At 61.4% G+C, this 56,695-nt stretch carries 53 protein-coding genes (2 of these 53 running past the window's edge); 32 read left to right on the top strand and 21 right to left on the bottom strand.

Annotation, left to right across the window (positions count from 1 at the left end):
* Window positions 1–543, bottom strand: the 5' portion of a protein-coding gene (gene nudE, locus KZX66_RS21180) for an ADP compounds hydrolase NudE (protein WP_248083113.1). 24 nt of this gene lie to the left of the window's left edge; the window shows 543 of its 567 coding nt (coding positions 1–543); it begins with the start codon at window positions 541–543; its stop codon lies off the left edge, out of view.
* Window positions 544–630: 87 nt separating this feature from the next.
* On the opposite strand from nudE, the gene yrfG reads away from it, so the two are divergent.
* Complete coding sequence (gene yrfG / locus KZX66_RS21175) at window positions 631–1,293, top strand: GMP/IMP nucleotidase (RefSeq protein ID WP_248083111.1); 663 nt, start codon at window positions 631–633, stop codon at window positions 1,291–1,293.
* A gap of 44 nt (window positions 1,294–1,337) precedes the next feature.
* On the opposite strand, the gene lysM is transcribed toward yrfG, so the two are convergent.
* Window positions 1,338–1,778, bottom strand: a complete 441-nt coding sequence (gene lysM / locus KZX66_RS21170) for a peptidoglycan-binding protein LysM (protein ID WP_248083103.1) — start codon at window positions 1,776–1,778, stop codon at window positions 1,338–1,340.
* A 132-nt stretch (window positions 1,779–1,910) separates the two neighbouring features.
* On the opposite strand from lysM, the gene KZX66_RS21165 reads away from it, so the two are divergent.
* From KZX66_RS21165 to KZX66_RS21150, 4 genes are all read left to right on the top strand, one after another.
* Window positions 1,911–2,798 (top strand): LysR family transcriptional regulator, encoded by an 888-nt coding sequence (locus tag KZX66_RS21165; protein WP_248083102.1) that lies wholly within the window; start codon window positions 1,911–1,913, stop codon window positions 2,796–2,798.
* Between the two features lie 95 nt (window positions 2,799–2,893).
* Window positions 2,894–3,733 (top strand): formate dehydrogenase accessory sulfurtransferase FdhD, encoded by an 840-nt coding sequence (fdhD, locus tag KZX66_RS21160; RefSeq protein WP_248083100.1) that lies wholly within the window; start codon window positions 2,894–2,896, stop codon window positions 3,731–3,733.
* Window positions 3,730–6,078, top strand: coding sequence for an FdhF/YdeP family oxidoreductase (locus KZX66_RS21155; RefSeq protein ID WP_248083098.1), 2,349 nt, complete (start codon window positions 3,730–3,732; stop codon window positions 6,076–6,078). The genes fdhD and KZX66_RS21155 overlap by 4 nt, the downstream gene beginning before the upstream one ends.
* A gap of 207 nt (window positions 6,079–6,285) precedes the next feature.
* Window positions 6,286–6,765, top strand: a complete 480-nt coding sequence (locus tag KZX66_RS21150; RefSeq protein ID WP_099584415.1) for a glycine zipper domain-containing protein — start codon at window positions 6,286–6,288, stop codon at window positions 6,763–6,765.
* A gap of 79 nt (window positions 6,766–6,844) precedes the next feature.
* Here KZX66_RS21150 and KZX66_RS21145 read toward each other — a convergent pair whose 3' ends face one another.
* From KZX66_RS21145 to KZX66_RS21135, 3 genes are all read right to left on the bottom strand, one after another.
* Entirely contained in the window at window positions 6,845–7,276 is a 432-nt protein-coding gene (locus KZX66_RS21145) for a thioesterase family protein (protein ID WP_248083093.1), read from the bottom strand.
* A 24-nt stretch (window positions 7,277–7,300) separates the two neighbouring features.
* Window positions 7,301–9,238, bottom strand: coding sequence for a RecQ family ATP-dependent DNA helicase (locus KZX66_RS21140; protein ID WP_248083091.1), 1,938 nt, complete (start codon window positions 9,236–9,238; stop codon window positions 7,301–7,303).
* A gap of 281 nt (window positions 9,239–9,519) precedes the next feature.
* Entirely contained in the window at window positions 9,520–10,695 is a 1,176-nt protein-coding gene (locus KZX66_RS21135; RefSeq protein WP_248083089.1) for a tetratricopeptide repeat protein, read from the bottom strand.
* Between the two features lie 175 nt (window positions 10,696–10,870).
* Between KZX66_RS21135 and KZX66_RS21130 the strand changes: the two genes are divergently transcribed.
* The 3 genes from KZX66_RS21130 (at window position 10,871) to KZX66_RS21120 (ending at window position 12,649) form a co-directional block, all read left to right on the top strand.
* Window positions 10,871–11,041, top strand: coding sequence for a YhfG family protein (locus tag KZX66_RS21130; RefSeq protein ID WP_139136830.1), 171 nt, complete (start codon window positions 10,871–10,873; stop codon window positions 11,039–11,041).
* The gene (locus KZX66_RS21125) at window positions 11,041–11,637 is read left to right on the top strand and encodes a putative adenosine monophosphate-protein transferase Fic (RefSeq protein WP_248083087.1); all 597 of its coding nucleotides are present in this window, start codon (window positions 11,041–11,043) and stop codon (window positions 11,635–11,637) included. The genes KZX66_RS21130 and KZX66_RS21125 overlap by 1 nt, the downstream gene beginning before the upstream one ends.
* A gap of 655 nt (window positions 11,638–12,292) precedes the next feature.
* Window positions 12,293–12,649: a DUF1493 family protein gene (locus KZX66_RS21120; RefSeq protein WP_248083085.1), complete on the top strand. Its 357-nt coding sequence runs from the start codon at window positions 12,293–12,295 to the stop codon at window positions 12,647–12,649.
* A 133-nt stretch (window positions 12,650–12,782) separates the two neighbouring features.
* Here KZX66_RS21120 and KZX66_RS21115 read toward each other — a convergent pair whose 3' ends face one another.
* Together KZX66_RS21115 and hslO are read right to left on the bottom strand one after the other, a co-directional pair.
* Window positions 12,783–14,324: a phosphoenolpyruvate carboxykinase gene (locus KZX66_RS21115; protein WP_248083083.1), complete on the bottom strand. Its 1,542-nt coding sequence runs from the start codon at window positions 14,322–14,324 to the stop codon at window positions 12,783–12,785.
* Between the two features lie 179 nt (window positions 14,325–14,503).
* Complete coding sequence (hslO, locus tag KZX66_RS21110) at window positions 14,504–15,406, bottom strand: Hsp33 family molecular chaperone HslO (RefSeq protein WP_248083081.1); 903 nt, start codon at window positions 15,404–15,406, stop codon at window positions 14,504–14,506.
* Window positions 15,407–15,532: 126 nt separating this feature from the next.
* Here hslO and KZX66_RS21105 point away from each other — a divergent pair, with 126 nt between their 5' ends.
* Window positions 15,533–16,369: a phosphatase PAP2 family protein gene (locus tag KZX66_RS21105; RefSeq protein ID WP_248083079.1), complete on the top strand. Its 837-nt coding sequence runs from the start codon at window positions 15,533–15,535 to the stop codon at window positions 16,367–16,369.
* A gap of 3 nt (window positions 16,370–16,372) precedes the next feature.
* Here the strand turns inward: KZX66_RS21105 and KZX66_RS21100 are convergent, their stop codons facing one another.
* On the bottom strand, window positions 16,373–16,780 hold the full coding sequence (locus KZX66_RS21100) for a S4 domain-containing protein (RefSeq protein WP_065933413.1): 408 nt from the start codon (window positions 16,778–16,780) through the stop codon (window positions 16,373–16,375).
* A 116-nt stretch (window positions 16,781–16,896) separates the two neighbouring features.
* Between KZX66_RS21100 and KZX66_RS21095 the strand changes: the two genes are divergently transcribed.
* The 3 genes from KZX66_RS21095 to rimK are packed head-to-tail and all read left to right on the top strand — an operon-like array spanning window position 16,897 to window position 19,074.
* Window positions 16,897–17,676 (top strand): EAL domain-containing protein, encoded by a 780-nt coding sequence (locus KZX66_RS21095; protein ID WP_248083077.1) that lies wholly within the window; start codon window positions 16,897–16,899, stop codon window positions 17,674–17,676.
* A gap of 13 nt (window positions 17,677–17,689) precedes the next feature.
* On the top strand, window positions 17,690–18,172 hold the full coding sequence (locus tag KZX66_RS21090) for an ATP-dependent zinc protease (RefSeq protein WP_282446011.1): 483 nt from the start codon (window positions 17,690–17,692) through the stop codon (window positions 18,170–18,172).
* Window positions 18,169–19,074, top strand: coding sequence for a 30S ribosomal protein S6--L-glutamate ligase (gene rimK, locus KZX66_RS21085; RefSeq protein ID WP_003171022.1), 906 nt, complete (start codon window positions 18,169–18,171; stop codon window positions 19,072–19,074). The genes KZX66_RS21090 and rimK overlap by 4 nt, the downstream gene beginning before the upstream one ends.
* Window positions 19,075–19,124: 50 nt before the next feature.
* Here rimK and KZX66_RS21080 read toward each other — a convergent pair whose 3' ends face one another.
* Together KZX66_RS21080 and ompR are read right to left on the bottom strand one after the other, a co-directional pair.
* Window positions 19,125–20,438 (bottom strand): ATP-binding protein, encoded by a 1,314-nt coding sequence (locus tag KZX66_RS21080; RefSeq protein ID WP_248083075.1) that lies wholly within the window; start codon window positions 20,436–20,438, stop codon window positions 19,125–19,127.
* Between the two features lie 117 nt (window positions 20,439–20,555).
* On the bottom strand, window positions 20,556–21,296 hold the full coding sequence (ompR, locus tag KZX66_RS21075; RefSeq protein ID WP_248083073.1) for a two-component system response regulator OmpR: 741 nt from the start codon (window positions 21,294–21,296) through the stop codon (window positions 20,556–20,558).
* 357 nt (window positions 21,297–21,653) lie between these two features.
* Here ompR and KZX66_RS21070 point away from each other — a divergent pair, with 357 nt between their 5' ends.
* The 7 genes from KZX66_RS21070 to tauD all read left to right on the top strand — a co-directional run bounded on the left by KZX66_RS21070 (window position 21,654) and on the right by tauD (window position 29,741).
* Window positions 21,654–23,978: a Tex family protein gene (locus KZX66_RS21070; RefSeq protein ID WP_248083065.1), complete on the top strand. Its 2,325-nt coding sequence runs from the start codon at window positions 21,654–21,656 to the stop codon at window positions 23,976–23,978.
* Entirely contained in the window at window positions 23,978–24,361 is a 384-nt protein-coding gene (locus KZX66_RS21065) for a PaaI family thioesterase (protein ID WP_248083063.1), read from the top strand. The genes KZX66_RS21070 and KZX66_RS21065 overlap by 1 nt, the downstream gene beginning before the upstream one ends.
* A 214-nt stretch (window positions 24,362–24,575) precedes the next feature.
* The gene (gshA, locus tag KZX66_RS21060) at window positions 24,576–26,159 is read left to right on the top strand and encodes a glutamate--cysteine ligase (RefSeq protein ID WP_248083054.1); all 1,584 of its coding nucleotides are present in this window, start codon (window positions 24,576–24,578) and stop codon (window positions 26,157–26,159) included.
* A gap of 135 nt (window positions 26,160–26,294) precedes the next feature.
* Complete coding sequence (gene tauA, locus KZX66_RS21055; protein ID WP_248083053.1) at window positions 26,295–27,272, top strand: taurine ABC transporter substrate-binding protein; 978 nt, start codon at window positions 26,295–26,297, stop codon at window positions 27,270–27,272.
* A 13-nt stretch (window positions 27,273–27,285) separates the two neighbouring features.
* A complete protein-coding gene (tauB, locus tag KZX66_RS21050) occupies window positions 27,286–28,065 on the top strand; it encodes a taurine ABC transporter ATP-binding subunit (RefSeq protein ID WP_248083049.1) in 780 nt (259 codons plus the stop codon).
* Window positions 28,062–28,889: a taurine ABC transporter permease TauC gene (tauC, locus tag KZX66_RS21045; RefSeq protein WP_248083047.1), complete on the top strand. Its 828-nt coding sequence runs from the start codon at window positions 28,062–28,064 to the stop codon at window positions 28,887–28,889. The genes tauB and tauC overlap by 4 nt, the downstream gene beginning before the upstream one ends.
* A gap of 3 nt (window positions 28,890–28,892) precedes the next feature.
* On the top strand, window positions 28,893–29,741 hold the full coding sequence (gene tauD, locus KZX66_RS21040; protein WP_248083043.1) for a taurine dioxygenase: 849 nt from the start codon (window positions 28,893–28,895) through the stop codon (window positions 29,739–29,741).
* A 52-nt stretch (window positions 29,742–29,793) separates the two neighbouring features.
* Here tauD and mgrA read toward each other — a convergent pair whose 3' ends face one another.
* From mgrA to epsC, 3 genes are all read right to left on the bottom strand, one after another.
* The gene (mgrA, locus tag KZX66_RS21035) at window positions 29,794–30,831 is read right to left on the bottom strand and encodes an L-glyceraldehyde 3-phosphate reductase (RefSeq protein WP_248083038.1); all 1,038 of its coding nucleotides are present in this window, start codon (window positions 30,829–30,831) and stop codon (window positions 29,794–29,796) included.
* Between the two features lie 151 nt (window positions 30,832–30,982).
* Window positions 30,983–32,944, bottom strand: a complete 1,962-nt coding sequence (gene betT, locus KZX66_RS21030) for a choline BCCT transporter BetT (protein WP_248083186.1) — start codon at window positions 32,942–32,944, stop codon at window positions 30,983–30,985.
* A gap of 338 nt (window positions 32,945–33,282) precedes the next feature.
* On the bottom strand, window positions 33,283–34,209 hold the full coding sequence (gene epsC / locus KZX66_RS21025) for a serine O-acetyltransferase EpsC (protein ID WP_248083035.1): 927 nt from the start codon (window positions 34,207–34,209) through the stop codon (window positions 33,283–33,285).
* Window positions 34,210–34,375: 166 nt separating this feature from the next.
* Between epsC and KZX66_RS21020 the strand changes: the two genes are divergently transcribed.
* From KZX66_RS21020 to KZX66_RS20965, 12 genes are all read left to right on the top strand, one after another.
* Complete coding sequence (locus KZX66_RS21020) at window positions 34,376–35,368, top strand: D-cysteine desulfhydrase (RefSeq protein WP_248083033.1); 993 nt, start codon at window positions 34,376–34,378, stop codon at window positions 35,366–35,368.
* Window positions 35,369–35,543: 175 nt separating this feature from the next.
* A complete protein-coding gene (gene tcyJ / locus KZX66_RS21015; RefSeq protein ID WP_248083031.1) occupies window positions 35,544–36,338 on the top strand; it encodes a cystine ABC transporter substrate-binding protein in 795 nt (264 codons plus the stop codon).
* The gene (gene tcyL / locus KZX66_RS21010; protein WP_191947053.1) at window positions 36,338–37,003 is read left to right on the top strand and encodes a cystine ABC transporter permease; all 666 of its coding nucleotides are present in this window, start codon (window positions 36,338–36,340) and stop codon (window positions 37,001–37,003) included. The genes tcyJ and tcyL overlap by 1 nt, the downstream gene beginning before the upstream one ends.
* 3 nt (window positions 37,004–37,006) lie before the next feature.
* A complete protein-coding gene (gene tcyN / locus KZX66_RS21005; protein WP_248083029.1) occupies window positions 37,007–37,753 on the top strand; it encodes an L-cystine ABC transporter ATP-binding protein TcyN in 747 nt (248 codons plus the stop codon).
* 282 nt (window positions 37,754–38,035) lie between these two features.
* Complete coding sequence (locus KZX66_RS21000) at window positions 38,036–38,812, top strand: hypothetical protein (RefSeq protein ID WP_248083027.1); 777 nt, start codon at window positions 38,036–38,038, stop codon at window positions 38,810–38,812.
* 186 nt (window positions 38,813–38,998) lie between these two features.
* Window positions 38,999–40,240: an SfnB family sulfur acquisition oxidoreductase gene (locus KZX66_RS20995; protein WP_248083025.1), complete on the top strand. Its 1,242-nt coding sequence runs from the start codon at window positions 38,999–39,001 to the stop codon at window positions 40,238–40,240.
* Window positions 40,241–40,264: 24 nt separating this feature from the next.
* Window positions 40,265–41,458, top strand: a complete 1,194-nt coding sequence (locus KZX66_RS20990) for an SfnB family sulfur acquisition oxidoreductase (protein ID WP_248083023.1) — start codon at window positions 40,265–40,267, stop codon at window positions 41,456–41,458.
* Complete coding sequence (locus KZX66_RS20985) at window positions 41,458–42,810, top strand: LLM class flavin-dependent oxidoreductase (RefSeq protein ID WP_248083021.1); 1,353 nt, start codon at window positions 41,458–41,460, stop codon at window positions 42,808–42,810. The genes KZX66_RS20990 and KZX66_RS20985 overlap by 1 nt, the downstream gene beginning before the upstream one ends.
* A 78-nt stretch (window positions 42,811–42,888) precedes the next feature.
* Window positions 42,889–43,704 carry a MetQ/NlpA family ABC transporter substrate-binding protein gene (locus KZX66_RS20980; RefSeq protein ID WP_248083019.1) on the top strand — a complete coding sequence of 272 codons (816 nt, stop codon included), beginning with the start codon at window positions 42,889–42,891 and terminating at the stop codon, window positions 43,702–43,704.
* Window positions 43,701–44,816, top strand: coding sequence for an ATP-binding cassette domain-containing protein (locus KZX66_RS20975; RefSeq protein WP_248083017.1), 1,116 nt, complete (start codon window positions 43,701–43,703; stop codon window positions 44,814–44,816). The genes KZX66_RS20980 and KZX66_RS20975 overlap by 4 nt, the downstream gene beginning before the upstream one ends.
* Window positions 44,806–45,450 (top strand): methionine ABC transporter permease, encoded by a 645-nt coding sequence (locus KZX66_RS20970; protein WP_248083015.1) that lies wholly within the window; start codon window positions 44,806–44,808, stop codon window positions 45,448–45,450. The genes KZX66_RS20975 and KZX66_RS20970 overlap by 11 nt, the downstream gene beginning before the upstream one ends.
* Before the next feature lie 40 nt (window positions 45,451–45,490).
* The gene (locus KZX66_RS20965) at window positions 45,491–46,117 is read left to right on the top strand and encodes a class I SAM-dependent methyltransferase (protein WP_248083013.1); all 627 of its coding nucleotides are present in this window, start codon (window positions 45,491–45,493) and stop codon (window positions 46,115–46,117) included.
* Window positions 46,118–46,134: 17 nt separating this feature from the next.
* On the opposite strand, the gene KZX66_RS20960 is transcribed toward KZX66_RS20965, so the two are convergent.
* The 7 genes from KZX66_RS20960 to KZX66_RS20930 form a co-directional block, all read right to left on the bottom strand.
* A complete protein-coding gene (locus tag KZX66_RS20960) occupies window positions 46,135–49,200 on the bottom strand; it encodes an efflux RND transporter permease subunit (RefSeq protein WP_248083011.1) in 3,066 nt (1,021 codons plus the stop codon).
* Window positions 49,197–50,267, bottom strand: coding sequence for an efflux RND transporter periplasmic adaptor subunit (locus tag KZX66_RS20955; RefSeq protein ID WP_248083009.1), 1,071 nt, complete (start codon window positions 50,265–50,267; stop codon window positions 49,197–49,199). The genes KZX66_RS20960 and KZX66_RS20955 overlap by 4 nt, the downstream gene beginning before the upstream one ends.
* Window positions 50,264–51,346, bottom strand: a complete 1,083-nt coding sequence (locus KZX66_RS20950; RefSeq protein WP_248083007.1) for an efflux RND transporter periplasmic adaptor subunit — start codon at window positions 51,344–51,346, stop codon at window positions 50,264–50,266. Before KZX66_RS20950 ends, KZX66_RS20955 begins: the two co-directional genes overlap by 4 nt.
* Window positions 51,347–51,574: 228 nt before the next feature.
* Complete coding sequence (locus tag KZX66_RS20945; RefSeq protein ID WP_248083005.1) at window positions 51,575–52,357, bottom strand: MetQ/NlpA family ABC transporter substrate-binding protein; 783 nt, start codon at window positions 52,355–52,357, stop codon at window positions 51,575–51,577.
* A gap of 127 nt (window positions 52,358–52,484) precedes the next feature.
* The gene (locus tag KZX66_RS20940) at window positions 52,485–53,408 is read right to left on the bottom strand and encodes a sigma 54-interacting transcriptional regulator (RefSeq protein WP_248083003.1); all 924 of its coding nucleotides are present in this window, start codon (window positions 53,406–53,408) and stop codon (window positions 52,485–52,487) included.
* Window positions 53,409–53,456: 48 nt separating this feature from the next.
* On the bottom strand, window positions 53,457–54,038 hold the full coding sequence (locus KZX66_RS20935; RefSeq protein WP_248082994.1) for an alpha/beta hydrolase: 582 nt from the start codon (window positions 54,036–54,038) through the stop codon (window positions 53,457–53,459).
* Between the two features lie 199 nt (window positions 54,039–54,237).
* Complete coding sequence (locus tag KZX66_RS20930; RefSeq protein WP_248082992.1) at window positions 54,238–55,104, bottom strand: LysR family transcriptional regulator; 867 nt, start codon at window positions 55,102–55,104, stop codon at window positions 54,238–54,240.
* A gap of 102 nt (window positions 55,105–55,206) precedes the next feature.
* Here KZX66_RS20930 and KZX66_RS20925 point away from each other — a divergent pair, with 102 nt between their 5' ends.
* A complete protein-coding gene (locus KZX66_RS20925) occupies window positions 55,207–56,376 on the top strand; it encodes a CynX/NimT family MFS transporter (RefSeq protein WP_248082990.1) in 1,170 nt (389 codons plus the stop codon).
* Here the strand turns inward: KZX66_RS20925 and KZX66_RS20920 are convergent.
* Window positions 56,352–56,695 carry the 3' end of a fatty acid desaturase gene (locus tag KZX66_RS20920; RefSeq protein ID WP_248082970.1) on the bottom strand. It continues 742 nt past the right edge of the window, so only the last 344 of its 1,086 coding nucleotides appear in the window; its start codon lies beyond the right edge, outside the window; its stop codon occupies window positions 56,352–56,354. The two genes, KZX66_RS20925 and KZX66_RS20920, sit on opposite strands and share 25 nt — an antisense overlap.

The raw sequence follows: 56,695 nt of genomic DNA, 5'->3' as shown, positions 1-56,695 counted from the left end.
GATCAACAGGTCTCGTACCAGGTACAACGCCGCCAGGGCACGGCCCTCACTGAATTGTTCGTTTTGTGCCAACTGCGACAGCTCACGCAGGTTGACCTTCTCCACGCGCATCGGCTCGGGCTCATCGCCCTCCAGCCGTTCTTCGTAGAGGTCGGTGGCCAGCACCACCTGGATTTTCTGGCTCATATAACCGGGGGACAGCGACAGCTCGGTGATGTGCTCCAACTGCCGCGCGCCATAACCGGCCTCTTCCTTGAGTTCGCGATCTGCCGCCGCGAGCACGTCTTCGCCAGGCTCGATCAGGCCCTTGGGCAGGGACAACTCATATTCATCGGTGCCGCCGCAATATTCTTCCACCAGCAGCGCGTGGTCTTCGTCCACCATCGCCACAATCATCACCGCGCCGTAACCGGCACCGCGCCCCACGAGGCGTTCGTAGGTCCGTTCAACGCCATTGGAAAAGCGCAATTGCACTTCCTCCACGCGGAACAAACGGCTACTGGCGACTATTTCGCGGGCGAGGACGGTGGGTTTCTGGCGCATAAGCGGCTCCTTGGCGTGATCGGGTTACTATACCGTGGCTTTTCCGATTGTCTGTGTCGGATATCTTTACTTACATGAGAACACCCCATGCCCTCTTTGCCCTGGCACGCCATCGATACTGTCCTGCTGGACATGGACGGCACCCTGCTCGACCTGCACTACGACAACCATTTCTGGATGGAACACCTGCCCCAGCGTTACGCCGAGCTGCACGGTGTGAGCCGGGCCATGGCCGAGATGGAGCTGCTGCCACTGTTCGAGCGTAACGCCGGACAGTTGCAATGGTATTGCCTGGATTTTTGGAGTGCGGAGCTGAAGATCCCGGTGCGTGAACTCAAGCTGGAAACCGCGCACTTGATCGCCTTGCGCCCGGACGCCGATACCTTCCTGGCGGCGATCAAACAGGCCGGTAAACGCGTGATTCTGATCACCAACGCCCACCGTGACTCACTGTCCTTGAAGATGGAACGCATCGAACTGGCACCGTACTTCGAACGTATGATCAGTTCCCACGACTACGGTTTCGCCAAGGAAAACCCGCAATTCTGGGATGCCTTGCAAGCCGACACGGGCTTTGAACCGTCGCGCAGCCTGTTTATCGACGACACCTTGCCGATTTTGCGCAGCGCGCGGGATTTTGGTGTGGGGCATCTGCTGGCCGTGAAAGAGCCGGACAGCAAGAAGGGGGCGAAGGATACGGCGGAGTTTGCGGCGGTCGACAATTACCGAGATTTAATGACCGGACTCTAAAAGCCATGCAGGAGCGGGCTTGCCCGCTCCCGCATTTTTTCGTTTTACTCAGGAATACGCAGCGTCTGCCCTGGGTAGATTTTGTCCGGGTGCGACAACAGCGGCTTGTTGGCCTCGAAGATTTTGTTGTACTGGTTGGCGTTGCCATACACCGCAAGGGAAATTGCGCTCAGGGTGTCGCCCTTTTTCACCACGACGAAACGGGCAGCGACAACGGCCGGGCCGGTTACGGTGATCCGGTCATCCACGCTGGCCACCCCGGCAATATTGCCCAGCGCCAGCAGAATCTTCTCTTTCTCTTCCTGGGTGGCGACTTCACCGGTCACGGTCACCGTGTCGCCATCTACAGTGGTCTGCACATTCGGACTCCCCAGACCCACCTTGGCTACGTGTTCCTTCAACTGCTCACCCGCATTCGCATTACCCGGCGTCAACAGATCGATCAACTTCTCGCCGGCTTCCTTCACAAAGCTAAAAAGACTCATGGTGCACTCTCCTTGGTAGTTGAATTCCAGATGCCCAAGACTAGACCAGTCTCAAGGAGTCTGGTTCCGGACCGGCAAAAGACCCAAACGCGCTAGAATCTCCACGCCATTGGAATAAGCCCTGGAGCGAAGATGGACATCAAACAGCTGAAATTCCTGATCGCCCTCGACGAAACCCGCCACTTCGGCCAGGCCGCGGCGCGCTGCCATATCACCCAGCCCACGCTGTCGATGCGCCTGCGCAGCCTTGAAGAAGAGTTGGACCTGCCGCTGGTCAATCGCGGCCAGCGTTTCGAGGGTTTCACGGCCCCCGGCGAGCGCGTGCTGGCCTGGGCACGCACGGTGCTGGCGGCCTATGACGGTTTGCAGGCCGAGGCGGCCGCGTGTCGCGGCAATCTGGTGGGCACCTTGCGCCTGGGCGTGGTGCCGCTGTCGAGCTTCGATCCCTTGGCGCTGATGCAACAGTTGCACAAAGAACACCCAAGCCTGCGCTTCGAGCTGTCGGCCCTCAGCTCCGAGCAGATTCTTGAGCAGTTGGCGAGTAATCGCCTGGATCTGGGCGTGTCTTACCTGGAGCGTCTGGACAACGAACGCTTCGACTCGCTGGCCTTGGGTGAAACCCGTATGGGCCTGCTCTACGATCAACGTTTTTTCAGCTTTGGCGACACGCCATTGAGCTGGGAAGCCTTGATCGAACTGCCCCTGGGCATGCTCACCAGCGGCATGCACTTTCGCCAGTCCATCGACCACAACTTCCACAGCCGTGGGCTCACCCCGCAACCGTTGCTGCAAACCGACGCCGTCCATCAGTTGTTACAAGCCGTGCACGGCGGTTTATGTTGCGCGGTGATGCCGCTTGACGGTGGCCTGGACGCGCTCACCGAGCACCTGCGCCTGCAACCGATCGAAGACGCCCACACCCTGGCGCGCCTGGGCTTGATCATGCGGCGCAGTGCGCCGCGTTCGGCGCTGGCCGAGGCGTGTTTTGCGCTGTATCAGAAATCGCAAACAGAGTCTTGATCGACGTCATCTATCGGCAGATCAGTACTGGCAATTAGACGCGACGCTTTGTCGCGCCTAGTCTAAACACTGATCAATCCGTCGGTGACTGCCCCATGAACGCCAAGCGCCCAGTCTGCGCGGCGCCCGCTCTCGAAACGCCAGCGCCCGCCGCCAGCCAGAGCTATCAGTATTGCAATCTCGAACACACGGACGTCGCCAGCACTGCGTTGGCGGAAGAGGTGGCGTTGGCGATTGCCTACAACGACATCAGCCAGGCAGTCATGTTGGTGACGCCGACGGACCTGGAAGACTTCATCGTTGGTTTCAGCATCGGCAGCGGCATCATCACCGACGTCAGCGACATTTATGATCTGAAACTCAGCGGATCTGGCTCGACCCAGTACGCTCAGGTGCAGATTTCCAGCCGCGCCTTCTGGAACCTCAAGCAGCAACGCCGCCAACTGGCCGGTACCAGCGGCTGCGGCCTGTGCGGCGTGGAGGCGGTGGAACAGGCCCTGCCCGACCTGCAAGTGCTGCCCGGCGCACCATTGCCGCCTGCGGCGTGGCTCGACGGCCTGCGCCAGCGCATCAGCGCGTTCCAGCCCCTGGGCCAGCACAGCGGTGCGGTGCATGCGGCGGTATTTATGAACAGCCAAGGCGAATTACTGCTGGGTCGCGAAGACATCGGCCGGCATAACGCACTGGATAAATTGATCGGTGCGCTGATCCGCCAAAAGATCCCCACCGACGGTGGCCTGGCAATTGTCACCAGCCGCTGCAGCCTTGAATTGATCCAGAAAGTCCTGCGCGCGGGCATCCAGACCCTGGTCAGCCTGTCGTCGCCCACCGGCCTGGCCCTGCAATGGGCCCGCCGACATAACCTCAATCTCATCCACCTGCCGCACCGAAGTGCGCCGCGGGTCTACAGCCCTGCGATGGAGAACCAGCCGTGAGCAATCATCATCAAGCCGACCAAACCCCAACCCCGCGTTACAAGCCTTACAAAGGGGCGGCCGGCGGCTGGGGCGCGCTGATCAGCGTCGCACAGGCATGGCTGACCAGTGACAACGCGCTGAAAAACCTGCGCATGATGCTCAAGACCAACCAGAACGGCGGCTTCGACTGCCCCGGCTGCGCCTGGGGTGATTCGCCGGAAAGCGGCATGGTCAAGTTCTGCGAGAACGGCGCCAAAGCCGTGAACTGGGAAGCGACCAAGCGCCGCGTGGACGCTGCATTCTTCGCCAAGCACAGCGTCACCGCGTTGCTGGAACAGAGCGATTACTGGCTCGAATACCAGGGCCGCCTGACCGAGCCAATGCGCTACGACGCCGAAACCGACCGCTACACCCCGGTCAGTTGGGACGCGGCCTACGAGTTGATCGGCAAGCACCTCAATGCACTGCCAAGCCCGGACATGGCCGAGTTCTATACGTCCGGCCGCGCCAGCAACGAAGCGGCCTACCTGTACCAACTGTTCGTGCGCGCCTACGGCACCAACAACTTCCCGGATTGCTCGAACATGTGCCACGAGGCCAGCGGCGTGGCCCTGGCGCAAAGCGTGGGCGTCGGTAAAGGCACCGTGACCTTTGACGATTTCGAACACGCCGATGCGATTTTCGTCTGGGGCCAGAACCCCGGCACCAACCACCCGCGCATGCTCGAACCGCTGCGCGAAGCGGTCAAGCGTGGCGCCCAGGTGGTGTGTATCAACCCGCTGAAAGAGCGCGGCCTGGAACGCTTCCAGCACCCGCAACACCCGCTGGAAATGCTCACCAACGGCGACAAGCCGACCAACACGGCGTACTTCCGTCCGGCCCTGGGCGGCGACATGGCCATCCTGCGCGGCATGGCCAAGTTCCTGCTGTTGTGGGAGCGCCAGGCCCAGGCCGAAGGCAAGGAAGCGGTGTTCGACCACGACTTCCTCAATGAACACACAGCAAACGTGCTCGATTACCTGGCCAAAATCGACGACACCTCCTGGGATGAAATCGTCGCGCAGTCCGGCCTGCCCCTGGTGGAGATCGAGCAAGCCGCGCGCATGTACGCCAAAAGCAAGAACGTGATCATGTGCTGGGCGATGGGCATCACCCAGCATCGCCACTCGGTGCCGACCATCCAGGAAATCGCCAACCTGATGCTGCTGCGCGGCAACATAGGCCGTCCGGGCGCGGGCCTGTGCCCGGTGCGCGGCCACAGCAACGTGCAAGGCGACCGCACCATGGGCATCAATGAACGCCCACCCGTGGCGTTCCTGGACGCTCTGGAGCGGCGATTCCAGTTCCAGGTGCCGCGGACCAACGGCCACAACGTGGTCGAAGCGATCCACGCCATGCTCGAAGGTCGCTCCAAAGTGTTTATCGGCCTGGGCGGCAACTTTGCTCAAGCCACCCCGGACAGCCCGCGCACTTTCGAAGCGCTGCGCAATTGCGACCTGACCGTGCAGATCAGCACCAAGCTCAACCGCAGCCACCTGATGCACGGTAAAGACGCGCTGATTTTGCCGTGCCTGGGCCGTACCGACATCGACATCCAGGCCGAGGGCCCGCAAGCGGTCACGGTGGAAGATTCATTCAGCATGGTTCACGGCTCCAACGGCCAACTGCAACCGCTGTCACCGCTGATGAAATCCGAGCCGGCCATCCTCGCCGGCATTGCCGCCGCCACCCTGGGCAGCAAACCAGTGGACTGGAACTGGCTGGTCGCCGACTACGGGCGCATTCGCGACCTGATCGCCGACACCATCCCAGGCTTCAAGGACTTCAACGAGCGCATCAAACACCCAGGCGGTTTCTACCTGGGCAACTCGGCCGGCGCGCGTCGCTGGAACACCCCATCGGGCCGCGCCAACTTCCGCCCGAACGTCCTGCCTGCCGACCTGATCCACGAACGCACCCACGCCACCGGTCGCGTGCCGGACCTGATCATGCAGTCGATGCGCTCCCACGATCAGTACAACACCACCATTTATGGCCTGGACGATCGCTATCGCGGGGTCAAGGGCCAGCGTGACGTGTTGTTCGTCAATGAGGCGGACATCATTCGCCTGGGCTTCAAGCCGGGGCAGAAAGCCGACATCGTTTCGCTGTGGGAAGATGGCCGTGAGCGCCGCGTGAAGGGCTTCACTTTGCTGGCGTTTGATATTCCAGCGGGGCAGGCAGCGGCTTATTACCCGGAGGTGAATCCGCTGGTGCCGCTGGAAAGCACGGGCGATGGCAGCCATACGCCAACGTCGAAATTTGTCGCGATTCGCCTGGAAGCGGCGAGCGAGAGCGGCTTGATCATGGCGCGCTCGGCCTGATCGATCAGTTCGGACACAAAAAAGGCCGCTTTTGCATAAAAGCGGCCGTTCCGAAGTAGCTAATGACTCGCAAAAAACACTTAAGTTCCGTAGTTAAAACAGTAACTTAGAGAATTGTGTACAACTCGTGTTACTGGTCGGATTTCTATTGTCACAATGTCAATACAGCCTCAGGATCGCGCCGTCATCCCCTTGAGGTTTCCCTGAATGAAGTTCTCCTCGATTCTCTTGTTGTCCCTTGGCCTGGTCAGTGGCGCAGCCATGGCCGGCGGCACCACCGAAGCCGGTGTAGGCGGCGCATTGGGCGGGGTTCTAGGTTCCGTTGTCGGCCAGCAGCTGGGCGGCAATACCGGTTCGACGATCGGTGCGGCCCTGGGTGGCGCAGGTGGCAGTGCGGTCGGCGCCGACAAGCGCAGCCGCGGCGAAGCAGCCATAGGCGGCGCACTCGGCGCAGCCGGCGGCAACGTCGTGGGCCGCAGTGTCGGCGGCAGCACCGGTGCACTGATCGGCTCGGCCGCCGGTGGTGGCGCCGGTGGCGCGCTGGGCAACTACATGGGCAACAAGAGCGATGACGATGACCGTCGTGATCGTGGCCGTGATTACCGCCGTTATGACCGCGATGATCATCCAGGCCGCGGCCATGCCTATGGCCACCGCAAGAACAAACATCACTACCGTCACCGGTAAGCTTTAAAAACACGGCACATCAATGTGGGAGGGGCATACCCCTCCCACATTTGGTTTATGCCGCGTGTGTCGGATCGAGTCAGACCACCAACCGCTGCAACGCCTCGCGCAACAACCCCGGAATCGTCACCGGCTGGTTCGTCTGCCGATCCACAAACACATGCACAAAGCGCCCCGCCGCGCAGGCCTCTTCTTCGCCTGCCTTGAATACCGCCAACTCGTATTGCACTGAGCTATTGCCCAACTTGCCTACCCGAAGGCCGATATCAATGCGCTCAGGGAACGCGACCGACGCAAAGTAATCGCACGCCGAACTCACCACAAAACCCACGACCTCACCGCCATGAATATCCAGCCCACCCTGCTCGATCAGGTAGGTATTCACTGCCGTGTCGAAAAAACTGTAATAGGTAACGTTATTCACGTGACCGTATACGTCATTGTCGTGCCAGCGCGTGATGATCGGCTGGAAGTGAGCGTAGTCGGCGCGTTGTGGCACTGAATCAGGCATGGGCACATCTCGCGGAAAATGGGTTTACAGGGTGTTCAAGTGAGCCTCGGCCCACTCACGCACTTCGGCGTATGGATAGTCCTCCAGCGCTGCAAAACCGGGAATGCCCCGCGCCTTCAACTTGGTAAACAACGGTACGCTGATGCCCCCCAGAAAGCGCGTCAGGCGTTCCGCACTCGGCAGTTGGCCGGTGTGTTGATGATGCCTGTGGATAAAATCACCGCACAGTCCCATAAAGTTTTTATCCACAAGCGGCGGCAAGGCCGGCGGCGCTGGCAGATGCGCGACGTTGCCATGGCACACCGAACAATGGCCACAGCGCTGCGGCGCGTTCTCATCACCAAAATACTGCGCCAATCTGTGCCCCAGGCAATGCTCGGTGGCGAACAGCTCAAGCATGGCGTGAATCCGCGCCACTTCCGTCACTTCATGCTGCTTGAAGCCTGTGTATAACTCGGCGCTCAACACCTGTGGATCGAACGCGGTGTCCAGCAGGCTGTAGACCTCGGTCATTTGCTTGCTTTCCAGCTCGATCAGACCTCGCTCCTGGAAATAATCCAGCGCCTTCACGACCCGACCGCGCTCGGCATTGTGCTGTTGATACAGCGCGTCGAAGTCCACCGTCGCCCAGGTTTTCGCCCGCTTGCACACCTGAATGATCGCTGCGACGAACTGCTGCCGCTCCCCGGAGAACCGTGCCAGCAAAGCGTCGGGTTCGATCAGGTACTTGAAACGGTATTCGGCATAAAACGCATAGCGCGGCGCGATCACCCCTTTGAGTTCCAACTGCACCAGCAGCGTCTTGAGCGGCAGTTCACGGATATTGCTGTGGTCCGACAACGACCTCAGTAAAAACTCCCACTGTCCATCGCTGCGCGCCGCCTGCAGATCCTCCAGCACACGGCGAATACCGTCCTGCTCGGGCGTGTCGCCGTACACAAAATTTTCCAGCACGTTGAGGCTGTCGCGGTTGGCCAACACCAGGCAGTCCGAGGGCTGACCATCACGCCCTGCACGGCCGATTTCCTGGCTGTAGTTCTCGATGGATTTGGGCAGATCGAAGTGCACCACATTGCGAATGTCACTCTTGTCGATGCCCATACCGAACGCGATAGTGGCGACAATGCAATTGGAGCGCCCGCCCATAAATCTCTGTTGGATGCCCTCGCGCTTATCGTGGGGCAAACCGGCGTGATAAGCCTCGGCCTGGATACCGTTGCGGTTCAGGTGCTCGGCGATCTGCTCGGCGGTTTTTTGCAGGGTGACGTAGACGATACTCGGCTGATCGGCTCGCTCGTTCATCCACTGCACCAGGCGACGACGCTTATCCGCACCGCTCACCGGTTCGACCAGCAAGTTGAGGTTGGGCCGGTAAAAGCCGGTGGTTACCACATCGTCCGCTGCAATGGCGAACTTCGCCTGCATATCCGCAATCACCTTGGGCGTGGCTGTAGCCGTCAGCAGCAAGGCTTGTGGGATCTTGAACTGGCGCTGGTAGTCCGGCAGCTTCAGGTAGTCCGGACGGAAGTTGTGGCCCCATTCGGAAATACAGTGCGCCTCATCGACCACCAGCAGGGAAATCTGCACGCTTTGCAGGAAGTTACGAAAGCGTTCATTTTTCAAACGCTCCACGGAAATCATCAGGATTTTCAACTCACCGGAGCGCGCCCGCGTCATGACGTCATTGGCCTCGTCACGGCTCTGGGCCGAATCGATGCTGCCCGCCGAAATACCATGGCGCTGCAAAAAACCAAGCTGGTCCTGCATCAGTGCCAGCAACGGCGATACCACCACGGTCAGGTGCGGAAGCAGCACGGCCGACAGCTGATAACACAGGGACTTGCCCGACCCGGTAGGGAAAATCGCGGCCGCCGAACGGCCGGCCAGCACTGCGCTGACGGTTTGCTCCTGACCCAAACGAAACTGTGGATAACCAAAGACCTGCTGGAGGGTGTCGTGCATAGGCTGTCACTCCATTGACCGCTGAAGGTGGCTTAAAAACGTAGTCCAGCCAGCTCAGCGGAGCGAGAAAGGTCAAAGGGAAAAAGAGACAGGATGATACACAGGGTGCAGCAATGGCCCTGGGCCCAATTCGACACGTTCGACTGCCGATGTAGGAAAACTACAAAACAAATGTGGGAGGGGCTGTCGCCGATGACGCGGTATCAGTCAGGTATCGCTGACTGGTCCACGGCCATCGGGGCAAACTCCCTCCCCCACGTTAGAACTGCCCTACAGCTGAATCAGCGGTTCTGGACCCGCTCAATCGCCGTGTCATACACCGGATTGGCCTTCTGTTCCTTGGCCAACTGGTAGTGACGCAACGCATCCGGGAACTGGCCCGCCGCTTCGTAGATCCGCGCAATGTTGTAGTAGGCACCTGCCCGCACGGTCGCCGCATTGGCGCCGGTGGCGAGGGCGATGGCCTTGCGGTTGGCCCAGATCGACTCGGCGGTGTTGCCGGCTTTCTGATAGGCCAGGCCGAGGTTGCCGTACGCTTTGCCAAAGCCGTTGTCCAAGTCGATCGCCTGACGGAACAGGTCAATGGCCTGGTCCAGGTTACCTGCCTTGTAGGCGGCTTCACCCTGCACGTTCAGACGCTTCGCATCGGTTTGTGCGGAAGTGCTGACGGCGACTGCGGTTACCGCGACGCTGTCATCCAGCAGCGGTTTAACTTCGTTGAGCACATTGGCCGCATTCACGGTAACGCCGCTGAAGGTGTTGATGTCCTGGAAGTCCCCGCTGCCGGTCATGCGGAACACTGTCCACAGGTTGCCGCTGCGGTTCTTCGGCACGTAGTAGGTGCGCACCAGAGATTGGCCCATGTACACGAACACCTTGGCTTCGCTGTTGGACAGCTGGCGCGAGCCTGGATTGCCGCCGTTGCTATAGTCGTGCACAGCGTAAACGTAGCTTTCGCCGTAGTGTTTTTTCTGCAGGGTGATGGTTTCCGGGCCGTAGCTGTCAGTGTCATCCACGTCCAGTTCGGCGTCGGTGCCGGTCTTGTTCTCAAAGTAGATATTGTTGCCGGGGAAGATCATATGGGAGTCGAGATCGCTCGGCGTCTGGCCCCAGGTCAGCACCACGCGCAGGCCATCGAGGTTTTCCATGACCGGGCTGATCGCATACGTCATGCCTTTGCACGGACACTTCACCACCAGGTTGGAATAGCCAGGCTTTTTGATGATCAGCAGGCTGCTGGCATCGTCCGCGGCTTCGCTGGTGAGGGTGACTTGGCCCTGGGCGTTGGTGCGCCCCACCACGTTCTGTGCGCCATTGCGCTGCAGTAGCACTTCGGCATCGGCAATTTTTTGGTCCTTGACCACCGCACTGAGCACTTCAATCGGCAGCTGGTCGGCTTGAACGGAAAAAGCCATCGCACACAATGACATCGCCGAAGCGACATGACGCAAACCCATGCTTAACTCCCTTTAAGTAGCGGGCTGAATCGCCCGACAAGATTTTGCGGTGAAACATACGCTGAATTCAGCTTGCCGGCAGACTTTTTATACAGAATGTGACGTGGTTTTTATCCCGCCTGCCCGCCGTAGCATTGCGCTACAATCAAGCCTTGCGACCCAGGAGTACGCTGCAATGAGCGAACTGACGTTTGAGCAAAAGCAGGACCATTACCACAAGATCCGCCGTTCCAACTACCTGGCCAGCCTGCGCCTGGAAGGGTTCGACACCCAACCGGCCGACGTCGACAAACCGCTGCCGACGCGCGAAGCCGTGCTTGCCAAGTACCGCAACAACCCACGCTGATGCTCGACAAATACGGGGTGGGCCAGGATCCGTACTGCTATCCCGGTAGCAGCGTCCTGCGCAACCGCCTCGATTTGCTCGACGAACACCGCCTGCACCAGGCAGAGCGGGAGTTATCTGAAATCGCCGTAGGCAATCTGCCGCTCTTCCCGCCGCCTTACGATCTCGACCGTCTGCAGCACATACACCGTATGCTGTTCGGCGACATCTATGACTGGGCGGGTGAGTTGCGCAGCGTCAATATCCAGAAAGGCGACACACTGTTCTGCACCCCGGAACGCATCCCGCCGGAAGCGGCGAAGATCGTTCGGCATATGGAGCAAGCGAACTGGTTCGTCGGTGTGAGCCAGGCAGAACTGGTGACGCAGGTTGCCGAGGCCTATGGCGACCTCAACGTCATCCACCCCTTCCGCGAAGGCAACGGCCGGGCGCAGCGGATTTTGTTCGAACAGATCATCGTCAATGCAGGGTTTTCGGTGAACTGGTGGCTGGTCAAACATGCGGCGTGGATACCGGCGAATATCGATGCGGTGGCGTGTGATTATCGCGGGCTGGAAGCCATTTTCGAGCGGTGTATCAGCAGGCCGGTCAACTAAGAGGCTGGTTTGTCGGCGTTGCACCAGACTGTACTTCTCCACCAGACACATCGCCATCGCCGGCAAGCCCCACTCCCTCCTTTTGACCCGCTTCACCAGCCAAAACGCTGCTAAACCGAAATGCCAGAAGCGACTGTAGGAAACAGCCAAACACCGTGCAATCCCATTCCTAAACTGCAAAAAACCCCTGCTCGCCCCTCTTAGAACGCCCCTCTTTCTGACCGAAACTAGCACTCTCTCAACTTTTTCGGCAAAACCAAGTGAACGCCACTCTTTGCTGGCTGGAAGCAAAATCGTCGGCTTCAATGCTCAGGTTGGATGGAGGGCATGGATCCCCAGCGATCCCGCATCTCAATGCATGTGTACTCAGATGAATCATAGTCAGCTGTTTTACCTACAATTGGCGATATTTCTCGGTCTTTACCTTTCGCTGTACTACAAGATCACCGACTGCACGCTCAGAAAGCGCTTCGCCGTCACATTTCTTACAACAGGCCTTATATTGACGTTCCTACTACCCTATGTAGCGGTGATCCTCAGAATGCCCCTCCTACCTGTCTTCGTATGTTTGATAGGCTTGGCGCTCTTCATCACCCGAAACAAATACCGCCTCCAACGCAACCAGCCCCCTCATCCACTCCTGCGTGCCCCCACCATGAACCTCGCCCCCAACTTCCCCGAAGACCCCGCAATGCAACAGTTGCTGCAACTGCTGCACGACGAAATCGGCCTGCCGAAACACAAGACCATCCGCCTGCAAACCTCACTCAATTTCGATCTGGGCTGTGACGGCAGTGAGGCCAAGCAACTGATGGACGCGCTGGAGCAGGACTTTGGCGTCGACCTGGGCGACTACGATGCTTATCGTTATTTTCAGCCGCCGATGTTCGATGTGTTCCTCAAGCGACGTGCCAAGGGCCGTGGTGAAAAAGTGCCGCTGACCATCGGAATGCTTTACCTGGCGATCAAGACCCACAGCTGGGACACGCAGACGCTGGAAAACCTGAGCTGAATGAACGCCGATTTCAAACGCCTCGATGCCACCGGGGCGGGTAACCGGATCAATCCCCCCTGCACATCGCGACCAACCTTTGGCGCACAAAAAAGCCGCCCACAAGAGGCGGCTTTTTCACAGCGCGCGAGTCTTACAACTTAGGGCCCGCAGCCTTGATCGCATCGCTCACTTCAAACTTCTTGAAGTTCTCAACGAACAGACCAGCCAGCGCCTTCGCCGCTTCGTCGTAAGCAGCCTTGTCAGGCCAGGTGTTACGTGGGTTCAACAGACCGGTTTCAACACCCGGTACGGCCAGTGGCACGTCGAGGTTGATGGTGTCGAGGTGTTCGGTTTCTGCACCGATCAACGCGCCGCTCTGAATCGCCGCGATCACGCCGCGAGTGGTCGGAATGTTGAAACGCTTGCCAACGCCGTAGCCACCGCCGGTCCAGCCGGTATTGACCAGGTAAACCTTGGAGCCGAAGCCGCGGATGCGCTTGATCAGCAGCTCTGCGTATTCGCCGGCAGGACGCGGGAAGAACGGCGCGCCGAAGCAGGTGGAAAAGGTCGACTTGATGCCGCTGCCCGAACCCATTTCGGTCGAGCCCACCAGAGCGGTGTAGCCGGACAGGAAGTGGTAGGCCGCTTGCTCTTCGCTGAGGATCGACACAGGCGGCAGTACGCCGGTCAGGTCGCAGGTCAGGAAGATCACCGCGTTTGGCTCGCCGCCCAGGTTCTTCTCGGAACGTTTGGCAACGTGCTCCAGCGGGTAGGCGGCACGGCTGTTCTGGGTCAGGCTCACATCGGCGTAGTCGGCGTGCTTGGCCTCGTCGATCACGACGTTTTCCAGTACCGCGCCGTGCTTGATGGCTTTCCAGATAACAGGCTCGTTCTTCTCGGACAGGTCGATGCACTTGGCATAGCAACCGCCTTCGATGTTGAACACCACACCCTCGCCCCAGCCGTGTTCGTCGTCACCGATCAGGTAACGGCTTTCGTCGGCCGACAGGGTGGTTTTACCGGTGCCGGACAGGCCGAAGAACAGGGTCACGTCGCCTGCTTCGCCAATGTTGGCGGCGCAGTGCATCGGCAGTACGTCGGAGGCCGGCAGCAGGAAGTTCTGCACCGAGAACATGGCTTTTTTCATTTCACCGGCGTAACGCATGCCGGCGATCAGCACTTTTTTCTGTGCGAAGTTAAGGATCACGCAACCGTCGGAGTTGGTACCGTCACGCTCTGGCACGCACTCGAAGTTGGCCACGTTCAGCACCTGCCACTCATCACGGCCGGCCGGATTGTACTGGGCCGGGTTGATGAACAGGCAACGACCGAACAGGTTCTGCCAGGCAGTCTGGGTGGTCATTTTCACGGCCAGGTAGTGGTCTTCGGAAGCCCCTACGTGAACGTGGGAAACGAAGTGCTCTTGCGCGTTATTGAAGGCCTCGACGCGAGCCCACAGGGCATCGAACTTGTCGGCCGGGAACTTGCGGTTGATCGGGCCCCAGGCGATAGCATCCTGGGTGGAAGGCTCTTCAACGATGAAACGGTCTACCGGCGAACGACCGGTGCGGTGACCGGTTTCTACGACCAGCGCGCCGGTATCGGCAAGCACGCCTTCACCGCGCTGCAGGGCTTCTTTGACCAGATCGTCAACACTCAGATCGGTGTATACGGCGTTATTGGCTTGCGTCATGAGGTTCCCCGTCGGCCTATGGCCGAGTGCTCCAAACGTTTTGTAGTAGAAAGTTGCGCACTACTACCGCGAAAAAAGTGGGCCGGATTATGCCAGAAAAGCCCAAAAAGAGTAGGGCCCTCCCGTCAGAACACCTCTAATCTGGCATTTGTCAGGTGATTTACCTGTGCTTAAACGTTTTAGTGGCGGGTATCGGAAGGCGTGTCGATGCCCGCGCCAGCGAACAATTGAGCGACATCAGCCGCATCGAACAGGTAGCGCTCGTTGCAGAACTGGCAGTCAATCTCGATATGGCCACCGTGTTCCACGACCAATTCCTGCGCATCTTCAAGGCCCAGGCTGACCAAGGCATTGGCCGAACGCTCGCGCGAACAGCTGCAATTGAAGCGCAGGCCCTGTTCGTCGAACAGGCGCACGGCCTCTTCGTGGTACAGGCGATGCAGGATAGTTTCGTTGTCCAGGCCCAGCAGTTCTTCGGCTTTCAGGGTGTCGGCCAGGGCAATGATGTGCCGCCAGCTTTCAGCACGGTCATCGTCATCCTTGATACGGTCGGCCGGCAGCTGTTGTACCAAAAGGCCGCGGGCGCGCTTGCCGTCGGCATTGAGCCAGAACTTGGTGCCCACCTGCTGGGACATGACGAAATAATTGGTGAAGCAGTCCGACAGGTTCTCGCCGTCGAGGTCGACGATGCCCTGGTAACGCTGGCCTTCCGTCGGGTCGACAGTAATGGCTAATACGCCATTGGCCATCAGATCGGACAGGGTAGCGTCGGGCGCGATCCGTTCGGCTTCGTAACGGGCCAGGCCACGGATTTCACGCTCGCTGGAGCATTCGATCATGAGCATCGGGACCGGGCCTTCAGACCGCGCCTGCAGGATCAGTAAACCGTCGAACTTCATGGTGCCAACCAGCAGCGCAGCGGCCGCCATCAACTCACCGAGCAGTTGCGCGACCGGCTCCGGATAGGGGTGCTTGGCAAGGACTTCTGCGTAGCTGCGCTCCAGAGAGACAAGTTCGCCGCGGACGTCGCTCTCGTCGAAGATGAAGCGTTGGGTGAAGTCGGTATCCGGTAAATCAGTCATAGGTCTGGGTATCTGAATTGATGACAAAATGATTACAAGGTTTATAAAATTAAACGCTTTAGCACCATTTTGGTGCGGCTTTCTCCTGGAAACAGAGAGCTTATATAGAGCGAAGAGGGACAGTTTATGAACAATCCGGGTTTGTTCCAAGCCAAGTGGAACCTCCGGCGATGGGCTCTTTGCAATCTACTCGCTATCGGACTGCTGTGTTTTTGGCTGTGGCCCACGGGCCAGAGGCTATGTGTCATTTTCGACGAGTGGCTGTTTCATCTACTCAATGACCCGCTGGCGACTAGCACAACCTGGCTGCATACGTGGGCCGTGGCCAGTTTGCGACCGTTTGATGCAGTGGTCGGGATCATTTTGCTGGCGCTGCTGATTCGCGGTGACTGGGTGTTCAAGGCCGTGCAGGTGCGTCAGGCGCTGTTAGGTTTTGTCGGCATTTTGTTGCTGTTGCTGTTTATCCGCATGCTGTTTTCCAAACTCGCGGCGCAGATGGGCTGGCAGCACAGCAGTCCATCGATGGTGGTTGGTGGCGCGATTCAAATGAGCGATTACTTTCCGGGCTTGGAAAAAACCTGGGAGTTAAAAGACCGCTCCAGTCAGAGTTTCCCAGGTGATCACGCTTCGGTGCTGTTGATATGGGCGATGTTTATGACGGTGTTTGCCCAGCGCATCGGCCAGGTGCTGGTGATTTGGGGCTTGGCGGTGTTGTTCATGATGCCGCGCCTGGTGGCGGGCGCCCATTGGGGGCAGGACGACTACATCGGCGGCGTGTTGCTGGCGCTGCTGGCGTTGGGCTGGGGTTATTACACGCCGTTTGCAGCGAAGGTGTCAGGGGTGCTGATGCGGGTGACTGCGCCGTTGTTCGGGCTTGCTGGGCGTCTGCCCTTGGTCGGCCGACTAACCATCCTGAGAACCTGCCGCAACAAGCCCGCCCGCTATAAAGGCCCCTTCGCTTAAGGGCTAGTCGTCATTGCCACTGCCGCGAAACTTGAACAGGTCACGGCGCTGCTTCTTGCTTGGCTTGCCATCGGTGGTCAGGCCTGAGGCGCCCGCCTTGCGCATGGCCGCTGCGTTTTCGCGCTTGGCAATGCTGGCTTCGGTTTCCGCGTACAACGCCTGCGCTTCAGGCGCGCCACGGCGCACGATGGAAAGCGCCTGCACCACGACGGTCTTTTCATCAAAACCCGTGCGAATCTGAAACTCATCACCGACTCTCGGCTCTTTGCCCGGCTTGCAGCGCTCGCCGCGATGATGCACTTTGCCACTCTCGATCGCGGCCTTGGCCAGAGCACGGGTTTTATAAAACCGCGCTGCCCACAGCCACTTATCCAGACGGACTTTTTCTTCCTCTTCCTGCTTTTGAGCCACTTGAATTCCTCGCTCTGAAAAATGTCGCAACTTTACCGTTGAAACCCTTCGACGCATAAACCCCAAGGCTCACCTAAGATACGCCAGGTAGCACCCTGTTTTCGCGAGGACATGCCGTGACCGACTTTCCCGTTTCACTCACCTCGCCAGGCCAGCGGTGCGTGGGTTGCCAGCAAAGCGAGCCCCTGGGCTTCGACTTCGCGTTCGCCTATCAGCCAATCGTAGACCTTCGGGACCATACGATCTTCGCCAACGAAGCCTTGGTGCGCGGGGTCAATGGTGAAGGTGCGATGTCGATACTGGAACAGGTCAACGAAAGCAATCGCTACCGCTTTGACCAACGCTGTCGCATGCAAGCCATTGCCGGTGCCGCCGCCCTGGGAATGCAGACCCACCTTTCCATCAATTTCATGCCCAATGCCGTGTACCGCCCGGAGCTCTGTATCCGCAGCACGCTGGAGGCGGCCCGCGCGCACAACTTTCCGCTGAACCGACTGATTTTCGAGACGCTCGAAAGCGAGCACGTAGATAACTATCGCCATTTGACGAATATTCTGCGTGAATACCGCGAATTCGGCTTCATGACCGCCATCGACGATTTCGGCGCGGGCTATTCGGGGCTGAATCTGCTGGCCGATTTCCAACCTGACCTGATCAAACTCGACATGGCGCTGATTCGTGATGTCGACCAGGATCGTGTCCGCCAGGTAATCGTACGGGGGATTGTCACAATCTGTGAGCAGTTGGGGGTTACTGTCATCGCCGAAGGCATCGAAACAGCCGGCGAACGAGACTTCCTGTTCGACTGCGGAATATTTCTGATGCAGGGCTACTGGTTCGCCAGGCCTGCATTCAATGCCCTGGCCGAGGTGTCACCCCAGGCCTGGGCGAACTGATCGGTTACCCATATTGAAGACATTTGACCATTTGACCGTTGTGGGTCTGCGTGAGTGGGTGGCACTTCCCGACTTGGGAGTGGCCGGCCTGCGCGCGAAGATCGATACCGGGGCCAGTACCTCAAGCCTGCACGCCACCGATATCGAGCCCTTTGAGCGCGACGGTGAGAAATGGGTGCGCTTCACCGCGCACCTGGGCAGCGTTGTGCAACTGCGTCACCGCCGCTGCGAAGCGCCGCTGGTGACGATGAAAACCATCAAGAGCTCCAACGGCCATGCGCAGGTGCGTTATGTGATCAGCACCACCCTGGCGCTGGGTGATGGGGTATGGCGGGTGGAGTTCACCCTGGCCTGCCGCAAATCCATGCGTTACCGCCTGTTGCTGGGCTCCAAAGCGCTGATTGACGGCCACCTGGTGGTCAATCCCGGCGCCAAGTACGTTCAAGACAAGCCGGTGTTCCCGGTCTCTACTATTTCTGCCCCAGGTGCTGCATGAAGATTGCTGTGCTGTCGCGAAACCCGCGTCTGTATTCCACCCGCCGCCTGGTCGAGGCCGGCACCGAACGTGGCCACGAAATGGTGGTGATCGACACGTTGCGTGCCTATATGAACATTGCCAGCCACAAGCCGCAGATCCACTACCGGGGCAAACCGCTGGAAGGCTTTGACGCGGTGATCCCGCGTATCGGCGCCTCGGTGACGTTCTACGGCTGCGCCGTGTTGCGCCAGTTCGAAATGATGGGGGTGTTCCCCCTGAACGAGTCCGTCGCCATCGCCCGCTCGCGGGACAAACTGCGCTCGCTGCAATTGCTGTCGCGCCGCGGGATTGGCCTGCCGGTTACCGGGTTTGCCCACTCCCCGGATGACATCCCGGACCTGATCGAGATGGTCAACGGCGCACCGCTGGTGATCAAGGTGCTGGAAGGCACCCAAGGCATCGGTGTGGTGCTGTGTGAAACCGCGACGGCGGCAGAGTCCGTGATCGAGGCATTCATGGGCCTCAAGCAGAACATCATGGTGCAGGAATACATCAAGGAAGCCGGCGGTGCGGATATCCGCTGCTTCGTGGTCGGTGACAAAGTGATTGCGGCGATGAAACGCCAGGCCAAACCTGGGGAGTTTCGCTCCAACCTGCACCGCGGCGGCAGCGCCAGCCTGATCAAGATCACCCCGGAAGAACGCATGACTGCGCTACGAGCAGCCAAGGTGATGGGGTTGGCCGTTGCAGGTGTGGATATCTTGCGCTCCAACCACGGGCCGCTGGTGATGGAGGTGAACTCGTCTCCGGGCCTGGAAGGCATTGAGACCACAACCGGCAAAGATGTGGCGGGCATCATCATTCAGCATCTGGAGAAGAATGGTGGGCCGAATATGACCAGGACCAAGGGCAAGGGTTAACCCCCGCCCGCTGACACAACATAGAGCCACATGTGGCTCTATGTTGTTTGCTAGACCGCGTCTCTTGGCAGCATCAGCCCAAGCGGCAAACGCACCCGTGCTTCAAGGCCGCCACCCTCACGATTACGCAATTCCACATTGCCGCCGTGCATCGAAGCAATCCGCCGCACAATCGCCAAGCCCAGCCCCGTGCCCTTGCCACCTCGAGCACGGTCGCCACGGGTAAACGGGTTGAAGATGCCTTCCAGCTCCGCCGGATCAATCCCCGTGCCACGGTCCATCACGCTGAGCACCACATACGGCGCAGCGCTGTCGCCAGATACGTACGCCGCCACTTCCACATCGGAACCGGCATGGTGCAATGCGTTGCCAATCAAGTTGTTCAACAGGCGTTTCATCGACACCCGCCGCAACGCAAACGGCTGGATCGGCTCCAGGCGCATGCGCACCTGCTCGCCGTTCTGGTTGTAAGGCGCAACGACCTCACGCACCAGGTCAGTCAGGTCGACCTCCTCTACCACCTCGTCACGACCATCACGAATAAATGCCAGGAACTGATCAAGGATCGCATCCATGTCTTCAATGTCACGAACCATGTCGTCGGTCAGATCAGTGTGGTCACCCATCAATTCCAGCGACAATCGCAAACGCGTCAAGGGCGTGCGCAGGTCGTGAGATACCCCCGCCAGCATCAGCTCGCGCTCACGCCCAGCCTGTTCGACGTCTTCGGCCATCTGGTTGAAAGCGCCATACACCTCGGTCATCTCACTGGGCGTATCGCTGACCGGCAAGCGCACACTGCGCCCCTGGCCCAACTGGCGGGCAGCAAACACAAGTCGTTTAAGCGGTTGGTTGAGCTGTCGCACGAAAATCCACGCCGACGCCGTGGAAAGCAACCCGATAGCGAGGAACCAGCCCAGTACGTTCCAGATCTTCTGCCCCCGCAGCGGGTGCGGGTACAACGGTACTTTCAGCCAGTCCTCACCAAGGCTCGGCGCGCGCACCCACAACGCGGGGGACACATGCATGCGCAGTCGCACCTCGGTGTCCTCACCCAGTTCAGCCTGCATCTGGCGTTGGTAGATCTCACTGTAAGGCCAATGCTGCTCGCCTTCGGGTACGCCCGCGCCCGCCACCCGCACCAGGGTGGCGGCCTTGGCGATCTTCTCGCGGTTTTCGGGGTCGGCGGCCCAGTAGGCACGCAGCGTCAAGGCCACACCGTGGCTGTATTGTCGATCCACCAGCACGTCTTCGTTCATCAACAGATAAACCAACGTAAGCGCCTTGGAAAACAGAACGACGATCAGCACCAGCCATAGGGTGCGAGAGAAGAAACTTTGTGGGAACCACAGCGGGGTTTTCATAGATGACAGCTGGACACCTTGCAGGAACGAGCGGCGCTCGCAGAATTGCAGACGCCGGGCATCCCGTCGACGCTCATGGAATCAAACGCCAGGATGCCCGCCCCTGCAAGTCATCGGTCACTTGGTTGCAGTGCCATCCGGCACAAACACATAACCCACACCCCAAACCGTCTGGATGTAACGCGGCTTGGACGGATCCGGCTCGATCATCCGGCGCAGACGGGAGATCTGCACGTCGATGGAGCGCTCCAGGGCGTCCCACTCCCGGCCACGGGCCAGGTTCATCAGCTTGTCGCGGGTCAGCGGTTGGCGAGCGTTCATCACCAGCGCCTTGAGCACCGCGAATTCGCCGGTGGTGAGCATGTGCACTTCGTCGCCACGCTTGAGTTCGCGGGTGGCCAGCGACAGTTCATAGTCGCCAAAGGTGACGCTTTCGTCCTCGCTGCCCGGTGCACCAGGGACCGGCGGCGCCTGACGACGCAATACGGCTTTGACCCGCGCCATCAGCTCATCCGGATTGAACGGCTTGGCCAGGTAATCATCGGCGCCCAGCTCGAGACCTTTGATGCGGCTCAGCTCATCGCCCTTGGCGGTGAGCATGATGATTGGAATCTGGTTGTTCGCACCGCGCAGGCGTTTGCAGGCGGTCAGACCGTCTTCGCCGGGCAGCATCAGGTCAAGGACGACCAGGTTGAACACTTCACGCCCCAGCAGGCGGTCCATCTGCTCGGTGTTAGGCACCGCGCGGGCACGATAGCCCTTGGAGTTGAAGAAACGCTCCAGCAGGCTGCTAAGCCCCGGATCGTCATCAACGATGAGAATTTTTTCGCCTTCAGCAGTGTGTGCAGTGCTGCTCATTGGATGCTCCTCTTATCTCGGCGCGCATTATGGCCTAGGTGCCGTTATACGCACCGTGTGCATTGTTAGCAGATTTTTCCTCTACTGCCAGCGAACCCGCGCCCTACAACCGTTGGCGCAGTACCCCCCAAGGGCGGAACGCTGGTTATAATGCGGCGCCCTTACGCGGGGCACTGTCAGATTTTACTGTTTACGGCCTCAGCCGTTTTTTCGGCGGCGGGCAGCAATTTCCCGATTTCGAGGGTCAACAGGCTGCCTCTTGACCCAGGTAGCGGCGCCAGTCGGGCCGCTCAACCAGCCGCGCAAGGCCTTGTTTTCCGGGCCTGCGAGCTGCTTTTCAGAATTTCAGGTGGTTTTATGGACAGCATCAACAGCCGCATCGCCGAGGAACTCGGTGTACGCCCACAACAGGTCGAAGCGGCCGTCGCTCTACTGGATGAGGGCTCCACGGTGCCCTTCATCGCCCGTTACCGTAAAGAAGTGACCGGCAGCCTCGACGACACCGAACTGCGTCACCTGGAAGAGCGCCTGCGCTACCTGCGAGAACTCGACGAACGGCGCATCAGCATCCTCGCCAGTATCGAGGAGCAGGGCAAGCTGACCCCGCAACTTGAGCGTGACATCAAGCTTGCCGACACCAAGACCCGCCTCGAAGACCTTTACCTGCCCTACAAGCAAAAGCGTCGCACCAAGGGCCAGATCGCCCTGGAAGCTGGCCTGGGCGAGTTGGCCGACGGTCTGTTCAACGACCCGTCATTGACCCCGGAAACCGAAGCCGCCCGCTTTATCGATGCCGAAAAAGGCGTCGCCGACGTCAAGGCCGCCCTCGAAGGCGCCAAGTACATCCTCATGGAGCGCTTCGCCGAAAACGCCAGCCTCCTGGAAAAACTGCGCACGTACCTCAAGCAGGAAGCCATCCTCAGCGCCCGCGTCATCGCCGGTAAAGAGGAAGAAGGCGCCAAGTTCCGCGATTATTTCGAACACGACGAACCGCTCAAAAGCATGCCGTCCCACCGCGCGCTGGCGATTTTCCGCGGTCGCAACGAAGGCATTCTCAGTTCCTCGCTCAAAGTCGGTGACGAGCTGCCGGGCACCATGCACCCGTGCGAAGGCATGATCGGTCAACAATTCGGCATCCAGAACCAGAACCGTCCTGCGGACAAGTGGCTCGGTGAAGTCGTGCGCTGGACCTGGAAGGTCAAGCTCTATACCCACCTGGAATCCGACCTGCTGGGCGAGTTGCGCGACGCCGCCGAAACCGAAGCGATCAACGTCTTCGCCCACAACCTGCACGACCTGCTGCTCGCCGCCCCCGCCGGCCCGCGCGCGACCCTGGGCCTCGACCCAGGCCTGCGCACCGGTTGCAAGGTTGCGGTGGTCGACTCCACCGGCAAGCTGCTGGACCACGCCACCGTGTACCCGCACGTACCGCACAACAAATGGGACCAGACCCTCGCGATCCTGGCCGCCCTGTGCGCCAAGCACGCCGTGGACCTGATCGCCATCGGCAACGGCACCGCCAGCCGTGAAACCGACAAGCTCGCCGCCGAACTGATCAAAAAATACCCAGCCATGAAAATGACCAAGGTCATGGTCTCCGAGGCAGGCGCTTCGGTGTATTCGGCATCGGAACTGGCCTCCAAGGAATTCCCGGACCTCGACGTGTCGATCCGTGGCGCCGTGTCCATCGCCCGTCGCCTGCAGGACCCGCTGGCCGAGCTGGTGAAGATCGACCCTAAATCCATCGGGGTCGGCCAGTATCAGCACGACGTGTCGCAGCTGAAACTGGCGCGTGGCCTGGATGCTGTGGTGGAAGACTGCGTGAACGCCGTGGGGGTGGACGTGAACACCGCTTCCGTCGCGCTGCTGGCGCGGATCTCCGGCCTCAACGCCACCCTGGCGCAGAACATCGTGACGCACCGTGACGAAAACGGCGCGTTCAAAACCCGCGCCGCGCTGAAAAAAGTCGCACGCCTGGGCGAAAAAACCTTCGAACAAGCGGCCGGCTTCCTGCGCGTAATGAACGGCGACAACCCGCTGGATTCGTCGGCCGTTCACCCGGAAGCCTACCCGCTGGTGCAACGTATCGCTGCCGAGACCGACCGAGATATTCGCTCGCTGATTGGCGACGCCGCGTTCCTCAAGCGCCTGGACCCGAAGAAGTACACCGATGAAACCTTCGGCGTGCCGACCATCACCGACATCCTGCAGGAACTCGAAAAACCAGGTCGCGACCCGCGTCCTGAGTTCAAGACCGCCGAGTTCCAGGACGGCGTCGAGGACCTTAAGGACCTGCAACTGGGCATGATCCTCGAAGGCGTGGTGACCAACGTGACCAACTTCGGCGCCTTTGTGGATATCGGCGTGCATCAGGATGGTTTGGTACATATTTCTGCGCTTTCGGAGAAGTTCATCAAGGATCCTCGCGAAGCGGTGAAAGCCGGTGACGTGGTCAAGGTCAAGGTCATGGAAGTGGACATCCCGCGTAAACGCGTGGGTCTGTCGATGCGCATGAGCGACACCCCCGGCGAGAAAATCGACGGTGCCCGCGGCGCGCGCCCAGGCTCCGCACCACGCCAGTCGCAGAACAGCGCACCGCGCAAGGAAACCACGACCGCTGCGCCCACCAACAACGCGATGGCCTCGCTGTTCGCCAACGCCAAGCAGTTGAAGAAGCGCTGATGGAAATCCCCGCAGGGTTGACCCAGAGCGCGTTCAGCGAGCTGATCGGCTGCCGCCTGCAACGCCTGGACGCAGGCGTTGCCGAGGTGGCCCTGACCCTCGAGCCGCACCTGCGCAATCGCGCGGGCAAGCTCCATGGCGGGGCGATTTTCAGCCTGGTGGACATCACCATGGGCCTGGCCTGCTCCAGCACCCATGGTTTCGACCAACAGAGCGCGACCATCGAGTGCAAGATCAACTACATTCGCGCCGTGGAAGACGGTGATGTGCTGTGCACCGGCCGAGTGATTCATGCCGGCAGGCGCACCTTGGTGGTCGAAGCCGACGTGTACCAGGACGAAAGACTCGTCGCAAAAGCACAAGGCACGTTCGCTGTCCTATAGCTCCCCACCCTCGATTTGAGTTAATTTCGGCGCTGCGATAACAGCGTCGGAATTTTCCTGCTGCGCCGTAGCCCAATTCATGGAATGAAGTAGGCTTTTTTATAGCGGGTCAAATCGACTCAAAACCAGGCGATCACGCCAGTTTTAACTTCACCCTTGTAGACCGTCCTGCCCACCCCCATATTGGGGCGACTGACGCGTGAAGGAATCCAACTTGAGCGAACTTCTCAACCGCCGCCTGGCCCTGCTCGGCAAGCGCGAACACCTCTCCCTGCTAGAGCACTGCCTGCACGGTATCGAGCGTGAATGCCTACGTGTCACCCGCGAGGGTCGTCTGGCGCAAACGCCGCACCCGGAAGCCCTGGGCGCCGCGTTGACTAACGAATTGATCACCACAGACTATTCGGAATCGCTGCTGGAGTTCATTACCCCGGCCCTGCCAAACCCGGCCGACACCCTGAGCAGCCTGGACAAGATCCACCGCTTTGCCTACACCAAGCTCGGCAGCGAATACCTGTGGAGCCCGTCGATGCCGTGCCCGTTGCCGGCCGAGGAAGATATTCCGATTGCCTACTACGGCACCTCCAATATCGGACAGCTCAAGTACGTGTACCGCAAGGGCCTGGCCCTGCGTTATGGCAAGACCATGCAGTGCATCGCCGGCATCCACTACAACTTTTCCCTGCCGGAACAGCTGTGGCCGCTGCTCAAAGAGACCGAAGGGTTTGTCGGCACCGACCGCGACTACCAGTCCAACGCCTATATCGCGCTGATCCGCAACTTCCGCCGCTACAGCTGGCTGCTGATGTACCTGTTCGGTGCCTCGCCGGCGCTGGACGCTGGGTTCCTGCGCGGTCGCTCGCACCAACTGGAAGTGCTCGACGCCGACACCTTGTACCTGCCCTACGCCACCAGCCTGCGCATGAGCGACCTGGGTTACCAAAGCAACGCCCAGGCCGGCCTCACGCCGTGCTACAACGACCTGGCGAGCTACACCGACAGCCTGCGCGAAGCGGTGGCAACGCCCTACGCGCCCTACGTCGAAATCGGCACGCACAAGGACGGTGAGTGGGTCCAACTGAACACCAACATCCTGCAGATCGAAAACGAGTACTACTCCAACATCCGCCCCAAGCGGGTGACCTACACCGGCGAGCGGCCGATCCAGGCGCTGATGGCCCGTGGCATTCAGTACATCGAAGTGCGTTGCCTGGACATCAACCCGTTCCTGCCGATGGGCATCGACCTGCCGGAGTCGCGCTTCCTCGACGCATTCCTGCTGTACTGCGCGCTGAACGACAGCCCGCTGTTCGCCAATAACGCCTGCAGCAATGCCACTGCCAACTTCCTCAGCGTGGTCAAGGAAGGTCGCCGTCCGGGCCTGCAATTGCAGCGCGACGGTGCGACGGTGGACCTGAAGGAATGGGCCAGCGAACTGCTGGAGAAGATCGCCCCGCTGGCCGCATTGCTCGACCAAAGCCACGGCATCACCGAGCACAGCCAGGCATTGGACGCCCAACTGGCGAAGGTCCAGGACCCATCCCTGACCCCGTCGGCCCAGGTGCTGGCCGCCATGGCCGAACGCAAGGAGAGTTTTGCGCAGTTCTCCCTGCACCAGAGCCAACTGCACGCCGAACACTTCCGAGCGGAGCCACTGGCCGCAGAAGAACAGGCACGCTTTGAAGAACTGGCGCGCAAGTCGCTGGCGCAACAGGCGGAGCTGGAGCAAAACGAAGTGGGCGACTTTGATGTATTCGTCGGCTCGTACCAGGCGAGCATTCTGGCGATCAGTAACTAAGACCGCACTCGGCCTACTGTGGGAGGGCCACCCTCCCACATAAGCTAATTCGAAAAAGTTATTTATTTTCGGATTCTTAGATCATTTAGTCTCCTCTCACGCCGACCCTCGGCCGCCTGATTGAGGAGCTTCCCCTTGAAACTGCTTACCCCTTTGCGCCTGCTGGCCGCATTGTCCCTGGCCGGTGCCAGCCTGTTTGCTCAGGCGTCGGATGTGACCATCGCCTACCAAACCACCGTAGACCCGGCCAAAGTGGCCCAGGCCGACGGTGCCTATGAGAAAGCCACCCACGCCAAAATTGACTGGCGCAAATTCGATAACGGCGCCGATATCATCGCCGCCATTGCCTCCGGCGATGTGCAGATCGGCTATCTCGGTTCCAGCCCATTGACCGCCGCCATCACCCGTAAGGTGCCGGTGGAAACTTTCCTCGTCGCCACTCAGATCGGCGGTGCCGAGGCCCTGGTAGCGCGCGACGGTTCGGGGATCAACAGCCCACAGGACCTGATCGGCAAAAAGATCGCGGTGCCCTTTGTGTCCACCGGCCACTACAGCCTGCTGGCCGCACTGAAGCAGTGGAATATCGACCCGTCGAAAGTCACCATCCTCAACCTCGCGCCGCCGGCGATCATCGCCGCCTGGAAGCGCGGTGATATCGACGCCACCTATGTGTGGGACCCGGCCCTGGGCGTAGCCAAGGAAAACGGCAAGGTGCTGATCACCTCCGGCGAGCTGGCCAAGTTCGGTGCGCCGACGTTCGATGCGTGGATCGTGCGCAAAGACTTCGCCGAAAAACACCCGGAAATCGTCACCGCCTTCGCCAAGGTCACCCTCGACGCCTACGCCGCATACCGCAAAGCCCCCCAAGCCTGGCTGGCCGATAAAAGCAACGTCGACAAACTGGTGAAGCTCTCCGGCGCCAAAGCCAGCGACATTCCGCTGCTGCTGCAAGGTAACGTCTACCCGCTGGCCGCTGACCAAGTGACGCTGCTGGGCGCACCGACCACCAAGGCTGTGACCGACACCGCGGCGTTCCTCAAGGAACAAGGCAAGGTCGATGCCGTGCTGCCGGACTACAGCCCGTACGTCAGCGCCAAGTTCATCACCCGCTGAGGAGTCCATTGCCATGGCCTTGCTTCAACTGGAGCGCATCAGCGCACAGTACCCAGGCGCTCAGGCACCGGTACTGACGGATATTTCCCTCGACTTGGGGCCCCAGCAATTGCTGGTGGCCCTCGGCCCGTCCGGCAGTGGCAAAACCTCGCTGTTGAACCTGATAGCCGGCTTTGTCGAACCCTCTGCCGGGCGCATCACCCTGGACGGCGTACCGGTCAAAGGCCCGAGTGCAGAACGTGGCGTGGTGTTCCAGGACGATGCGTTGCTGCCTTGGCAGGACGTGCTGGCCAACGTCGGCTTCGGCCTGGAACTGGCCGGCGTGCCCAAGGCCCAGCGTGACGTGCGCGCCCGGCAAATGCTGGCGCTGGTGGATCTGGCCGGTTTCGACAGCCGCCGCATCTGGCAGCTCTCAGGCGGCCAGAAACAACGCGTCGGCCTGGCCCGCGCGCTGGCCGCCGACCCGCGGGTTTTGCTGATGGACGAACCCTTCGGCGCCCTTGATGCGTTCACCCGCGAACAGATGCAGGAATTGCTCCTGCAAGTCTGGCGCCGCACGGCCAAGCCTGTGTTTCTGATTACCCATGACATCGAAGAAGCCGTGTTCCTCGCCACGGATTTGATCCTGCTGGCGCCCAATCCCGGCCAAATCGTCGAGCGCCTGCACCTGGACTTCGGTCAACGCTACGCCGCCGGCGAATCGGCCCGGGCGATCAAGTCAGACCCACGTTTTATCGAAACCCGCGAACACGTGCTGAGCAAAGTGTTCTCGCAACGGCAGGTGCCCGCATGAGCAGCTACGAACTTCCCGCCACACTCGCCCAGCCGCCGTCGCCGCCGGTACGCCGCAGCGTAAGCACACGCCTGATCAGCGTACTGACGCTGTTCGCCTTGCTGGCCCTCTGGTGGGCCGTCACCGCCACGGGCCTGATCGAACCGCTGTTCCTGCCGCCGCCCGCCGACGTGTTGCAAAAGGGCTGGCTGCTGGCGACCACCGGCTACATGGACGCCACCTTGTGGCAGCACTTGGGCGCGAGCCTCAGCCGCATCGGCCTGGGTCTGGGCTTTGCAGTGCTCACCGCCGTGCCGGTGGGAATTGCCATCGGTTCCAACCGCATCGCGCGCGGCATTCTCGACCCCTTGATCGAGTTCTACCGCCCCATTCCGCCCCTGGCCTACCTGCCGCTGATCGTGATCTGGTGCGGCATCGGCGAGCTGTCCAAGGTGTTGCTGATTTACCTGGCGATCTTTGCTCCGATCGCTATCGCCACCGCAACCGGCGTGCGCACCGTCGACCCGGCCAGGCTACGCGCGGCGCAGTCGCTGGGCGCGACCCGAGCCCAACTGATTCGCCACGTGATCCTGCCAAGCGCTCTGCCGGACATCCTCACCGGGGTGCGCATTGGCCTCGGTGTGGGCTGGTCGACGCTGGTGGCCGCCGAACTGATCGCCGCCACCAGCGGCCTGGGTTTTATGGTGCAGTCGGCGGCGCAGTTCCTGGTCACCGATGTGGTGGTACTGGGAATTCTGGTCATCGCCTTGATCGCCTTCACCATGGAAATGGGCCTGCGTGCCTTGCAGCGTAAATTAGTGCCTTGGCATGGCCAGGCACATTGAGTGATGAGAACCACATTGAGCAGCCTGACCGTTACCCCATTAAGCAGCGCCTTGGGCGCCCAGATCAGCGGCGTCAACATCAGCCAGCCGCTGAGTGCCGAGCAACGTGACGCCATCGAACAGGCGCTGCTTAGCTACTCGGTGCTGTTCTTCCGTGGCCAAGCCCTCACCCCGCAGCAACACGCGCGGTTCGCGGCAAACTTTGGTGACCTGCACATTCACCCGATCTACCCCAACGTGCCGGAACAACCCGAAGTGTTGATCCTCGACACCGCCGTCACCGATGTCCGCGACAACGCCATGTGGCACACCGACGTGACCTTCCTGCCCACCCCGGCCCTCGGCGCCGTGCTCAGCGCCAAGCGGCTGCCGGCGTTCGGCGGCGATACGTTGTGGGCCAGTGGGATTGCGGCGTATGAAGCGCTGTCCGAGCCTTTGAAAAGGCTGCTCAACGGGTTGACCGCCACCCACGACTTCACCAAATCCTTCCCGCTGGAGCGCTTCGGCAACACCGCCGACGACCTGGCGCGCTGGGAAGAAACCCGCAAGAAAAACCCGCCGCTGTCGCACCCGGTGGTGCGTACGCATCCGGTCAGCGGGCGAAAGTCGTTGTTTGTAAGCGATGGCTTCACCACCCGGATCAATGAGCTTGAAGCGGCGGAAAGTGAAGCGATTCTCAAGCTGCTGTTTGCCCATGCCACACGCCCGGAGTTCACCATCCGCTGGCGCTGGCAGGAGAATGACGTGGCGTTCTGGGACAACCGCGTGACTCAGCACTACGCGGTGGATGACTACCGGCCGCAACGGCGGGTGATGCATCGGGCGACGATTGTGGGGGATGTACCGTTCTAAACCAGGCGCATGACAGGTGGGGGAGCTTGTCCCCCCCACCGAGTTGGATCCGTTACTCAGCCGTCGATGGCTTTTCCCACAGGTTAATCCCGCCTTCCAGCGCAAACCGATCGATCTCTGCCAGTTCTTCGGCGCTGAAGCTCAAGTTCTTCAACGCACCGACGTTCTCGATAATCTGCTCGGGCCGGCTCGCGCCGATCAGCGCGCTGGTTACCCGTGGATCACGCAGCGTCCAGGCCAGTGCCAGTTGCGCCAGGCTCTGGCCACGGCGCTGGGCGATTTCGTTCAGCGCGCGTACATGGGCGAGGTTGGCGTCGGACAAATGCCCGGCCTGCAACGAACCACCACCAGGGCGGTTGACCCGTGCATCGGCGGGCACACCGTTGAGGTATTTGTCGGTCAGCAAACCCTGGGCCAGCGGCGTGAACGCAATCACCCCGGCACCGAGTTCTTCAGTGGTGTCGAGCAGGTCTTTTTCCACCCAGCGGTTGAGCAGGTTGTACGCCGGTTGGTGAATCAACAGCGGCACTTTCCACTCGTTGAGCAGCGCGGCCATTTCGCGGGTCTTGACCCCGGAATAAGACGAGATGCCGATGTACAACGCCTTGCCCTGTTGCACCGCCGTAGCGAGGGCGCTGGCGGTTTCTTCCAGCGGGGTGTCGGCATCAAACCGGTGGGAATAAAAAATATCCACGTAGTCGACGCCCAGGCGTTGCAGGCTCTGGTCGAGGCTGGCCAGCACGTATTTGCGCGAGCCGCCACCCTGGCCATAAGGACCAGGCCACATGTCCCAACCGGCTTTGCTGGAGATGATCAATTCATCGCGGTAGTGCTTGAAGTCTTCGCGCAGCAGGCGCCCGAAATTGATCTCGGCGCTGCCGTAGGGCGGCCCGTAGTTGTTGGCCAGGTCGAAGTGGTTGATCCCCAGATCGAACGCGGTGCGCAGCAAGGCGCGCTGGGTGGTGATCGGGGTGCTGTCGCCAAAGTTGTGCCACAGCCCCAGGGACAGTGCGGGCAGCACCAGCCCACTGCGGCCTACGCGGCGATACGGAATAGATTCATAGCGGTTTTCGGCAGCAATGTACGTCATCGAATCCTCTCTGGGCTTAGGGCAAATAAGGCCTGGGAATAGGGTTATTCCCAGGCCTTTTAAGCCGCTGAATCGCTTAAGTCTGCCTCTTCCTTTTACAGCAAAGGCTTACGTGAGAGGAACGGGTTGAAGCCAAAACACGACCGTTGGCTCAGCGCACCAGATGCAGGAACTGCAGATGGCGCTCGTACTGATCGAGGATGTCGTTGATGATCTGCTCCTTGGTGTAGCCCACCAGATCGTAGTCCTGGCTGCCCTCGCTCAAGTGCACTTCCGCGCGGTAGTAGCGGCGGTTGTTGATCTCTTTGGAACCCATGCCGCCACGGGCAAACGACGGCGTGAAGTAGCCGCGCATCTGTACCTGGTAGATGAACGGATGTTCCTCGCCATGGCCGATTTCCAGGCTGACGCTGTCGTTGGAGGGGTCGGGCTGGGTTACCACCGACAGCCCCTTCTCGACAAACACCGCCGTCACTTCTTCAATCGCCGGGCGCACCGTCGACTCGAGGAAGCGGTACACCTCATCGCGCGACGGGAAGTGCACCGCCTGGCTCAAGCGCTGACGCCAGCCGCCCTTGCCCTTGCGTGACGCCGATATCGGCGCCAGCGAATGCAACTGGGCGATCTGCTTTTGCGACTCGAGGTAGAAGGCTTTGTGCAGCCCCCACATCATCAACAGCAGGATCAGCGAGAACGGCAACGAGGTCAGCACCACCGCCGACTTGAGCGAATCGATACTGCCGGCAAACAGCAAGGCACTGGTGACCAGTGCCGTCATTGCCCCCCAGAACACCCGCAACCATTTCGGCCCGTCTTCGTCGGCGTTGCCACCTTTGGACGACAGGGTCGAGAGCACCACAGTGCCCGAGTCCGCCGAGGTGACGAAGAACACAAAGCTGATGAACACCGTCACCGCGATCACGGTTTTGCTCCACGGGTAGGTTTCCAGCAGCAGGTAGAGGCTCATCGACGGATCATCGATGGCCGACTGACCGAGCGCTGTCATGCCGTGGTTGAGCACCTGATCGATGGCGCTGTTACCGAAGATCGACATCCACGCCAGGGTGAACCCCAGCGGGATCAGGAGCACGCCGAACACGAATTCGCGGATGGTACGGCCGCGGGAAATCCGCGCGATAAACAGGCCCACGAACGGCGACCATGCAATCCACCAGGCCCAGTAGAACACCGTCCAGCCGCCCAGCCAGTCGCTGGGTTTGTCGTAGGCGTACACATCGAAGCTCTTGGTCGGCAGCGCGCCGAGGTAGTCGCCGATGTTCTGGATCAGGGTGTTGAGCAAATGCTGGGTGGGCCCGGCAAACAACACGAACAACAGCAGCGCGCAGGCCAGCAGCATGTTGATGTCGGACATCACCCGCACGCCCTTGTCGACGCCGGCCACCGCGACGAGGATCGCCGCGCCCATCATCAGAGTGATCAGGCCAACCTGGATCCACTGGGTGTGGGCAATGCCGAACAGGTAGTCCAGGCCCGAGTTGAGGTGCAGCACTCCAAAGCCCATGTCCGCGCCCAGGCCAAACACCGTGGCGATGATGCCAAAACCATCCACCGCATACCCGATAGGCCCGTTGATGCGCTTGCCGATCAGCGGGTACAGCGCCGAGCGCAAGGCCAGCGGCAGGTTATGCCGATAGGCGAAATACGCCAGCGCCATGCCGACAAAGGCGAACACGCCCCAGCCGTGCAGGCCCCAGTGCAGGAACAGCACCTGCATGGCCTGGCGTGCGGCGTCGGCGTTCAGCGGCGCGCCCTGGGGCGGCTGCACCAGGTGCGTCAGCGGCTCGGAAACGCAGAAGAAAAACAGCGTGATGCTGATACCGGCGGCGAACAGCATGCCGGCCCAGGACAAGTAACTGAATTCGGGCTCGTCGTGGTCGGCACCGAGTTTTATCTTGCCGTAGCCCGATAACGCGGTGACCACCACGAAGACCAGATACAGGGTCATCGCCAGCATGTAGTACCAGCCGACCGTGTTGGCCGCCCAGTTTTGCGCGGCCAGCAGCCAGGCACCGGCCTGTTGCGGGATGGCGATGACAGTGAGGCCGAACAGCAGAATGAAGGTGGCGGCAAAGTAGAAAACCGGCGCATTCATGCGCACCAGGCCGCTGGTTGGGGTGGACGATGCACTCATGAACGATGCACCTCGGCGTTGAAGCATGTGGCTGTAAATAACGGACTCAGCAAAGGTAAGCCTCCTGTTGTGAGCGGGCAGCGAACCACCGGGTTTAACTTGAACGAGCATTCAAGTTAAACATGAACCGGCGGTTTTGGACTAATCCCAGGGCTGAGCGGCAGACAATTCCTACGCCAGCTCAAGGGTTTGTATGACGGGTGGCGGAGAACAATCGTTCAGCGATTGCCGAGTAAATCTGGAATACGACCAAATGTAGGAGCGGGCTTGCCCTCCCGCAGGGAGTTTGTGCCGGTGCTTTACTTCTGCGTCCCGTCATCATGCTGCAAATTCGCCTGGGTGATATTTGCCTCGGCCGGCACGCTGCGGGTCAGCCACACATTGCCGCCGATGGTCGAGCCCTGGCCGATGGTGATACGCCCAAGAATCGTCGCCCCGGCATAAATCACCACATCGTCCTCAACGATCGGATGCCGCGGATGGCCTTTCTGCAACTGTCCATCCTCATCCGCCGGGAAACGCTTGGCGCCCAACGTCACCGCCTGATAGATGCGCACCCGCTCACCGATGATCGCGGTTTCGCCGATCACCACGCCGGTGCCGTGGTCGATAAAGAAACTCGGGCCGATCTGCGCGCCGGGGTGAATGTCGATACCGGTGGCCGAGTGCGCGATTTCGGCAATGATCCTGGCCAGCAACGGCAGGCCGGCGCGGTACAAATGGTGGGCCAGGCGATGGTGAATCACCGCCAGAATCCCCGGGTAGCACAGCAGCACTTCATCCACGCTGCGTGCGGCCGGATCACCGTGATAGGCCGCCAGTACGTCGGTGTCCAACAGGCTGCGCAACGCCGGCAAGGCCAGGGCGAAATCCTGGATCAGGCGGATGGCTTGGGCATCGATCTGGCTGTGATCCTGAGCGCCCTGGCGCGCGGCGTAGCGCAGTTCCAGGCGCGCCTGGGCCAGCAAGGCATTGAGTGCCACGTCGAGGGTGTGGCCGACGTAGAAGTCTTCACTTTCTTCACGCAGATCCGCCGGCCCCAGGCGCATCGGGAACAGCGCACCGCACAGCGCTTCAAGAATCTGCGCCACCGCGTCGCGCGAGGGCAACTCACGGCCGCCATGCTCGCCACTCAAACGACCGTTGCGGGTTCGCCACTGGTCTCGGGCGCCGCGCAGTTGGCTGACGATGGTCTGTAATTGCCAATGACTGGAACGCTCACTCACGGTCTTCACTCCTGACGAAATGGCCATCACTTTACGGTATCCACCCTGGCCGCCCTTAAGAACCAATGGTGCGATGCTCAGAACCATCCGGCATAAGCGATTGACGGTTGCCCGATGAAAAGTGCCTGCCTATAGTCCGTGCATCCCTTAGCCACCGTGCGTAGCCATGATCAAGCAACAGCTCGACCGCTTTAACCGTCTGGAACTGCTGGGCGGCGCCACTGCCCTGGAAAAACTCGAACGGCTGTCGGCCTGGCTGGGCAGGGACGTTTACGTCAAGCGCGACGACACCACGCCCCTGGCCATGGGCGGCAACAAGCTGCGCAAGCTCGAATACCTGGCCGCCGACGCCATCGCCCAAGGCGCCGACACGCTGGTGACTGCCGGCGCCATCCAGTCCAACCACGTACGCCAGACTGCCGCGCTGGCGGCCAAACTCGGCCTGGGCTGCGTCGCCCTGCTGGAAAACCCCACCGGCACCGAAGACCCCAACTACCTGGCCAACGGCAACCGCCTGCTGCTGGAGTTGTTCGACGCCAAAGTGGAATTGGTCGAAAACCTCGACAACGTCGACGACCAGCTCAACGCCCTTGCCGACCGCCTGCGCAGCAACGGCAAGAAGCCGTACCTGGTGCCCATCGGCGGCTCCAACGCCCTCGGCGCTCTGGGTTATGTGCGCGCCGGCCTGGAGCTGGCCGCACAGATCGAAGACAGCGGGATCGAATTCGCCGCCGTCGTACTGGCCTCCGGCAGTGCCGGAACCCACAGCGGCCTGGCCCTGGCCTTGAGTGAAGTGCTGCCGCAGCTGCCGGTGATCGGCATTACCGTATCGCGCACCGAAGAAGCGCAGTTCCCCAAAGTACAGAGCCTGGCCGAACGCACCGCCGAGTTGCTCGGCGTGGATATCCCCGACGCCTTCAAGGTAATCCTGTGGGACGAATATTTCGGCCCGCGTTATGGCGAACCGAACGCCGGTACCCTTTCGGCGGTCAAGCTATTGGCGAGCCAGGAAGGCCTGCTGCTGGACCCGGTCTACACGGGCAAGGCCATGGCCGGCCTGTTGGACGGCATCGGCCGTCAGCGGTTTGAAGAGGGGCCGATCATTTTCCTGCATACCGGAGGGGCGCCAGCGTTGTTTGCCTATGACGCTGTGTTCTGAAACTCCATCAGCAGATAGCTCAAAAAAGAATAAGAGTTTTGTTTTATATTATTTTCAAGTCTTAAAAACCGCCTTTATCATGGCGCCGAAGGCGAAGACGCGCTTCGCGCTTTAAGGCAGGATACGGCTACTGCGTCACCTGCTTCGCTCACCATAAAAAACACAGGGGCTCTTCATGACTATTTCTGTATTGCGTCGCACCTTGCTGGTCGGCACCTTGGGTCTGGCGCTCGGCGCCGGGCTGTTGGGCCAGGCGGTTGCCGGCGAGCAACTGGGCAACATCAAGAAAGCCGGCGAGATCAAGATCGGCCTGGAAGGCACTTACCCGCCCTTCAGCTTTGTCGATGAAAGCGGCAAGCTCAGCGGTTTCGAAGTCGAGCTGTCCGAAGCCCTGGCCAAAGAGCTGGGCGTGAAGGTCAAGCTGCAGGCCACGCCATGGGATGGCATCCTTGCCGCCCTGGAGTCCAAGCGTTTGGACGCGGTGGTCAACCAAGTGACCATCTCTGAAGAGCGCAAGAAGAAGTACGACTTTTCCAAGCCCTATACCGTTTCCGGTATCCAGGCGCTGGTCCTGAAAAAGAACGTCGACACTATCAAGACCGCCGACGACCTGGCCGGCAAAAAAGTCGGCGTAGGCCTTGGCACCAACTACGAACAATGGCTCAAGGACAACCAGCCTAAAGCCATCATCAAGACCTACAACGACGACCCGACCAAATTCCAGGACCTGAAAGTTGGCCGTATCGACGCCATCCTGATCGACCGCCTGGCCGCCCTGGAATACGCCAAGAAAGCCCCGGACACCGCCGCTGCCGGCGACGCCTTTTCCCGCCAGGAAGCGGGTATCGCCCTGCGCAAAGGCGAGCCAGAACTGCTGGATGCTGTAAACAAGGCCCTCGACAAGCTGCGCGCCGACGGCACCTTGAAGAAGCTGTCCGAGAAGTACTTCAACGCTGACGTCACTCAATAATGGAGGCAAGTCTCCAACTCGCGCTGGACTCCGCGCCCTTTCTGCTCAAGGGCGCGTACTACACGGTGATTCTTAGCCTTGGCGGGATGTTCTTCGGCTTGCTGCTGGGCTTCGGCCTGGCCTTGATGCGCCTGTCGCACTTCAAGCTGCTGAGCTGGACCGCCCGCGTCTACGTGTCGTTCTTTCGCGGCACGCCCTTGCTGGTACAGCTGTTTTTGATCTACTACGGCTTGCCGCAAGTGGGCATCGAGCTGGATCCGATCCCGGCGGCCATGATCGGCTTTTCGCTGAACATGGCCGCCTACGCCTGTGAAATCCTGCGGGCCGCCATCGCCTCCATCGAGCGTGGCCAGTGGGAAGCCGCCGCCAGTATCGGCATGACCCGCGCGCAGACCCTGCGGCGGGCCATCCTGCCGCAGGCGATGCGCACGGCCCTGCCGCCCTTGGGCAACAGCTTTATTTCGCTGGTCAAGGACACTGCGCTGGCCGCCACCATCCAGGTCCCGGAGCTGTTCCGTCAGGCCCAACTGGTGTCTGCGCGCACGTTCGAGATTTTCACCATGTATCTGTCCGCTGCCCTGATCTACTGGGTACTGGCGAGCATCCTGGCGCATTTTCAAAATCGTTTGGAAGACCGGGTCAACCGGCATGACCTGGAGTCTTGACGCATGATCGTGGTTGAAAAACTGACCAAACAATTCAACGGTCAGGTGGTGCTCAACGGCATCGACCTTGAGGTCAAGGAAGGCGAAGTCGTCGCCATCATCGGCCCCAGCGGTTCCGGCAAGACCACCTTCCTGCGCTGCTTGAACTTCCTTGAAGAACCCACCAGCGGCCGCATCCAGGTGGGTGACATCCAGATCGACGGCAGCCGTCCGCTCAATCAGCAACAAGGCCTGGTGCGGCGCTTGCGCCAGCATGTGGGCTTTGTGTTCCAGAACTTCAACCTGTTCCCCCACCGCACGGCGCTGGAAAACGTCATCGAAGGGCCCACCGTGGTCAAGAAGATGCCGCGCGAAGACGCTATCGCCCTGGGACGCAAGCTGCTGGCCAGGGTCGGCCTGGCGGGCAAGGAAGACGCTTACCCCCGGCGCCTATCCGGTGGGCAGCAACAGCGCGTGGCGATTGCAAGGGCGCTGGCGATGGAGCCGGAGGTGATTCTGTTCGACGAACCCACCTCGGCACTGGACCCGGAGCTGGTAGGCGAAGTGCTGGCGACCATCCGTAGCCTGGCTGAAGAAAACCGCACCATGGTCATCGTCACCCACGAAATGAGCTTTGCCCGGGATGTGGCCAACCGGGTGATCTTTTTCGACAAGGGCGTGATCGTCGAACAGGGCGAAGCCAAGGCCTTGTTCGCCAACCCCAGGGAAGAACGCACCCGACAGTTCCTGAGCAAGTTTCTGGCGCATTGAGCAGCGGCCCCGCAGGTACGCCTGCGGGGCCGCCGCAGGTGGGCAAAACGCCCTGCCGTCCACCCCTGAAAAGCCCCCTCCCCGTCAGACTCTTCTGAATATCTCCATCGCCGCCGTTTAGCCTTTTGCCGCCATTGACGCTGCCTGACCAACCCTCTTATCTAAGGCCCAGAGGATTGGATCCTATCCCGGCTACTCACTGAATCGTTCCTTTCAGCCCCCCTGCGCATCCGCGCCAATGGGCCGGAACGATGGCTGCTGGCTGCATCTAGGAGATGACATATGACGCGCACTGCAACCGGGGCAATGCTCACCGCCCCAACCCTGCCCCAGGCTAATCGACATGGCATCAACGCGCTGGCGGCCGCACAGCTGCTGGTGGACATCGCACCCTACCCCGGCATGGAGGAAGGCGACCTGATCGAGCTGTTCTGGAACAACTGCTTTGCCGCCTCGCGACGGGTGAGCGCAGGCAAAATCGGCACGCCGACCCAGCTGCGGGTTCCCGAAAGTTTTGTACAAGATGGCGTGGCGCGGGTTCACTACCACATCCTGCAGATCGGCCACGGCCCGGCGTGTTCAGCGGTGGCCAGGGTACACATCAAGACGAACGGCCCAGGCGGGCACACCCCGCCGCCGTACACCGATGAAAACCAGTGCCTCGCCCCTGTGAGCCTGCCCGAGACCATTCGCCGGTACGGCATCAACAGTCGCCAAGTGCAGCGCGGCGTTCCACTGGCCATCGAGCCCTACGTGAATATGGCCAGCGGCGATGCCATCACCTTGCGCTGGGGCGACGTGCGCATGGACTTGCCAAAAATCCAGGCCGGCACCGTCGGCCTCGCGGTGCAGGTCTGGGTGCCATCGACGGTGATTGTCGAAGCCGGTGACGACAGCCGCGTAGAGGTGACGTACTGCGTGCTGGATCGCGTCGGCAACAACTCGCGCTGGGCACCGGCGCGCACGCTGCGCATTGCCGCGTGTGCGCCGGCCTACCCCGGCACGGCCGCTCTCATCTACCAGCCCCGCCCCATCGGCTCACCCTGCGAACCGGGATGACTGCTCTTCTATGCATATTCCTAAAAGTTAGTTTATTTAAATATTTAACAAGCTTAGGGTATATGCACCGGACCACCGGACATCTCTGAATTTTTGTTTTTATTTCATTGAATGCGAGGTCGGTATGGTCAGGATTACCCCGGTGCATAACGCCAGGGCATTACGTGCAGCCAAGGAGCGGCGCTGATGTCTAACTTGGCTCTAACACCCCCCCAGAGTGATCTGGATGTCGCCCCCCTGCTGTTGCCGGCCATCGTGCTGCGCAACGATGCAGAGGCACTCGAAGCCGCCCACGCGCTGGCGCAGGCTGCGCGCCTGCAGGCCGCCAGGCGCGATCAGCACCGCACATTGCCGTGGGCGCAGATCGAGCAGTTCACCCGTAGCGGGCTGGGCAGTATTTCCATTCCCCGCGAGTACGGCGGCCCACAGGTTTCGTTCGTAACCCTGGCCGACGTATTCGCGATCATCAGCGCGGCGGACCCGGCCCTCGGGCAGATTCCGCAGAACCACTTCGGCATCCTGCACCTGTTGCAGGGCACCGCTACCGAGCGCCAGAAAAAGCAGCTGTTTCAGAGCGTGCTCGACGGTTGGCGCATCGGTAACGGCGGCCCGGAGCGCGGCACCCAAAACACCCTGGAGCTCAAGGCGCGCCTGACCGCCCAGGGCGACGGCTACGTGGTCAGCGGCCAGAAGTTCTACTCCACCGGCGCGCTGTTTGCCCATTGGGTGGCGATCAAAGCACTCAACGATGACGGCCAGCAGGTCATGGCGTTCGTACGCCGTGGCAGCCCAGGGCTGCGCATCGTGGATGACTGGTCGGGCTTTGGCCAGCGCACCACCGCCAGTGGCACGGTGCTGCTGGACCAAGTGCCGGTGGACGCCGAACAGGTGGTCGACAATTGGCGCATCAGCCAAAGCCCGAACATCCAGGGCGCCGTTTCGCAGTTGATTCAGGCTGCCATCGACGCCGGCATCGCCCGTGGCGCCCTCGATGACACCATCGCCTTTGTGCGTGAACGCTCACGCCCGTGGATCGACGCCAAGGTCGAGCGCGCCAGCGATGACCTGTATGTGATCGCCGACATCGGCAAGCTGCAGATCGAACTGCACGCCGCCGAAGCCCTGCTGCGCAAGGCAGGCCAGGTACTGGACCAGGTGAGCGCCGCACCGATCACCGCGCAATCGGCCGCCCGCGCCTCCATTGCGGTGGCCGAGGCCAAGGTGCTCACCACCGAGGTGTCGCTGCAGGTCAGCGAAAAACTCTTCGAACTGGCCGGCAGCCGGGCCACGCTCGCGCAGTTCAACCTCGACCGTCACTGGCGCAACGCGCGGGTGCACACCCTGCACGATCCCGTGCGCTGGAAGTATCACGCCATCGGCGCCTATCGCTTGAACGGCACGTTGCCGGCTCGCCATTCCTGGATTTAACCGACCAGACCCTGGAGAACACCCATGCCTTTCTCTGCAAGCGTCGCGGTTATCACCAGCGATGAACACGCCCTTATTGTCGCCAGCGACCTGGCCGAAGACTTTCGTCGCGACAGCGCTCAGCGCGACCGCGAGCGCCGCCTGCCCTGGCCCGAACTGGATGCGTTTTCCCGTTCGGGCCTATGGGGCATCAGCGTGCCGCAAGCCTACGGGGGTGCCGGCGTGTCCAACGTCACCCTGGCCAAGGTCATCGCGCTGATCGCTGAGGCCGACGCGTCCCTGGGCCAGATCCCGCAAAACCATTTCTATGCCCTGGAAGTCCTGCGCGTGAACGGCAGCCCGGTGCAGCAACAACGCCTGTACGCCGAAGTGCTCGCCGGCCGGCGCTTCGGCAACGCCCTGGCCGAACTGGGCACCAAGACCGCACACGATCGCGTCACCCGTATCACCCGCGACGGCGATGGGTTTCGCATCAGCGGCCGCAAGTTCTACGCCACCGGCGCACTCTATGCCCAACGCATCCCCACCTCGGTGGTGGACGAACACGGCATCCAGCAACTGGCCTTCGTACCGCGCGACAGTGAAGGCCTGACGGTCATCGACGACTGGAGCGGCTTCGGCCAGCGCACCACCGGCAGTGGCTCGGTGGTGTTCGACAACGTGTGGGTCGCCGCCCATGACGTAGTCCCTTTCCAGAGCGCCTTTGCACGCCCGACTACCGTCGGCCCGCTGGCACAGATCCTTCACGCCGCCATCGACACCGGCATCGCGCGCGCGGCCTTTGAAGATGCGCTGCACTTTGTGCGCACCAAGACCCGCCCGTGGATTGATTCCGGTAACGACAAGGCCACCGAAGACCCGCTGACCCTGAAGAGCTTCGGTCACTTGAGCATCCGCCTGCACGCCGCCGAGGCGCTGCTGGAGCGCTCCGGTGAATACCTCGACCGCGCCCAGGCCGACCCCACCGCCGATACCGTCGCCGCCGCGTCCATTGCCGTCGCCGAAGTCCGCGCCCTGAGCACCGAAATATCCCTGGCCGCCGGCAGCACCCTGTTCGAACTCGCCGGCAGCCAGGCGACCCTGGCCGAACACGGCCTGGACCGTCACTGGCGCAACGCGCGCGTGCACACCCTGCACGACCCGGTGCGCTGGAAGTACCACGCCGTCGGCAATTACTACCTCAACGACGAAAACCCGCCGCTGCGGGGGACCCTCTGATGGCGAAGAAAAAAATCCTGCTCAATGCGTTCAACATGAACTGCATCGGGCATATCAACCACGGCCTGTGGACCCATCCACGGGACACGTCCACGCAGTACAAAACCCTCGAGTACTGGACCGACCTGGCTCAAACCCTGGAACGCGGGTTGTTCGACGGGTTATTCATCGCCGATATCGTCGGTGTGTATGACGTGTACCAAAACAGCATCGATGTGCCGCTCAAAGAGTCGATCCAACTGCCGGTCAACGACCCGCTGCTGCTGGTCTCGGCCATGGCTGCCGTCACCCGAAACCTTGGCTTTGGCCTCACCGCCAACCTCACGTATGAGCCGCCGTACCTGTTCGCCCGGCGCATGTCCACGCTCGATCACCTGAGCCGTGGTCGGGTGGGCTGGAACATCGTCACCGGTTACCTCGACAGCGCGGCCAAGGCCATGGGTCTGACCGAGCAGGTCGAGCACGACCGGCGCTACGACCAGGCCGATGAATACCTGCAGGTGCTGTACAAACTCTGGGAAGGCAGCTGGGAAGACGACGCCGTTATCAACGATCCTGCGCAACGGGTCTATGCGCAGCCGGGCAAAGTGCACAAGGTCGAGCACCACGGCGAGTTCTATCAGGTGCAGGGTTATCACCTGTGCGAACCGTCGCCGCAGCGCACGCCGGTGCTGTTCCAGGCCGGCAGCTCGGACCGGGGCTTGCTGTTCGCCGGGCAGCACGCCGAGTGTGTGTTTATCAGCGGGCAGAACAAGGCGTCGACCAAGGTTCAGGTGGACAAGGTGCGGGCCAGCGCGGTGGCGGCCGGGCGCAACCCGGACGACATCAAGGTGTTCATGGGGCTGAACGTGATCGTCGGCGCTACCGAGGAACTGGCCTGGGCCAAGCATGCGGAGTATCTGAGCTACGCCAGTGCCGAGGCCGGCGTGGCGCACTTTTCGGCGTCCACGGCGATAGATTTTTCCCAGTACGCGCTGGATGAACCGATCCAGTACGTGAAGAGCAACGCGATCCAGTCGGCCACCCGGCACCTGCAAAACAATGACTGGACCCGGCGCAAGTTGCTGGAGCAGCACGCCTTGGGCGGCCGCTACATCACCCTGGTCGGCTCGCCCGAGCAGGTGGCGGATGAATTGGAATCCTGGATCAGCGAAACCGGCCTGGACGGCTTCAACCTCACGCGCATCGTGACCCCGGAAAGCTACGTGGATTTTATCGACCTGGTGGTGCCGGAGTTGCAACGCCGTGGGTCGTACAAGACCGCCTATGAGCCAGGCACCTTGCGTGAAAAAGTCTTCCACGCCGGCCCCCGCCTGCCCGAACAACACACCGGATCCACCTACCGACACTGAACAAAACCTGCGGGAGGGGCAAGCCCCCACCTGGGATCTGCATTGTTTGTCCGAATACCTTATGACTGGAAACCCACTATGAAAAAGACATTCCTCAATAACCCAGTCAAGGCACTGGCCCTGGCCCTCGGCGTATTCAGCTCAGCGGTGTTCGCCGCCGATGCGCCGCTCAAAGTCGGCACCACCGCCGCCTTCGCGATCCCCCTGGAAGCCGCCGTAGCCGAGGCCGGCAAGCAGGGCCTGAAGGTCGAGCTGGTGGAATTCACCGACTGGATCGCGCCCAACGTCAGCCTGGCGGCCGGCGACATCGACGTGAACTACTTCCAGCACATCCCGTTCCTGGAAAACGCCAAAGCCGCCGCCGGGTTTGACCTGGTGCCGTACGCGCCAGGCATTATCAACAATGTCGGGCTGTATTCGAAGCGCTACAAAAGCTTCAAAGACCTGCCTGAAGGCGCCAGCGTGGCCATCGCCAACGACCCGATCAACAGCGGGCGCGGCCTGCAACTGCTGGCCAAGGCCGGGCTGATCAGCCTCAAACCAGGCGTGGGCTACAAGGCCACCGAAGAAGACATCGTCGCCAACCCGAAGCAGCTCAAGATCCTGCAAGTGGAAGCCGTGCAACTGGTGCGCGCCTATGACGATGCCGACCTGGTGCAGGGCTACCCGGCGTATATCCGCCTGTCCAAGACCTTCGATGCCGAGTCGGCGCTGCTGTTCGACGGCCTCGACCACCCGGAGTACGTGATCCAATTCGTGATCCAGCCCAAAAGCAAAACCGATCCACGGGTGATCCAGTTCGTCGACATCTACCAGCACTCGCCGGTGGTGCGCGCCGCGCTGGATAAATCCCTGGGCAAACTCTACCAAGTCGGCTGGGAAGCAAAAAAATGAGTGCCGCCAACGCCCGACTGCGCGACCTGGGCACCGCGCCCAGAGACGCCGAGCACACAGAACTGCACCCGCAGTTGAACCGCGCCCACGTGCGTTTTATCAACCTGGGCAAGACCTACGACGGCCGCGTGCAAGCATTGCAAGGCATCGACCTGGCGATCCAACGCGGCGAGGTGTTCGGCATCATCGGCCGTAGCGGCGCCGGCAAATCGTCGCTGATCCGCACCATCAACCGCCTGGAGCAACCCAGCAGCGGGCGCGTATTGATCGATCAGGTGGACATCGGCGACTTCGACGAAGACCGCCTGGTGGCGCTGCGCCGGCGCATCGGCATGATCTTCCAGCACTTCAACCTGATGTCGGCCAAGACGGTGTGGCAGAACGTCGAGTTGCCGCTGAAAGTCGCCGGCGTGCCCAAGCTGCAGCGTGAGCAAAAGGTGCGCGAGCTGCTGGAGCTGGTGGGTTTGCAGGACAAGCACACGGCCTACCCGGCGCAGCTGTCCGGCGGGCAGAAACAACGAGTGGGCATCGCCCGTTCGCTGGTGCACGACCCCGAGATTCTGCTGTGCGACGAGGCCACCTCGGCGCTGGACCCGGAAACCACCCAATCGATCCTCGGCCTGCTGCGCGAGATCAACCGGCGCCTGGGCCTGACCATCGTGCTGATCACCCATGAAATGGCGGTGATTCGCGACATCTGCGACCGCGTGGTGGTGCTGGAATACGGGCGCATCGTCGAGCAGGGCCCGGTGTGGGAAGTGTTCGGCAACCCGCGCCATGAGGTCAGCAAAACCCTGCTGGCGCCGTTGCAACACGGGCTGCCGGAAGAGCTGCAACGCCGTTTGCACGCCACCGCGCCAACGCCCGAAGCCGCCGTAGTGCTGCGCTTGCAGCTCACCGGCAGCTCCAGCGATGAGCCCGACCTGGCCGCGTTGTTCAGCGCCCTCGGTGGGCGCGTGCGTTTGCTGCAAGGCGGCGTGGAGCGCATCCAGGGGCATGCCCTGGGGCAATTGCTGCTGGCGGTGAGTGGTTCGAGCCACGGCGCCGACGAGTTGCGCAACCGTGCCGCGAACTGGGCACACCAGGTGGAGGTGCTGGGTTATGTGGTTTGATCGTTTAGTACAGGGCGCCATCGACACCTTGTTGATGGTCGGCGTGTCGTCGTTGATCGCGTTGCTGGTGGGGATTCCCCTGGCGGTGTTTCTGGTGACCAGCGACAAGGGCGGCATCTACCAGGCCCCGGCGTTGAACCGCGTGCTGGGAGCTTTCGTCAATCTGTTCCGCTCGATTCCGTTTTTGATTCTGATGGTGGCACTGATCCCGTTCACCCGGCTGATCGTCGGCACCACCTACGGCGTGTGGGCGGCGGTGGTGCCGCTGACCATCGCCGCCACGCCGTTCTTTGCCCGCATCGCCGAGGTGAGCCTGCGCGAGGTCGATCACGGCCTGATCGAAGCGGCGCAGGCCATGGGCTGCCGGCGCCGGCACATCATTTGGCATGTGCTGCTGCCCGAAGCCCTGCCGGGGATTGTCGGCGGATTTACCATCACCCTGGTGACCATGATCAACTCGTCGGCCATGGCCGGCGCGATTGGCGCCGGTGGCCTGGGCGACATTGCCTACCGCTATGGCTATCAGCGCTTTGATACGCAGATCATGCTCACGGTGATCGTGTTGCTGGTGGTGCTGGTGGCGGTGATCCAACTGGGCGGTGATCGCCTGGCGCGGGTGCTGAACAAGCGGTGAGGTATAGTCGGGCCCTCTCAGCGCCCGGTATTTACCCGTCATGACCCTCAAGCCCGATGACCTCGACCAGATCACGTCCACCACCCTCGGCCACTACAACACGGTGGCCGAGGACTTCCGTGAAGGCACCCGCGACCACGATGTAACCCAGAACATCGACGCGTTATTGCGGCATATCCAGGGCACCCCTCCGTTTACCGTGCTGGATTTCGGCTGCGGACCGGGGCGGGATTTGCAAACCTTCACGCGCATGGGCCACATCGCCGTGGGGCTCGACGGCTCCGAGCGGTTTGCGCAGATGGCACGCGAAGACAGCGGTTGCGAAGTATTGCAGCAGGACTTCCTCAAACTGGATTTACCGGCGGCGCGCTTTGACGGGATCTTCGCCAATGCAGTGCTGTTTCATATTCCCAGGCAGGAACTGCCACGGGTACTCAAGCAGTTGCACGGGGCTCTGAAAGCGGGCGGCGTGCTGTTCAGCTCCAACCCGCGTGGCGAGAACCAGGAAGGTTGGAACGGGCCGCGTTATGGCGCCTATCACGACCTGGCAGCATGGCAAGCGTTACTGACCGCCGCCGGATTTGTCGAGCTGGAACACTACTACCGGCCCGCCGGACTGCCGCGTGAGCAGCAGCCATGGCTGGCGAGCGTCTGGCGCAAATCCTAGAAACAGCTACCACCGCTTTAACCGCGTTTTTCCTGCGGGTCCTGCTTCGGTTCGCGGATCCTGTACCAGGCCACATACAGCGCCGGCAGGAACAGCAGGGTCAGCAAGGTCGCGATGATGATCCCGCCGATCATCGCGTAGGCCATCGGCCCCCAGAACACTTCTCGCGCAATCGGGATCATGCCCAGGCTCGCCGCCGCTGCGGTGAGCAGGATCGGACGACGCCGGTGCTCGGTGGCTTCCACCACCGCATCCCACGGCGTGTAGCCGGCCACTTCATACTCGTGAATCTGCGTCACCAGAATCACCGAGTTGCGGATGATGATGCCGATCAGCGCCAGAATCCCCAGGATCGCCACAAAGCCCATGGGCGTGCCGGTGGGGATCAACGCCAGCACCACGCCAATCAGCCCCAGCGGCGCGACACTCGCCACCAGAAACATCTTCTGCACGCTGTGCAACTGGATCATCAGGAAGGTTGCCATCAGGAACAGCATCAACGGCACCACGCTGGCAATCGGACCCTGGGCCTTGCCGCTTTCTTCCACGGTGCCGCCAGTGTCGACCCGGTAGCCCACCGGCAGGCCCGCGCTGAATTGGTCGATCTCGGGTTTGAGCTGCTTGACCAGGTCGGTCGGCTGCATCTCATCCCGCACCGAAGCCTTGATGGTAATGGTCGGCTTGCGGTCACGGCGCCACACCAGCGGCTGCTCCAGTTCGTAACGCACGGTGGCGAAGGCCAACAACGGAATCGAGGTGCCGTTGGGCGTAACGATCTGCAGGTTCTGCAAGGTCTCCGGCGTGCCGCGTTCGGCGTCTTCGGCGCGGCCGACCACGTTGATCAGGTAGATATCGTCATGCACCTGGGTCACCGAGGCACCGCTGACCACACTGTTCATCAACTGCGCCACGTCTTCGGACGACAACCCCAATTGCCGCGCCTTGTCCTGGGCGATGTCGATGCGCAGGACTTTGCCCGGCTCGTTCCAGTCGTAAATGATCTCGCCCAAATGGGTGTTTTTGTCCAGCAGCGTCGCCAGTTCGATCGCGTGCTTGCGCACCTGATCGGTGTCTTTACCGGACACGCGATACTGAATCGGCCGCCCCACCGGCGGCCCCATTTCCAGCGGCTGCACAAAGCTGCCGATGCCCACGAAGTCATCGCGCAGGCGTTTTTGCAGGCGCGCAATCAACGCGCCGCGCTCTTCCAGGCCTTTACTGACGATGACCAACTGCGCGTAGTAGGGGTTTTCCAACTGCTGGTCGAGGGGCAGGTAGAAACGGATCGCGCCCTGGCCGATATAGGTGCTCCAGCGCGCGATGTCCGGGTCGTCCTTGATGATCGCTTCGAGGCGGTCGACGGCCTTGCGCGTCTCGTTGATCGAGGCGTTTTGCGGCAGGTTGAGGTCGACAAGCACTTCCGGGCGGTCCGACGACGGGAAAAACTGGTTCTGTACGAACTGCATCGAGAACACCGACGCGACAAACAGCGCCACCGTGATGCCGATCGCCCACCAGCGGTTGCGCATGGCCCACAGCATGCCGCCATTGAAAGCGCGGCCGACGCGCCCCGGTTCGGCGTCGTGGGGTTTGACCTTGGCGCTGAGGATATGCACGCCCAGCACCGGCGCAAACAGCACCGCCACCACCCAAGACACCAGCATTGCCACGGCAATCACCGCGAACAGGGTGAAGGTGTATTCACCCGCCGAACTGGCGTTGAGGCCGATCGGCACAAAGCCGGCCACGGTCACCAGTGTGCCGGTGAGCATCGGGAACGCGGTCGAGGTGTAGGCGTAGGTCGCCGCCTGTTCTTTGGTCTCGCCCTTTTCCAGGCGCGTGATCATCATTTCCACGGTGATCATCGCATCGTCCACCAACAGGCCGAGGGCAATGATCAATGCACCGAGCGACACGCGCTGCATGGTGATGCCGCTGTACTCCATGAACACGAACACCAAGGCCAGCACCAGTGGAATCGAACACGCCACCACCAGCCCGGCACGCATACCGAGGCTGATAAAACTCACCACCAGCACGATGATCACCGCTTCGAACAACGCGCTGGTAAAGCCGCCGACGGCCTCTTCCACCACTTCGGCCTGATCGGACACCTTGTGCACGCCAACGCCCACCGGCAGATCGGCGGTCAGTTCGTCCATGCGCGTGTGCAGCGCCTTACCGAACGACTGGATGTTACCGCCCTTCTGCATGGCAATCGCCAAACCGATGGCCGGCTTGCCGTTGTACCGAAACATCGGCCGCGCCGGGTCGACGTAGCCACGGCTGATGTCGGCGATGTCCGCCAGGCGATAGAAGCGGTCATTGAGGCGCAGGTTGACGTTGGCCAGGTCCTTCTCCGAGGCGAACTGCCCCGAGGTGCGCACGGAAATCCGCTCCGGCCCGGCTTCGATCACCCCGGCGGGGGTCACCGCGTTCTGTGATTGCAGGCTCTGCACCACTTGACGCTGGTCGATGCCCAGGGCCGCCAGTTTGCGCGTGGAGAAGTTCAGGTAAATCACCTCGTCCTGCTGGCCGATCATCTCGACCTTGCCCAACCCCGGCACCGCGCGGATCTCGGCGCGCACCTGTTCCACGTAGTCACGCAGTTGACGCATCGACAGACCATCGCCGGTAAACGCATACACCGAGCCGAACACGTCCCCGAACTCGTCGTTAAACGACGGCCCCTGCAGGCCCTGGGGGAAGGAGCCGCGAATGTCGTCGATCTTTTTGCGGACCTGGTACCAAGTCTCTGGAATGGCCTTGGCGCTGGTGGTGTCCTTGAGGAACACGAACACCGTTGACTCACCCGGCCGGGTGTAGCTTTTGACGTAGTCGAGGGCGTCGAGCTCTTCGAGTTTTTTCTCGATGCGGTCGGTGACTTGCTTAAGGGTTTCTTCCTGGGTCGCGCCCGGCCAGCGGGTCTGGATCACCATGGTTTTGATGGTGAACGAGGGGTCTTCCTCGCGCCCCAGGTTCATGTAGGAGAACACGCCCATCAGCAGGGCGACGAACATCAGGTACCACACGAAGGACTGATGCTTGAGGGCCCAGTCGGATAAGTTGAAGCGTCCTTTCATCGCGGGCTGTCCTCGTCGATTTTGACTTTTTGCCCGGGTGTCAGGCTGTTCACGCCAGCGGTCACCACCCGTTCGCCGGGCTTGACGCCGTTATCGAGCAACGCGCTGTCGGCGTCGCGGCTGACCACGCTCACTTCACGCGGTTGCACGGTCTGGGTGTGGGTGTCGAGCAGCCACAGGCGGGTTTTGCCGTCGACCTCCTGCAACGCACTGAGGGGCACTTCCAGGCGCGGCGCGATGGCGGAACTCAAGGTCACGCTGATCGCGCTGCCCAGGCGGAACGCGGCGGGCGTGTCGCTGAGGGTCAGGCGGGCGCGGCGGGTACGGGTGGCGCTTTGGGCCTGGGGTTCGATCTCGCGCACCACGGCGGTGGTGTTGACGCCGGGATCCAGTTGCCCGGCCACCAGGAACACCACGTCGGGCGGCAGGCGCTCGGCGAGGCCGGCGGGCAGGTCGATCACCGCTTCCTTGATGTCCGGGCGGGCCAGGGTCACCACTTGCTGACCGGCGCTGACCACCTGGCCGGCCTCGGCATTCCAGGCGGTGACAATGCCGGCATGGTCGGTGCGCAGTTCGGCGTAGTTGAGCTGGTCCCTGGCCTGGTTAACCGAGGCACGGGCCTGGTCGAGGGAAGCCTGGGTGGTTTTCAGGTCGGTCTGGGCGATATCCAATTGGGCCTGAGCGCCGACGCCCCGGTTGAACAGTTCCTGCTGACGGCGGGCGTTGGCCTGGGCGTTGATAAATTGCGCCTGGACCCTGGCCAGATCGCCCTGGGCAGCGCGCAATTGGTTCTGCTGGTCGGTGGGGTCGAGCACGGCGAGCAAGGCGCCCTTCTCCACTTCGGCGCCCACATCCACAGCGCGACGGGCGATGCGCCCTGGCACGCGAAAGCCCAGGTTGCTTTCGTAGCGCGCCTGGATGGTGCCGGCGAAGCGGCCGAGGGTTTCCTGGTCTTCGGCTTTCACTTCAATGGACAACACCGGCCTCACGGGCTCGGGCGCCGGTTCTTGCTTGGAGCACGCCATCAATAACAGGCTGGCGGCGAGCACAACCGTCAGACGCTTCATGGCTGGGCTCCTTGGCTGGCGATCTCGACGATCATGCCGGGGTGCAGCAACTGCCCACCGGCCACCACCACTTTTTCGCCACCTTTCAGGCCGTCACTGATGATGACCTTGCCGGTGAGGTAGCGCGCCACGCTGACCTTGTGCAACTGCGCCTTGCCGTCGCCGTCCACCAGCCATACGGCGGGTTCGCTGAGGTCTTTGGTGAGTGCCGACCAGGGCAACTCGATGCTGGCCTTGGCCGGGCCATTGGCGGTGGCGCTGACCACCGAGCCCAAATCCATGCCTTTGGGCAGCGATTGCAGGGCGATCTTCACTTGCACGGTACCGGTGTTGGCGGCCACGGCGGGCGTGACTTCGCGGACTTTGCCCACGGCCTTGATGCTCGGGTTGTCGAGCAGGCTGACCGTAATCGGCGCGTCGGGGGGCGGCTCCACCAACAGGGATTCGTAGACGTTGAACACCGCGTCACGCTCGCCATCACTGGCCAGGCTGAAAATCGGCACGGTGGCCTGCACCACTTGGCCGACCTCGGCCTGGCGCGCCGTGATCACGCCGGGCGCATCGGCGATCAAGGCGGTGTAGCCCAATTGTTCGCGGGCGTTGGCCAACTGAGCCTGGGCCGCGGCCAGGGCGCTCTGGCTGCTGCGCAACGCGGCCTGGGCGGCATCGTATTCACTGCGGCTGGTGTAGCCCTTGGGCAGCAGTTTCTCCTGACGCACAAAAGCCGCCGCCGTCTGCTTGACCCGCGCCTGCTCGGCCACCACCTGGGCCTGGGCGGAGTCGACGTTTGTTTGTAAATCCTTGGGATCGAGCTTGGCCAGCACTTGCCTGGCGCTCACGCGGTCGCCCACGTCCACCATGCGCTGGATGATCTTGCCACCGACACGAAACGACAAATCGGTTTGCACGCGGGCCTGGATATCCCCCGTCAGCGTCACCGCCGCCGCGAACTGCGCCGGCTGCACGGTTTGCACAAACACCCGCGAATGGGCCTTGGGCTCGGCTTTTTCCTGGCCACAACCGCTCAACAGCGCCAGTAGGCCAAGTCCGAAAATACAGGTGGAAATACGACCGCCCATGCAGGCTCCTTTTGCGTGATGCCGACTTGCCAGTGTGTATGCGACTGTGAGCTTAGTTCAGGGTTCCTTATCTGGATGGAGGCTCCCATACGCCGATGGTTCCCAAGCGACTGAAGGGCGGGTGTGTCATGCAGCCCGCTCGACTGCACCGTTGCTGCAGGGCGCAAAAAAACGCCGACGCTGTGCAAGCCGTCGGCGTTGAAACCTTGAAGGGGCTTTACCGCTCGATCAGAACGCCGGCACGACCGCGCCGTTGTACTTCTTCTCGATGAACGCTTTGACTTCGGGGCTGGTCAGCGCCTTGGCCAGTTTCTGGATAGCGTCGCTGTCCTTGTTGTCCGGGCGCGCCACCAGGAAGTTCACGTACGGCGACTTGGCGTCTTCGATGATCAGCGCGTCTTTGGCCGGGTTCAGGCCGGCTTCCAGCGCATAGTTGGTGTTGATCAAGTCCAGGTCAACCTGGTCCAGAACACGCGGCAGCAAGGCCGATTCCAGCTCTTTGAATTTCAGGTTCTTCGGGTTGCTGGCAATGTCTTTTGGCGTGGCCAGGGCATTGGTCGGGTCTTTCAGGGTGATGACACCGGCCTTTTGCAGGAGCAACAGGGCGCGGCCACTGTTGGAGCCTTCGTTGGGGATGGCCACGGTGGCGCCGTCCTTGAGCTCAGAAATATTTTTGATCTTTTTCGAGTAACCACCGAAAGGTTCAACGTGCACGCCGACCACGGTCACCAGGTTGGTGCCCTTGCCCTTGTTGAAGTTTTCCAGGTACGGCAGCGTCTGGAAGTAGTTGGCGTCCAGGCGCTTTTCGGCGACTTGCACGTTGGGCTGCACGTAGTCAGTGAAGACCTTGATCTGCAGGTCCACGCCTTCTTTGGCCAGGGTCGGCTTGATCAGCTCAAGGATCTCGGCGTGCGGGATCGGGGTGGCGGCGACCACCAGTTTCTCGTTGGCCTGAGCGAAGCCGGCAGTCAGAGCAGCCGCCAGTGCGGTAAACAACAGAACCTTTTTCATGCAGTGTCCTTATCGGAAGTCCGGGTCGTCTGTGACGGCCGCGTGTTAAGTAATGTGCCAGCGAAGTGCTATCGCGGCGTGGAACGGACAATACCTAGATTTTTTATTCCGGAACAATATCTTTTATTCACGTTGATATTCCATTTTGCTCATACAGGAAGCTACGCAGGGTTTCCCGCTGCGCGGAACTGGCATTGGCGAAGATGCGCCGTACCTGCTCCAACGGCGAACCGACCACCGGCAGGTTCAAATGCTCGGGCAAAATCTCGTCGCCGCTGCTCACCAGCAAGGCAAAGTGAATAACGTTTTCCAGCTCACGGGTATTGCCCGGCCAACTGTGGTGTTCCAGCACTTGCTGCGCCGCCTCGCTGATCAACGGCACCGGCAGGCCGAGGCGCTGACTGTAAATGCCGAGGAAGTACTCGGCCAGCGATAGGATGTCGCCGACCCGCTCACGCAGCGCCGGCAAGTCCAAGCGGCCTTCGCTCAGATAATGGAACAGCCGCTCATGAAACTTGCCCGCCGCCACGGCCTGGGCCAGGTCAATGCTGGTGGCCGCGACGAGGCGCACGTCCACCGGGCTGGGCTGGTGCGCGCCGACGCGGGTGACTTCGTGGTTCTCCAGGGCCGCGAGTAATTTCACTTGGATGGGCAGCGGCAAGTCGCCGATTTCATCCAGGTACAAGGTGCCGCCATTGGCCGAACCGAACCAGCCGGCGCGGCTGCTGGCGGCACCGCTGTGGGCGCCGGCGGCATAGCCGAACAACTCGGCATCGGCGTAGGTGGGGCTGATCGCGCCGCAGTTGACCGACACAAACAACCCCGCCCGATCGCTGCCACGGTGGATATGCCGCGCCAGCAACTCTTTACCGCTGCCGGTCTCGCCGCGAATCAACACGGGCAGTGCACGGGGCGCCAGGTTTTCCAGGTCTTGCCGTAGCTGGCGCGAGCGAGGGTCGACGAACACCAGCGCCTTGGCGCGGATGCTCAGCGGGCTTTTTTCGGCATCGGGGAAGGTCAGCAAGGGCTGGCCGAAGGTGTCATGACTCATGGCAGGCTCCCGCCCCAATCCACGCAGGGACGGGGCGTTGAAAGAAAGTTATGCGCTACGCCGGGCGTGATGCTCGAGGCGGTTTTGCAGGCGATAGAGGTACGCGAACCCCTGCTCCCAGCGCTGGTGGCCGGACTTCACATTGATATGTCCGGCGCCGGAGATAATCCCGGCTTCGGCACCCCAGTAACGCGCCAGCTCCAGCGCACGCGGGGCACTGATGGCACTGTCGTTGTCGGAGCTGACCACCTGGCTGGGAAACGGCAGCAGGTGGGTGGGAATCGGCGCGAAATTGCGCAAGGCAGGCGCGCACGCCGGACGTTCGACATCGGCCGGCGCCACCAGCAAGGCGCCGCGCACCTGGCGCAGGCAGTGCACCGGTGCAGTGGCGGCCCAGTGGGCCACGGTGATGCAGCCCAGGCTATGGGCGATCAGGATCACCGGCGTGCTGTCGGCGGCGATGGCCTCGGCCAGGGCAGCCACCCAGTCTTCGCGGCGCGGTGTCAGCCAATCGGCCTGCTCCACGCGCGCACTGTTGGGCAGGCTGTGCTGCCAATGGGTTTGCCAATGATTTTCTGGCGATCCTTGCCAGCCCGGCACGATCAGGTAACGAATCGACTCGCTGTGCATGGGGGTGCCCTCCTGCAGCGTTTAACGTTGCTGAGCAGTATAGGGACACGACTTATGCTCGTTAAGGAATAAGAAGCTATTTATTAATAACCAAAACAAATATGAAACTCAGATGGAAAAGGCCGCACACAGACCAACACGCGAAACGCGCACACACGCCAGTCCGGTTTTTTCGAGACTTTACGACCCTGCAAACTTGTCAGTCGAGGCAGGGCTCGACCGGGCTGTTTGCACACAAATCGAACAGTTCAGCCTGCAGGCACTGTCCCGCAGCGCTCAGGCCGCCGCGGGCATACAACGCCAGGCGCACGCCTTGCACCGCAGGCAAACCAGTTTGCGGACCGAGCTCCACGTGCTCGGCCTGCACCACCCGGCGCGGCAATAAACTCACGCCCAACCCCGCCGCCACCGCCGAACACACACTGGCCAGACTCGCGCTGGAATAGCCGATGCGCCAGCGCCAGCCGGCCACTTCCAGATGTTGCAGCATTTCATTGCGGTACAGGCCGCCCACGGGGAAGGCCACCAACGGCAGCGGGTCGCGGCCCAGGGAGGGCGTGCTGCGGCTGTCGACCCAACACAACGGCTCGGGCCACGAGGCCAGACAGTCGTCGCTGTCGCCCATCTGCTTGACCAGCAGCACATCGAATTCGCCGTTCCGGTATTGGCGTTGCAACGCAGGGCCGAGCCCGCTGGTGACCTCCAGGCGCACCCGTGGATAGGCGCGCACAAACGCCGACAACAAGGGCATCAGGCGCTGCGCCGCAAAGTCTTCCGGCACCCCCAGGCGCAGCACGCCGTCGCTCTGCTGGTTGATCAGCACGTCGGCGGCCTCCTCGTGCAGCGCCAGAATGCGCCGTGCATACGCCAGCAAGCGTTCACCCTCAACGGTCGCGACCACGCGACGTTGGTCGCGGTCGAGCAACTGACACGCCAGAACCTGCTCCAGGCGGCGGATCTGCTGGCTGACGGTGGATTGGGTCAAGTACAGGCGCTCGGCGGCACGGGTGAAATTGCCGCAATCGGCCACGGCGACAAAGCTTCGGAGCAACACGGGATCGAACATAGTCATTCCATTTGCCACTGGCGGGCATGGTTATATTTAATTTCAGAATACCTGTGACGCTGGCCATACTCACGCCTCATTTACTCATCGCAAGAGCGCTGCATGACCCTCAATAAATCCCTCGCCGGCTGGGGCCTGCTGGTGGTGCTGGGCCTGAACCTGCGACCAATCCTGAGCTCCATCAGCCCGCTGCTGGGCGAGATCCGCCAGGCCACCGGCCTGAGTTTCCAGAGCAGCGCCCTGCTCACCAGCCTGCCGGTGGTGTGCATGGGTCTGGTGGCATTGGTGGGCGTGCGCGTGGAAGCGCGCCTGGGCGAGCGCCGTGGCATTGCGCTGGGCTTGGTGATGATTCTGCTGGCGTGCCTGGCGCGCTGGCTGATGGGCCAGGGCGCGGCGCTGCTGGTCACGGCATTGCTCGGCGGCGCCGGCGTGGCGCTGATCCAGGCGTTGGTGCCGGCGATGATCAAGCGCGAATTCCGTCATCGCGTGCCGGTGGCGATGGGCGTGTACTCTGCCTCGCTGATGGCCGGGGGTGGTCTGGCGGCGCTGCTCAGCCCGTTGGTGGCCAACCATTTCCAGCAGTGGCAGGCAGGGTTGGGCGTGTGGCTGTTGCCGGCGCTGGGCGCCTTGTTGCTGTGGGTCTGGCTACCGCTGGGCGCGGCAAAAAACCCACAGGTTGTGCCCGCCTTCGAAGGCCTGCGCAACCGTCGCGCGTGGCTGCTGGCGCTGTATTTCGGGTTGGTGAACTGCGGCTATATGAGCCTGGTGGCGTGGCTGCCCGCGTACTATCAGCAGTTGGGTTGGGGCGTGCTGCCCAGCGGCTCACTGCTGGCATTCATGACGATCTTCCAGGTGCTTGCCGCGCTGTTGATGCCGGTGCTGGCGCAACGCGGTGTCGACCGTCGGCCGCTGCTGGGCATCAGTCTGCTGGCGCAGACCATCGGCTACCTCGGCCTGCTGCTGGCGCCGCTGCAATTTCCCCATTTGTGGGTGGCGTTGTGCGGTTTCGGCCTCGGCGCGTGTTTTGCCCTGAGCCTGCTGCTGACCCTCGACCACCACCGCGACCCTCGCCAAGCCGGGCAACTGGCGGCCTTTGTGCAAGGCGTGGGCTTTTTGATCAACGCGATTTCCCCGTGGATGACCGGCTGGCTGCGCGAACTCACCGGCAGCTTCGCCAGCGCCTGGGTGGTGCTGACGGTGACCGCGCTGGCGATGCTGGTGGTGACGCGGGTGTTCAGCCCTGTTACCTATCGCACTGCGCCTGCTCTATAGGCAGGCGCCGACCGGGCATCGTCCGGCGGCGGAAAACCCAGCCGATTGGCCCGCGCAAACGTCCCGAAATCATTGAAGCGCACGCCCATCTCAGCCATGACCTTATGCGCCACCCTGGCGCTCATCTGGCGGATGTAAAACGGCTCCTTCACCACAAAATGGTGAATCCCGTGGGTGCTGCCAAAGTTGAAGCAGAACGCCTGCAACGGCCACAGCCACCACGGGTTGAGCACCTGGGTCTGCTGGATCACATTGCCCAGCTCCACATCACCGTAGTAATGCATGTTGGAGCTGACAAAGTGCAGGCAAAACGTGCGCA

Origin of the sequence: Pseudomonas sp. EYE_354 (assembly GCF_023148575.1) — a bacterium.
Classification (GTDB): domain Bacteria; phylum Pseudomonadota; class Gammaproteobacteria; order Pseudomonadales; family Pseudomonadaceae; genus Aquipseudomonas.
This window is presented reverse-complemented; position numbering and strand designations above follow the sequence as displayed.

What these genes read in the sequence shown, in the direction of transcription:
- yrfG (WP_248083111.1), top strand. Translation starts at nt 631, where the DNA reads ATGCCCTCTTTGCCCTGGCACGCCATCGATACTGTCCTGCTGGACATG.
- lysM (WP_248083103.1), bottom strand. Translation starts at nt 1,778, where the DNA reads ATGAGTCTTTTTAGCTTTGTGAAGGAAGCCGGCGAGAAGTTGATCGAT.
- KZX66_RS21165 (WP_248083102.1), top strand. Translation starts at nt 1,911, where the DNA reads ATGGACATCAAACAGCTGAAATTCCTGATCGCCCTCGACGAAACCCGC.
- fdhD (WP_248083100.1), top strand. Translation starts at nt 2,894, where the DNA reads ATGAACGCCAAGCGCCCAGTCTGCGCGGCGCCCGCTCTCGAAACGCCA.
- KZX66_RS21150 (WP_099584415.1), top strand. Translation starts at nt 6,286, where the DNA reads ATGAAGTTCTCCTCGATTCTCTTGTTGTCCCTTGGCCTGGTCAGTGGC.
- KZX66_RS21145 (WP_248083093.1), bottom strand. Translation starts at nt 7,276, where the DNA reads ATGCCTGATTCAGTGCCACAACGCGCCGACTACGCTCACTTCCAGCCG.
- KZX66_RS21140 (WP_248083091.1), bottom strand. Translation starts at nt 9,238, where the DNA reads ATGCACGACACCCTCCAGCAGGTCTTTGGTTATCCACAGTTTCGTTTG.
- KZX66_RS21135 (WP_248083089.1), bottom strand. Translation starts at nt 10,695, where the DNA reads ATGGGTTTGCGTCATGTCGCTTCGGCGATGTCATTGTGTGCGATGGCT.
- KZX66_RS21130 (WP_139136830.1), top strand. Translation starts at nt 10,871, where the DNA reads ATGAGCGAACTGACGTTTGAGCAAAAGCAGGACCATTACCACAAGATC.
- KZX66_RS21125 (WP_248083087.1), top strand. Translation starts at nt 11,041, where the DNA reads ATGCTCGACAAATACGGGGTGGGCCAGGATCCGTACTGCTATCCCGGT.
- KZX66_RS21120 (WP_248083085.1), top strand. Translation starts at nt 12,293, where the DNA reads ATGAACCTCGCCCCCAACTTCCCCGAAGACCCCGCAATGCAACAGTTG.
- KZX66_RS21115 (WP_248083083.1), bottom strand. Translation starts at nt 14,324, where the DNA reads ATGACGCAAGCCAATAACGCCGTATACACCGATCTGAGTGTTGACGAT.
- hslO (WP_248083081.1), bottom strand. Translation starts at nt 15,406, where the DNA reads ATGACTGATTTACCGGATACCGACTTCACCCAACGCTTCATCTTCGAC.
- KZX66_RS21105 (WP_248083079.1), top strand. Translation starts at nt 15,533, where the DNA reads ATGAACAATCCGGGTTTGTTCCAAGCCAAGTGGAACCTCCGGCGATGG.
- rimK (WP_003171022.1), top strand. Translation starts at nt 18,169, where the DNA reads ATGAAGATTGCTGTGCTGTCGCGAAACCCGCGTCTGTATTCCACCCGC.
- KZX66_RS21080 (WP_248083075.1), bottom strand. Translation starts at nt 20,438, where the DNA reads ATGAAAACCCCGCTGTGGTTCCCACAAAGTTTCTTCTCTCGCACCCTA.
- ompR (WP_248083073.1), bottom strand. Translation starts at nt 21,296, where the DNA reads ATGAGCAGCACTGCACACACTGCTGAAGGCGAAAAAATTCTCATCGTT.
- KZX66_RS21070 (WP_248083065.1), top strand. Translation starts at nt 21,654, where the DNA reads ATGGACAGCATCAACAGCCGCATCGCCGAGGAACTCGGTGTACGCCCA.
- KZX66_RS21065 (WP_248083063.1), top strand. Translation starts at nt 23,978, where the DNA reads ATGGAAATCCCCGCAGGGTTGACCCAGAGCGCGTTCAGCGAGCTGATC.
- tauB (WP_248083049.1), top strand. Translation starts at nt 27,286, where the DNA reads ATGGCCTTGCTTCAACTGGAGCGCATCAGCGCACAGTACCCAGGCGCT.
- tauC (WP_248083047.1), top strand. Translation starts at nt 28,062, where the DNA reads ATGAGCAGCTACGAACTTCCCGCCACACTCGCCCAGCCGCCGTCGCCG.
- tauD (WP_248083043.1), top strand. Translation starts at nt 28,893, where the DNA reads ATGAGAACCACATTGAGCAGCCTGACCGTTACCCCATTAAGCAGCGCC.
- mgrA (WP_248083038.1), bottom strand. Translation starts at nt 30,831, where the DNA reads ATGACGTACATTGCTGCCGAAAACCGCTATGAATCTATTCCGTATCGC.
- betT (WP_248083186.1), bottom strand. Translation starts at nt 32,944, where the DNA reads ATGAATGCGCCGGTTTTCTACTTTGCCGCCACCTTCATTCTGCTGTTC.
- KZX66_RS21020 (WP_248083033.1), top strand. Translation starts at nt 34,376, where the DNA reads ATGATCAAGCAACAGCTCGACCGCTTTAACCGTCTGGAACTGCTGGGC.
- tcyJ (WP_248083031.1), top strand. Translation starts at nt 35,544, where the DNA reads ATGACTATTTCTGTATTGCGTCGCACCTTGCTGGTCGGCACCTTGGGT.
- tcyL (WP_191947053.1), top strand. Translation starts at nt 36,338, where the DNA reads ATGGAGGCAAGTCTCCAACTCGCGCTGGACTCCGCGCCCTTTCTGCTC.
- tcyN (WP_248083029.1), top strand. Translation starts at nt 37,007, where the DNA reads ATGATCGTGGTTGAAAAACTGACCAAACAATTCAACGGTCAGGTGGTG.
- KZX66_RS21000 (WP_248083027.1), top strand. Translation starts at nt 38,036, where the DNA reads ATGACGCGCACTGCAACCGGGGCAATGCTCACCGCCCCAACCCTGCCC.
- KZX66_RS20995 (WP_248083025.1), top strand. Translation starts at nt 38,999, where the DNA reads ATGTCTAACTTGGCTCTAACACCCCCCCAGAGTGATCTGGATGTCGCC.
- KZX66_RS20990 (WP_248083023.1), top strand. Translation starts at nt 40,265, where the DNA reads ATGCCTTTCTCTGCAAGCGTCGCGGTTATCACCAGCGATGAACACGCC.
- KZX66_RS20985 (WP_248083021.1), top strand. Translation starts at nt 41,458, where the DNA reads ATGGCGAAGAAAAAAATCCTGCTCAATGCGTTCAACATGAACTGCATC.
- KZX66_RS20980 (WP_248083019.1), top strand. Translation starts at nt 42,889, where the DNA reads ATGAAAAAGACATTCCTCAATAACCCAGTCAAGGCACTGGCCCTGGCC.
- KZX66_RS20975 (WP_248083017.1), top strand. Translation starts at nt 43,701, where the DNA reads ATGAGTGCCGCCAACGCCCGACTGCGCGACCTGGGCACCGCGCCCAGA.
- KZX66_RS20970 (WP_248083015.1), top strand. Translation starts at nt 44,806, where the DNA reads ATGTGGTTTGATCGTTTAGTACAGGGCGCCATCGACACCTTGTTGATG.
- KZX66_RS20965 (WP_248083013.1), top strand. Translation starts at nt 45,491, where the DNA reads ATGACCCTCAAGCCCGATGACCTCGACCAGATCACGTCCACCACCCTC.
- KZX66_RS20960 (WP_248083011.1), bottom strand. Translation starts at nt 49,200, where the DNA reads ATGAAAGGACGCTTCAACTTATCCGACTGGGCCCTCAAGCATCAGTCC.
- KZX66_RS20955 (WP_248083009.1), bottom strand. Translation starts at nt 50,267, where the DNA reads ATGAAGCGTCTGACGGTTGTGCTCGCCGCCAGCCTGTTATTGATGGCG.
- KZX66_RS20950 (WP_248083007.1), bottom strand. Translation starts at nt 51,346, where the DNA reads ATGGGCGGTCGTATTTCCACCTGTATTTTCGGACTTGGCCTACTGGCG.
- KZX66_RS20945 (WP_248083005.1), bottom strand. Translation starts at nt 52,357, where the DNA reads ATGAAAAAGGTTCTGTTGTTTACCGCACTGGCGGCTGCTCTGACTGCC.
- KZX66_RS20940 (WP_248083003.1), bottom strand. Translation starts at nt 53,408, where the DNA reads ATGAGTCATGACACCTTCGGCCAGCCCTTGCTGACCTTCCCCGATGCC.
- KZX66_RS20935 (WP_248082994.1), bottom strand. Translation starts at nt 54,038, where the DNA reads ATGCACAGCGAGTCGATTCGTTACCTGATCGTGCCGGGCTGGCAAGGA.
- KZX66_RS20930 (WP_248082992.1), bottom strand. Translation starts at nt 55,104, where the DNA reads ATGTTCGATCCCGTGTTGCTCCGAAGCTTTGTCGCCGTGGCCGATTGC.
- KZX66_RS20925 (WP_248082990.1), top strand. Translation starts at nt 55,207, where the DNA reads ATGACCCTCAATAAATCCCTCGCCGGCTGGGGCCTGCTGGTGGTGCTG.